This window comes from Nonomuraea jabiensis (genome assembly GCF_014204795.1).
Lineage (GTDB): Bacteria > Actinomycetota > Actinomycetes > Streptosporangiales > Streptosporangiaceae > Nonomuraea > Nonomuraea jabiensis.
In genome coordinates, this window is record NZ_JACHMB010000001.1 from 3,462,035 (window position 1) to 3,517,127 (window position 55,093).

Below are 55,093 nucleotides of genomic sequence, written 5' to 3' on the forward strand. Positions count from 1 at the left end.
GCGTCACCGGCTCGTCCGCCACGTTGGCCGACAGGTAGACCACGCGCCGCGCGTGCCCGGCGATGGCCGTGACCACCTCGGCGGCGCCGTCCGCCGTGAAATGGGGCCACAGCAGGAACACGCTCTCCACGCCTTTCAGCGCAGGTTCCAGCGTTTCAGGTGCGGACAGGTCGCCGCGCACCACCTCCACGTGCTCGGGCAGCCTCGCCCGCCCGGGGTCCCTGACGAGGGCCCGCACCTCCAGCCCCGCTCCCGCGAGCTGGGACACCACATGCCTGCCGACATTGCCGGTCGCGCCGGTCACCAGAATCGTGCTCATAGGACCGACGCTAAGACCTCAAGCGAACTTCAGGTCAACCCCGGCCGCACCTGGAGCGTGCCGTCACGCCGGATCCGCGTCTCGAACATGGGCGCGGGGGCGGTCGCCGGACCGTGCCGCACCGAGCCGTCGGCCAGCCTGAACGTGCTGCCGTGCCACGGGCAGACCACGCACGCCTCCCCGTTCTCCATGACCAGCCTGCCCTGGTGCAGCGGGCCGGCCAGGTGCGGGCAGCGGTCGGCGAGCACGGTGACGGCCTCGCCCTGGCGCAGCACGAAGAGCTGGATGTAGCCGAGCCGCCGCGCCACGGGCCGGCCCTCCGGCAGGTCCCTGAGCAGGCACAGGTCGTGCCAGCCCAGCGGCACCAGATGGGTGACCTGCGGAGCGTGGTTGGCCCCGGCCGCCTGGCGGTAGGCCATGTGGCCGCCGAGATAGCCGCCGAGCCCGGCCAGGCCCAGCCCGGCCAGGGTCAGGGTGCGGCCCATCTGCTCGCGCCCGCGTACCCGGGCCAGCAGGGAGCCGGAGAACAGGCCCAGCGCGGCCACGTTCGACAGCATGTGGACGAAGCCCACGCGCTGCTGCTCGCGGTGGAGAGAGGACCAGTCGGTCAGCCCGGCCGCCGCCGTGGGCAGCGCGTTGGCGATGCCCGTGGCCAGCAGCACGCGCGTGGCCCGTGGATCGCCGTCGGTCAGGTCCAGCAGCGCCGCGGACAGCCAGCAGCCCAGGCTGACCGTGGCCAGCGGCGGGTGCAGCGGTTTGCCCGTGGGCACGCCGTGCAGCAGGTCACGTAGCCGGCCAGGCCGGATGCGCTGGCGGACGGTCTTGGCCAGCACTCTGATCGGCGTGTCCAGGGCCTTGGACTTCTCAAGCCGGTCGGCGAGAGCAACCGGCCCGGCCAAACCCCGCAACGGCCGACGTTTCGCTCGCACTTCCTCTTTCACGACAAGTCCCCTACCCCACCCATGTGGGGATCACTCGGACAGGTGTCCCCTGGCCACGGAGAGTTCGACCAGCTCCAGCGCGTACGCGCCGAGAGACGGCGAACCTTCCTCGATGATCCGCACCTTCTCCCTGACCTGCGCGGCCTTGACCTTGAACAGCGGCCACGTGCCACCCTCGGTGAGGTGGTTGGCCAGGATCGGGGAGAACCGGTCGAGCGCCTTGGCGAACCTGGCCTCCGGCGTCTTCCGCTCCTCGAACTCGTCCCACAGCTCCCGCAGCCACTGCCCCTGGTCGGCGGGCAGCAGGCCGAAGATGCGGTCGGCGGCGGCGCGCTCGGCGCCGGCCTGCGCGGCCACCTCCACGAGGTCATAGATGAACGTGTCGCCGGCGTCGATCTCGACCAGGTCGTGCACGAGCAACATGGCCACCACCCGTTGGAGGTCCGTTCCAGGTGGGGCATGCTCGCCGAGGATCATCGCCAACGTGCCCACGTACCAGGAGTGCTCGGCGGTGTTCTCCCGCCGCGAGCCGTCCATCAAATGGTTGCGGCGGATGATCCGCTTCAACTTGTCGATCTCGACGGCGAAGGCGATCTGGGCGTTCAGGCGGTCCTCTTCTGGCGCGATAGTCACGCGCGACACCCTATTGTGCGATGATCACCCCGGTTGGTGAAATCGTGACCGGAACTCCGTTGAACACTGCGTTACCACTCGGTACGTCGATGGTGGATTCGTCCGTGAGCGTGTTGACGCTGACCCCCGCGTGCTCGGCCGCCACGCTCTGCGAGCTGCCCGCGTGGCCCCACCCGTGCGGCAGGCTGACCACGCCCGGCATGATCGTGTCGGTGGGTTCGAGCGGCACCGTGAGCTGGCCCTTCGCGGAGCGGACCACCGCCTCGCCGTCGAGCCCGAGCCTGGCCACGTCGGCCGGGTTGATCTGCAGCGTGCAGGTGTTGCTGCCGCCGACCAGCGGGCCCACGTTGTGCAGCCAGCTGTTGTTGGAGCGCAGGTGGCGCCGCCCGATCAGGACGATCTCCGGCGGGTCCTCCTCCAGCTTGCCGCGCAGCCGCTCCACGTCCTCGACGATCTGCGGCGGCGCCAGCTCGATCAGGCCCGAGGCGGTCTTCAGCACCTCGCCGAGCCGTGGCTCCAGCGGGCCGAGGTCCAGGCCGTGCGGGTTGTCCAGCAGCTTGCGCAGCGACAGGTCGCCCTTGCCGGCCCACTCGCCGTAGGGGCCGAGCTTGAGCATGAGGTCCAGCCGGCGCTCGCCGCCCGTCTCGCCCTCCAGCTCGGCGCGCAGCTCGGCCACGTCGCGCCCCTCGACCCCGGAGCCGGGGGTCTCGGTGGCCTTGCGCAGCATCTCGCCGATCACGAACTCGTCCAGGTCCCCCTCCAGGCCCGAGGCGATCACGGCGAGCCTGGCCAGGATCTGGGCCTCGGAGGGCTGCCCGTCCAGCGGCAGCAGCGGCGGCGAGTAGCGGGCGTAGTTGCGGACCGCGAACCCGAGCAGCGTGAAGTCGTAGTGGCCCGACTGCAGCATCCGCGGTGGCGGGAGGATGACGTTCGCGTGCTTGGTGGTCTCGTTGAGGTACAGGTCCACGCTCACCATGAAGTCGAGCCGCCCGAAGGCCGCGTCGAGCCTGGCCCCGTGGGGCGCCGACAGCACCGGGTTGCCCGCCACCGTGATCAGGAACGTGACCTGCCCCTCGCCGGGCGTCTCGATCTCGTCGGCGAGCGTGGCCACCGGCAGCTCGCCGTTGCTCTCCGGCAGCCCCCTGACCCGGCTCTTCCACCGCCCCACCGCGTAAGGCTTGCGCCGCGCGCCGAACTCCGTGGCGGGCTTGGGGAACATGGCGCCGCCCGGCCGGTCCAGGTTGCCGGTGAGCACGTTGAGCACGTCCACGAGCCACTGGGCCAGCGTGCCGAACTCGGCCGTGCAGGTGCCGATCCTGGCGTAGACGGCGGCCGTACGGGCTGCCGCCAGCTCCCTGGCCAGCCGCACGATCACTTCGGCGGGCACGCCGGTGCGCCTGGCGACCGCCTCCGGCGGGAAGTGCTTGGCCGCCTCCCGCACCTCGGCCAGCCCGTTGACCTGGTGCGCCAGCGTGACGAGATCCTCGGCGAACAGCGTGTGGACGATGCCGAACAGCAGGTAGGCGTCCGTCCCGGGGCGGACGAAGACGTGCTCGTCCGCCAGCGCGGCGGTGCGCGTACGGCGGGGGTCGACCACCACGAGCCGGCCGCCGCGGGCGCGCAGGGCCTTCAGCCGCCCGGGGAAGTCGGGCGCGGTGCACAGCGAGCCGTTGGACTCCAGCGGGTTGGCCCCCAGCATCAGCAGGTAGTCGGTCCTGTCGAGGTCGGGGACCGGGATGGCCAGCGGGTGCCCGAACATGAGCCCGCTCGCCACGTGCTTGGGCATCTGGTCGGCGGTGCTGGCGGAGTAGACGTTGCGGGTGCCGAGCGCCCTGATCAGGGGAGCGCCGTACAAGGCGCCCGCCATGCTGTGGGCGTTCGGGTTGCCGAGGTAGATCGCGGTGGAGCGGCGGTCGGCGACCCGGTCGAGGCCCGCCTTGACGGCGGCGAACGCCTCCTCCCAGCCGACCTCGCGCCACAGGTCGCCCTCCCTGATCAGCGGCCTGCGCAGCCGGTCGGGGTCCTCGTCGAGCTGGCCGAGGCTGGCCCCCTTCGGGCAGATGAACCCCTTGCTGAACGGATCGTCCTTGTCACCGCGGACGCTGGTCACGTGCCCGCCCTCGTCGAGGGTGAGCGTCAGGCCGCAGACGGCCTCGCAGAGGGGACAGGTCCGGTGGACGGTCGACGTCATCACGACTCCTGAGTTCGCCAGCTGAACTCATCTTGGCCCGTACCGCGCGCATGGGGAAGCCCCGGAGCCCCCGCGGTCTCCGGGGCTTCCCACCCGGGGAAATGTCCCGGATTCCCCCAGGTCCTCAGCCCGCCTTGGCCAGCGCGACCGGTGCGCGCAGATCAGGCGGCTCCTCGAGGTCGGGTCTGAGCGAGATCCAGGCCCGTCTGCCGTACAGCCGGTCGAGTCCGGGAGAGGTCGCTCCCGGGACCTCGTCGCGCCTGACGATCTCCACGATCACGAACTGGGCCCGGCGCCGGTGCCGGTAGACGTTCGCGCTCCTGGCCCAGCAGGCGGCCGCGATCTCCTCGCTGTACGCCTCGAACTCCTCGGCGGAGATGCCGGCCCTGGTCATGATCAGGGCCTTCTCGCCCGTGGTCGTCGGCGTGATCCAGAGCACGAGGGGGATCCGCCCGGCCCTGGTGTGCATCGTGGTCTCCAGGCAGACCCGGTGCAGGCGGTGCCTGGAGACCACGCACCAGAAGTGCGCGCTCACCCAGTTGCGCCCGGTCCTGGTGGCGGCCGGCACCGAGACGGCGCTCGTCAGCAGGACGAACGGCCACCACCGGCCCTCCTGGGTGGCCCCCAGCAGGGTGAGCGTGACCAGCGCCAGCGCGGCGAGCAGCATCAGCTCGGTACGGACCCGCCACAGCCTGACCAGCGGCCCGCCGCGCCCGGCGGCGGGAAGGTCCTCGTTGGCGGGGTAGATCTGGTTGCGCGGGTTCCTCGGCACGTCAGGACACCTCCTCCGTCACGCGCTGTGGCACGCTGAGCTGGTCGAACCGTGGGTCGCGGTAGCGACGGGAGCCGAACCCGGTCCTGCTCACGGTCCATCCGACGTGGTGGGCGAACTCGTCTGGCTCCATGCAGATCTCGCGATCGGCCCAAGCCATAAGCTCTCGGATCCGGCACTTGATTCGGGCGAGTCCCTTGGTACCTTGTGAGTACATGAGAAGACCCCTTTCGCGGCATTTTCAGAGGTGGCTTCTTCGCCGGACCGACGGCTGATGACCGGTCTCGCCGCAGGGTGGCAGCCCGAATGCGGCGCGCTGGTGATCAGCCGCGGCCCGGTTTTTTCCAGGCTCGAATGAGCGGACTCTCGCTGAGTTCTTCAGGCGATTCCGAAGTCCTTCCGGCAAGCGGCCTCCCTGGGGCGGAGTTTCGTATCCGGGGCGGCGACGTTGCCGGCGAGGCGGCCCGGGCGGGGCCGCGCGATCGAGAACGGAAGGCCCGGTGTGTACGGCCGTGTCGTCATGTCCGGCCTCCTCACCACTCGAGAACCCTCCTGGAACCGATCGTCCTCCGAGGTCCGCGATGCTGCAATACGTTCAGCAAGGGAAGATTTAATTTTCTTCACGATTGCCGTGCAACTTGCACTGGAACTGTCGCGCCGATCCCATGGCAGGAGAAGTTCCGCCCGTGCCCGCCCCCTACGTGGAGTTCGTCTTGCCCCTACGCTCTCCCCGTGAAAGCCTTCTGGCAAGGCTGCGTGACACGCCGCGTGCAACTTGCAGTGTAAGATTGGGCGCGAACGGCCCCACAAAGTCGGGCCCTAAACGCCCCTTCCCGCCACACCTTCATTCCCGACAAGGAGAGTGGACGGTGCCATCGCAGCAGGGCAGTCCGACAGTACGCAGGCTCCGGCTGGGCCAGGAGCTGCGCCTTCTCCGGGAGCGAAGAGCGCTTACCGGTGCCAGAGCGGCCAAGGAGCTCGGCTGGTCCGCGAGCAAGGTCAGCCGCATCGAGGCGGCCAAGACCATGCCGAGCGCCGGCGACATCAAGGCCATGGCGGAGCTCTACCATTGCGATGGGCCGAAACTTGACGAGCTCTTCGGCCTGTTGCGGGACACGGAACAGCGTGGGTGGTGGGAAGATTACGAAGACTCTCTGCCTGAGGAGTACACAAGATTCCTTGGGCTGGAGGCAGAGGCCACGCACCAGCGCAACTGGGAACCCCAGATCGTGCCCGGCCTGCTGCAGACCGAGGACTACGCCAGAGAAGTGATCCTGGCGACTCGTGGCATCGCGCGCATCACGCACAGCGGTGTCAGGAGCCGGGTCGAGGCCCGGCTGGACAGACAGCAGCGTGTGCTCCACAGGGCCGACGCGTGCGTTCTCAATGTGGTGCTCGACGAATCGGCGCTGACGCGCAGATTCGGCGAACCGGCGGTGATGCGTGAGCAGATGGAGCATCTCCTGGAGGTCTCACTTCTGCCGCACGTCAGCGTCCAGGTCCTCACCATGGACTCGCTTCATCCGGTGAACACCGGTGCTTTTATTCACCTGAAGTTTTCCGCCTTTGATGACGTTGTGTACCTGGAACAGTTGTATACTGCTCACTTCGTCGAAGACCTCGAACGAGTAGCTGGATACGAGACGGCTTTCGATCACATCCGCTCGGAAGCTCTGGATGAGGACGAATCACGAGTTCTTATACAGCGTAAAGCCATGCTTTGGCGACGTTAACGACGAACCTCAAAAGGGGGCAATGGGGCCCCTTTTGCGCATTTGGGGAGAAAATGTACATCCACACTACGACGCCGGCCTGGCGGAAGAGCACCTTCTGCAACGGCGCAGCGGCGTGCGTTGAGGTTGCCCCCCTGGCCGACGGCAACGTCGCGCTGAGGGACAGCAAGGTGCAGGACGGGCCCGTCCTGGTCTTCACCCCGTCCGAGTGGGCCGCCTTCATGGCCGGTGTCCGCGAGGGTGAGTTCGACCTGGCTGCCATGGCGGCCGGCGCATGACGAACGGCCCTGCGGGTTGGTAGCAGCAACACTCAGGGCCGTTCGGGCGGAGGCGCGACCTCCGGGGACTTTCCAGCTCTCCCTGCAGGATCGAGCACGGAAGACTCGCACATCATGGCACACTCCCCGCCATGTTGATCAACCGGTGTCGCGCCTCTTCTTCCCCCAGATGAGCCAGGCGACCGCAGCCCCGACGGCCGCCACGACGGCGGCTGCGCCCACCGCTGGCGGGCGGGGCGAGGAGCCTCGGACCGGAGTCTCTGCCGGGCGAGCCTCAAGGCTTTGCCGCCAGGCGAGGTCGATCGCCGCGACGAACCGCTGGCTTCGACGATTCCTCGCCACGAGGCGCCGGTACTCGCGGGTCCCCTTCCAAAAACGTGTCCCGGCCTCCGTGCCGAAAAAGTCCGTGCGCGCGTAATCCACCAGGATCGACTCCGGCAGCTCGCCCACAATAAAAAGCATCTCCCAATAGGACAGCAGCAGATTGAGGTAGAGGTGTACTCGGGGATCGAGTCCCGTGTGCGGCATGCCGAGCACCCTGTGCAGTGCAGGATTTTCTATCTGGAGCTGCATCAGCTGCAGATGATGAGTGCGCTGAGCCTCTTCACGTGAAATTCGCATTTCTCTGGCCTGGAGAAAGAGGGATACGCCGATGGCGACGAGCGCAAAGGCGGAGAGTACGGCGGAGGCCGCGCCGTAGGTCTGGCCGATGTCGCTCAGCTGCTGCCACCGAGAGCCGGCGGGCACGAGGAGGTCCAGCAGGAGCGGCGAGAGCAGCGTCGCGGTGGCGCAGAGCAGCGCGATCACCAGCAGCAGCAACACGAGTGAGCGCGACGTGGGCCGTTGGTCACGGGGGGCCATCCATACACGGTGACACGCGAACGGCCCGCGTCCCAGCAGGGACGAGGGCCGTCGGGGATCAGGCGCGGGCCGGTACGCGGCGCCGTACGAGGAAGAGCGAGCTCAGCCCCGCGACCACGGCCAGGCCCGCCATGGCGATGGAGGAGACCAGTGAGGCGGACACCGTGCCGTGGCCCTGGCTCAGCGTGATGAACAGCGTTCCGACCGTGGAGACGCCGATGACCTGGCCGAGCTGCATCACGGTGAGCAGCGCGCCGCTCGCGTCCGCCGCGTAGACGTCGTCGACCTGCTCGGTCGCCATGTTCGTCACCGCGACCTGCACGCCGAGCCCGGCGCCGACGAGGGCGCTCATGACCGCGTACGGGAGGCCGCCGCCGGCGGCGAGCCCCAGTCCGAGGTACGCGGGCGCGGCCACCACGTAGCCGACGGGCACCAGCGGGCGCTGCAGGCGGAGCGGCAGGCGCGGCCAGGCGAGTCCGACGAGGCCGAAGGCCAGCGCGCACGGCACCAGCATCATGCCGGAGGCCAGCGGCGTCAGGTGCAGCTCGCCCTGCAGGTGCAGGGCCGAGGTGAACAGGAACGCGCCCCAGGTCGCCGGGCCGAACAGCAGGATCGCCAGCCCCGGGCGCATGCCGGGCGCGCGCAGCACCCGCGCGTCCACCAGGGGACGCCCGCCGCGGGCCGTCACCCAGCGCTCGATGCGGACGAACGCGAAGAACGTCACCACGCTCAGCGCCATCGAGATCCAGCCCCACACCGGCCACCCGAGCTCGCGGCCCAGGACCAGCGGCACGACGAGCAGGAGCACAGCCGCGGACAGGGACACCAGGCCCCACGGGTCGAGACCGGTCCGGCCTCCGCCCTCGTCGGCGGGCAGCACCTTCATGCCGGCCGCCAGCAGCAGCGCGCCGATCGGCACCAGCACCAGGAACACCACTCGCCAGCCCGCGCCCAGGCCCAGCAGGATGCCGCCGAGAGCCTGGCCGATCACGATGCCACCGCTGATCACCAGCGACCACAGGCCCATCGCCCGGCCTCTGGCCGCGCCGTGGTAGTTGCGCTGGATCAACGTCAGGACCTGCGGCATCATCATCGCCGCCCCGGCGCCCTGCAGCAGCCGGGCGGCCACCAGCCAGCCCGTCGAGGGCGCCAGGCCCGCGCCGAGCGTGGTCACCGTGAACAGCGCCAGCCCGCCCAGGAAAGCGTTGCGGTAGCCGAACAGGTCGCCGACCCTGGCTCCGGTGATCAACAGGACGGCATAGACAATGGTGTATCCGGCGACGATCATCTGCAGCCCGGCACCTGAGGAGTGCAGGTCGGACTCGATGGTCGGGGTGGCCACGTTGACGATGTTGACGTTCAGGATGGCCAGGAACTGCCCCACGAGGATGATCGCAAGGAGCAGGCCGCTGGCCCGGGTCCCTTCCTGCGGTTTGGTATCCACAGAGGGGGAGATAGCGGCAGTTTGCGTCATGTTTACCAGTCTGCCGGGGATCCAGTACCAGTAACGAGAGCCCACTTATACTGGTATTGGCGGTAACTGGATAAGGTCTTGGGTTTCGTCCCATAGTGGGAGACATGAGCGTGGCAGAGGCAAAGCGCACCGACCTGTCGGCGTTCCTGCGTACGCGTCGCGAGCGGATCACCCCCGAGATGGTCGACCTCGCGCCGGGACCGCGCAGGCGGACGCCCGGCCTGCGGCGCGAGGAGGTCGCCCAGCTCGCGGGCGTCGGCGTGACCTGGTACACGTGGCTGGAGCAGGGCCGCCCGATCAACGCCAGCGCCCAGGTGCTGGACGCGATCGCCCGTACGCTCAGGCTCGACACCGCCGAGCGCCAGCACCTCTACCGGCTGGCGGGCCAGGCGCAGACCCCGGACGACACCGACTCGGGCCAGGTGACGCCCGAGATGCGGCAGATCCTCGACCGGCTCGGCGACATGCCCGCCGTCGTGGCCAACAGCCGGTGCGACGCCCTGGCCTGGAACGCCGCCTACGCCGCCCTGTTCCCCGAGATGGTCAGCGCGCCGGAGGGCGAGCGGAACTCGCTCTGGTACACCTGCCTCACCCCCGCCCCCATGACCATGCTGCTCAACCGCGACCAGGAGCTCGCGCGGGCGGTGGCGGTGTTCAGGGGCGCCTACAGCCGCCACGTGGACGACCCGTGCTGGCAGGACTTCGTACGCCGGCTCAGCTCGGAGAGCGCCGAGTTCGCGCGGTTGTGGGCCAGGCAGGACGTGGCCGAGCCGGGGCCGCGGGTGAAGCGGTTCAAGCACGTGGAGCTGGGGGAGCTGCGCTTCAGCACCACCAGTCTCACGGCCGTGGCCGAGATCCGGCTGATCGTGTACACGCCGATGGACGACGCGACCCGGGAGGCGATGCGCACGTTGCTGGAGAAGGGGGAGCCTGCGCGGTAATCCGCCCTGCATGGCATGCTCAATCCCTAAAAGACCGGATTCGAGCGGAAGTGGCGGCAGATGAGACTCCCCCGTGCCCTCCCGTTGTTCGCCGTCGCCGCGTCCTTGGTGGCCTGCTCATCGGCCCCCGAGATAGAGCCGCAGAGCAAGCAGGTGGACCAGCAGGTGGCCGAGTCGCCGACGGTGAAGCCCAAGCCGAAGCGGCGGCCGTACACGATCTCCTTCGGCGGGGACGTGCACTTCGAGGGGATGCTGCGGGGACGGCTGGCCAGCCCGGCCACGGCGCTCGGGCCGATCGCGAGCGTGCTGCGCAAGTCCGACTTATCCATGGTGAACCTGGAGACGGCGATCACCACGGGCGGGACGCCCGCGCCGGGGAAGCAGTTCACCTTCCGGGCGCCGCCGACCGCCTTCACCGCGTTGAAGGCCGCCGGGGTCGACGTCGTGTCCATGGCCAACAACCACGGCATGGACTACATGGAGACCGGCCTGGCGGACACGCTGGCGGCGATCAGGAGCAGCAAGTTCCCCGTGGTGGGGATCGGGAAGGACGCGGCGCAGGCGTACAAGCCGTTCCGCAGGACCGTGAACGGCAACCGGGTGGCCATCATCGGGGCCACGCAGGTGCTGGACGCGGAGTTCATCCAGTCGTGGACGGCCACCGCCGACAAGGGCGGGCTCGCCTCGGCCAAGGACGAGGTCAGCCTCCTGCGGGCGGTACGGCAGGCGCGGAAGAACTCCGACACCGTGATCGTCCATCTGCACTGGGGCACCGAGATGCAGAAGTGCCCGAACCCGGCGCAGCTCTCGCTGGCCCCCAAGCTGGTCAAGGCGGGCGCCGACGTGGTGGTCGGCGGGCACGCGCACATCCTGCTCGGATCCGGGTACCTGGACAACGCGTACGTCAACTACGGCATGGGCAACTTCGTCTTCTACAACTCCACTCCCGGCACCACGGGCCGGACCGGCGTCCTGACGCTGACCATCAACGGGCGGAAGGTGCTCAAGGACAGCTGGACCCCGGCCACCATCCAAGGGGGCGTGCCCGTGCCGATGACGGGGCCCGCGCGGACCCAGGCGGTCGCGGACTGGAAGGCGCTGCGCACCTGCGCCGGGCTGGCCGCGCGGCCCTGAGTGATCTATGCTACTGGACGATCTGTCCAATAGGAGGTCGCCATGCGATGGGTCGAGTCCGGTGACGTGCGGCTGGCGGTCTTCGAGGAGGGCGACCCGGCGAACCCGACGGTGCTGCTCCTCCACGGCTACCCCGACACGCACCGCGTCTGGGACGAGGTGGCCGCGCTCCTGCGCGACCGCTACCACGTCGTCCGGTACGACATGCGCGGGGCGGGGGAGTCCACGGCGCCCCGGGACCGCCGGGACTACGGCTTCGACCGCCTGGTCGCCGACCTCGGCGCGGTGATCGACGCCGTGATCGGCGCTGGAGGCGGGCCCCGGGTGCATCTCGTGGGGCACGACTGGGGGTCGCTCCAGGGCTGGGAGGCCCTGGGGCGGGCCGGGCTCCGGGACCGGATCGCGTCCTTCACCAGCCTGGGCGGGCCGGGGCTGCGGCAGACCGCTCATTTCCTGCGGCACGGGAAGCGGCGGGACGTCGCGGCGCAGCGCATCAAGTCCTGGTATATCGGGGCATTTCAGGTTCCGGTGCTGCCGGAGCTGGCGTGGGCCTCGGTCATGCCGGGGATCATCTCCCGTACGCTCCGGCGCGAGGGCATCTCGCCCCGGCCCGGGCATCCGGCGCCGACGCTGGCCGACGACGGGCGCAACGGCCTCTGGATGTACCGGCGGAACATGGGCGTGGCCGGCGATCGGGCGTCGGCGACGTGCCCGTGCAGATCATCGAGGCCACGCGGGACGCCTTCGTGACCCCGGCGCTGCTGGCCTCCATCGGGCAGTGGGTGCCCAGGCTCCGGCACCGGAAGGTGGCCGCCGGGCACTGGGCGCACCGGAGCCGTCCCGAGGCGGTGGCGCGGCTGATCGCCGAGTTCGCCGACGGAGCCCACGCTGTGCGGGGGCCGCGGCGGGCCTTCGACGGGCGGCTGGTGGTGGTCACCGGGGCGGGGTCCGGGATCGGGCTGGCGACGGCGCGGGCGTTCGCGGCCCACGGCGCCGAGGTGGTGTGCGCGGACATCGACGCCGGCGCGGCGGCGCGGGCCGCCGGCGCCATCGCCGAGGACCTCGGGGGTACGGGGCACGCCGCGCAGGTCGACGTATCGAATATCAACCAAATGGAAGATTTTTCGCGAAATATCATCGCTCAATATGGAGTGCCGGACATTGTGGTGAACAATGCCGGGATCGTCGTCGCCGGGGCCTTTTTTGATCATACGGTGGACGACTGGCGCAGGACCATCGACGTCAATCTGTGGGGCGTCATCCACGGATGCCGGCTCTTCGGCGCCGCCATGGTCGAACGCGGCGAAGGCGGACACATCGTCAACGTCGCCTCTCTGGCCGCGTTCGCGCCGTCCCGGCTGCTGCCCGCGTACTCGACCTCCAAGGCGGCCGTGAAGATGCTCAGCGACTGTCTCAGGGCCGAGCTGGCCGGGCACGGGATCGGGGTGAGCGTGGTCTGCCCGGGGTTCGTCTCGACGCCGATCGCGGGCAACGCCACGTACGTGGGCGCTGACCTGCGCGAGGAGGCCGTACGGGGCCTGGCGCGGCGGGGTTATCCCGCCGAGCGGGTGGCGGCGCACATTCTGCGGGCCGTACATCGGAATCAGGCTGTCGTACCGGTCAACCTGGAGGGGAAAATCGGGTATGCCCTTTCCAGGATTTCGCCTGGAACGATGCGCATGCTCGCGCGTTGGAGCGCAACCATAAGAAATCCAGGAATTGGCAGGTAACGATCGCCCATCCGGGAGAAGATGACTGCGTGTCCTCGCCGCAACTCGATGATGATTGTGCCCAGCCCAGAGCACTCAGGCGCCAGCCGGCGCAGCGCCGGAGCGCACGCCGCGTGGAGCGGATGCTCGACGCGTGCGCCGAGCTACTCGACGAGACCGGATACGAAGCCCTGTCCACCACTCGCATCGCCGAGCGGGCAGGCGTCGCGATCGGGTCGATCTACCAGTTCTTCCCCGACAAGCGGGCCGTCACGCAGGAGCTCACCCGGCGCAACGTCGAGGAGTTCGTGCGCAGGGTCGATCGCAGGTTCCTGACGGAGGAGTATCGCGGCTGGTGGGAGGCCATCGATGCGATCATCGACGAGTACGTCGACATGCACAGGACGGTCCCCGGCTTCAAGAGCCTCCACTTCGGCGACGTCGTCGACCTCAACCTGCTCGACTCCGACTCCGACAACAACACCGTGATCGCGGGGCGGTTGCGGGGGTTGCTGCTCAAGGAGTTCGGGCTGGCCGACAGCCCGGAGCTCGACCTGGCCGTGCTGGTGGCGGTCGAGGCCGGCGACGCCGTGCTCAAGCTGGCCTTCCGCCGCGACCCCAAGGGCTCCCCGGAGATCGTCGAGGCGGCCAAGCAGCTGATCCGCGGCTTCCTGCTGCGCCAGCTGCGGTCCTGGCAGATCCGTTAGTCCGGCCTGAAGTCCGCCACTTCCTCGATCAGGCCTGCCAGCCAGGCAGGCACCCGCTTCCCGCGCTCGCCGAGGGCGATCGCGGGAACCTGCTGGAACCGCGGGGTGGCCGGCGTCCGCAGGCACGGCGACGACATCGAGGCGGGGCGGGCTTCCCTTGCCTCGCGGATATGCAACCTTGCCTCCAGGGCATGCAAGTTGCGCTCCGCGGATTCGATGGCCTCCAATCGGGCCGACAAATAGCCCGCCACCCCGGGGACGAGGGCCGCCAGCACGACGACGCAGGCCAGCGTGAAGGTCATCTGCTTGGACATGCCCATCACAGCCCCCTTGCTCGCGTAGCAGCAAAGCGACCCGTATATGCCCCCTCACCTGGGTGGACACGCTCAGAGTCAGCACTGTTGGACGCGGCGTTACCGAATTTGTGACTGACCGGCGATGCGCATTGACCGGGCAAAGCGCCGAGCGGCTCGGTAGTCTCGCGGTGTGGCGCATGTGACCCGTGAGCACCTTGATCGTCTGCTTGAGCAGGCCCTACTGGCCGACGACCACAGTTCCCTGGCCAGTCGGCTATACGACGTCGCGCTCGGCTATTCGTCGGGCGACGTCTCCAGGGCGTCCATCCTGGTCCTCGCTGCCGAAGAATGGCGGGCGGCAGGCCAGCCGGCGCGCGCTATGGAGTGTTTCCAGCGCGCGGTCGAGGACGGCGGCGAGGCGGGCTTCGACCCCCGCGCCGGCATCGCCGACACGCTCTTCGAGCTCGACCGGCCCGATGAGGCCAGGGAGGTCATCGAGACGATACGCGCGGAGGGCGGCGTCTCCACGGCGACCGCTCACACGATCGCCGAGACGCTGGTCGCCTACGGGGACCTCCAGGGAGGGCTCGAATGGGCCACCCAGGCGGTCCTGGGATGCGACGAGAACGATCCGGAGCAGGGGGCGCTCCTGCGCACCCGCTACCGCATCCGGGTCGACCTCGGGCTCCCTGAGGACGAACTGGACGCCCTCGCCCGCTGACCACCCCCAGCTGTCCCACCCCGGGGCCGCCTCGTGCTCTCAGGACGTCTCAGGGCTCTCTTGAGACGCCTCGGCTCCGGGGTCGGCCCCCGTCTCGGGCCGCTACGACGCCGGGGCGGCTCGCGTACTTGGGGTGGCCATGGCGCGCATGGACGCGGGAGCCGGCCTGGACCTGCCGCGCGCAGCCTGGGCACGGTGGCGTGGCGCTTGGGGTGGCTGGGTGGGCGTGCCGCCCGGAGCCCAGTGGTGTGGCGCTTCGGGGGCTCGGCTGTGACACCGGCCCGGCGTGGTGACGGCTCCGTCCTGCGCGCGGGGGACGGCCGGGCGCGTCTCGGGGCGGGAGGGTGGAGAGGCCGCGGTGGGTACGATCCGCGGCCCCTCCGGTCAGGGGACCGGGTCGATCAGCGCAGCCCCAGCTCCCGCGCCAGCCCCGTGAACCCGTCCACCGCGGGCTGGCCGCCCGGCAGCATCGTGGTGTCCTCGACGCTCCGCACCGTCTTGGGCAGCAGGATGTCGACCACCTGGGACCCGACCTCCGCGACCGGCTCCTTCAGGTCCAGCGGCGACTCGACGGTGGAGCGCGCGATGCGGTTCTGGTACGGAGCGGCGTTCCCGAGCGACATCTCGGCGGGCAGCTTGGCCACCAGCGGCGTCTGCGGCAGCTCAGGGAGGGCCGGGAGCGCGGGCACCTCGGCCACGGTCGCCAGATCCTTCATCGAGGCCGGACCCGGCACCACGGGGAACGGCGCGGGCGAGGCCGAGAACAGCGCGGGCATGCCCCAGGTCGCCGCCATCCCGCCCAGGTCGGCGGTGCCGAGCACCTCGCGCCCGGTGGCCAGCCCCGTCAGGCCGAGCCGCCTGGCCATCTCCCCGGCCGCCATGGCGAGCCTGTTGCTCTCGGTGGTGACCAGCTTGCCGCCGCCGGCGCCGGCGCCGTCCAGGCGCAGCCTGGCGCGCTCCGCACAGTACGTGGCGACCGACTTGGGCGACAGCAGGGCGGGCTCCCCGCCCGCGCACGCGTCAGCCGTCGAAGGGGTCGCGGCCAGCCAGGTGATACCCGCGGTCAGAGTGGCCACCGCGATGATGCTCCGGATCTTCTGAGATGACACTTCACGTCCCTGATCGTTTTCGGTGATCCGACGAACGCTGAACGTAGTCACGCATCCGGCCGCGGGCGTGCGGCTTGTCCGAAGAGTGGACCGGACCTTACCAAAGACGTGGCCGGATGACCGGCACATGACACGCCGGAGCCCGGGGACCCCGCCGGGGTCCCCGGGCTCCGGGAGAACGCCGTCAGGCGCGCTGGATGAGGAGTTCGTCGTCCCCGAGGTCGACCTTGACCTTGTCGCCGTCCACGACCTCGCCCGACAGCACGGCCTTGGCCAGCTTGTCGCCGATGGCGGACTGGACCAGGCGGCGCAGCGGACGGGCGCCGTACAGCGGGTCGTAGCCCGTCAGCGCCAGCCACTCGCGGGCGGCGGGCGTGACCTCCAGCGCCAGCCGGCGGTCGGCCAGGCGCCGGGCCAGCCGATCGACCTGCAGATCGACGATCTGGGCCAGCTCCTCCGTGCCCAGCGCGTCGAAGAGGATCACGTCGTCGAGCCGGTTGAGGAACTCCGGCTTGAACGCGTTGCGCACCGCGCCCATGACGGCCTCGCGCTTGTCGCCGTTCTCCAGCTTGGGGTCGATGAGGAACTGCGACCCGATGTTGGAGGTGAGGATCAGGATCGTGTTGCGGAAGTCGACCGTGCGGCCCTGCCCGTCGGTCAGCCGCCCGTCGTCGAGCACCTGGAGGAGGATGTCGAAGACCTCGGGATGGGCCTTCTCGACCTCGTCCAGCAGCACGACCGTGTACGGGCGCCGCCGCACGGCCTCGGTGAGCTGGCCGCCCTCCTCGTAGCCGACGTAGCCGGGAGGCGCGCCGACCAGCCTGGCCACGCTGTGCTTCTCGGAGTATTCGCTCATGTCGATCCGGGTCATCGCCCGCTCGTCGTCGAACAGGAACTCCGCCAGCGCCTTGGCCAGCTCGGTCTTACCCACACCCGTGGGCCCGAGGAACAGGAACGAGCCCGTCGGCCGGTCGATGTCGGCGATGCCCGCCCGGCTGCGGCGTACGGCGTCGGAGACGGCCTGTACGGCCTTCTGCTGGCCGATCAGCCGCTTGCCCAGCTCGTCCTCCATGCGCAGCAGCTTGGCCGTCTCGGCCTCCAGGAGCCGCCCCGCGGGGATGCCGGTCCACGACGAGATCACCTCGGCGATGTCGTCGGCCCCGACCTCCTCCTTGACCATGGCGTTGTCCGGCGGCGCGGCCTCGGAGGCGGCCTTCAGCGCCTGCTCCAGGCGGGGCACCTCGGCGTACATGAGCCTGGAGGCGGCCTCGAAGTCGCCGTCGCGCTGCGCCCGCTCGGCGGCGCCGCGCGCCTCGTCGAGCTGCTTCTTCAGCTCGCCGACCTTGTTGAGCCCGGCCTTCTCGTGCTCCCAGCGGCCGACGAGGGCGTTGAGCTCCTCCTGGCGGTCGGCCAGCTCCTTGCGCAGGCGTTCGAGCCGCTGGACGGAGGCCTCGTCGGTCTCCTTGGACAGGGCCAGCTCCTCCATCTTCATCCGGTCGACGTTGCGCTGGAGCTGGTCGATCTCCACGGGACGGGAGTCGATCTCCATGCGCAGCCGCGAGGCGGCCTCGTCGACCAGGTCGATGGCCTTGTCGGGGAGGAAGCGGTTGGTGATGTAGCGGTCGGACAGCGCGGCGGCGGCCACCAGCGCGCTGTCGGCGATCTGCACCTGGTGATGGGCCTCGTAGCGGCTCTTGAGCCCGCGCAGGATCGCGATCGTGTCCTCGACCGAGGGCTCGCCCACGTAGACCTGCTGGAAGCGGCGCTCCAGCGCCGGGTCCTTCTCGATGCGCTCGCGGTATTCGTCGAGCGTGGTCGCGCCGATCATGCGCAGCTCGCCGCGGGCCAGCATCGGCTTGAGCATGTTGCCCGCGTCCATCGCGCCCTCGGCGGCCCCGGCGCCGACGACGGTGTGCAGCTCGTCGATGAACGTCACGATCTGCCCGTCGCTCTCCTTGATCTCGGAGAGCACGGCCTTGAGCCGCTCCTCGAACTCGCCGCGGTATTTCGCGCCGGCCACCATCGCGCCCAGGTCGAGCGAGATCAGCCGCTTGTTGCGCAGCGACTCGGGCACGTCGCCGGCCACGATGCGCTGGGCCAGGCCCTCGACGACCGCGGTCTTGCCGACGCCGGGCTCGCCGATGAGCACCGGGTTGTTCTTGGTGCGCCGGCTGAGCACCTGGACGACACGGCGGATCTCGGAGTCGCGGCCGATGACGGGGTCGAGCTTGCCGGCGCGGGCGCGCTCGGTCAGGTCGACGCCGTACTTCTCCAGCGCCTGGTAGGTGTCCTCAGGGGTCTCGCTGGTGACGCGGGCGTGGCCGCGTACCTTCTCGAACGCGTCGAGCAGCGCCTGCGGCGTCGCGCCCTGGGACTTGAGCAGCTCGGCCACCTGGCCGCCGTCGGCGGCCAGGCCGACCAGGAGGTGCTCGGTGGAGATGTAGAGGTCCTCGAGCCGGTTGGCGTGCTGGGCGGCGGTGTTGAGCACGGTGAGGAGCTGGCGGGAGCTCGACGGCGCCCCCACCGTCGCTCCCTGCGCCTTCGGCAGCGCCGCGAGCTGCTCCTCGGCCCGCGCCCGCAGCGTGCGCCAGTCGGCGCCGACGGCTTCGAGCAGCGGGGCGGCGGTGCCGCCCGTCTGGGTGAGCAGGGTGGTCAGCAGATGAGCAGGGGAGATCTCAGGGTTGCCCTCCGCGGCGGCACGCCGCATGGCACCCGAGAGCGCTTCCTGGCTCTTCTGGGTGAGCTTGTAGTCCATTCTTTCTATGCCCCCGGTGGCAGCTCATATCGGATCAACGCTCTGACCATGCGCATCTCGGCACGCAGGCGGTGAACCTCCTCCCGCAGCCGCAGAGCTTCGTTCTCGAGCTCGAGGATCCGCTTGATGCCCGCGAGGTTGATGCCCTCCTCCTGGGAGAGCCGCTGCACCTCGCGCAGCTGGATGATGTCGCGGGTCGAGTAGAGGCGGCCGCGCCCCGCCGTGCGGCCAGGACTGACCAGGCCCAGCCGGTCGTACTGGCGCAGCGTCTGCGGGTGGAGCCCCGACAGCTGCGCGGCCACCGAAATCACGTAAACAGGTGTGTCATCTGACAGGTCGAAATAGTTGGCGTCCATCGGCTACTCGCTTCTGGCTCGCTGAATCAGCTCAGCGCGCGGGTCTTCGCCCGCGGTCGCGGTGTTGAACTCGCTGAGGAGCTCACGTGACTTGTCGTCGAGCGTCTTCGGCACCACCACCTCGACCGTGGCCAGCAGGTCTCCCTTGGTGCCGTCTTTGCGGGTCACGCCCCTGCCGCGGACGCGGAACGTGCGCCCGTTGGGCGTGCCCGTGGGAATGCGCAGCGTGACCGGCATGCCCTTGAGGATCGGCACCTTGATCTCCGCGCCGAGCGCCGCCTCGGTGAACGTCACCGGCACCGTGATCGTCAGGTTGTCACCCGACCGGCCGAAGACGGCGTGCGGCTTGACATGCGTGAGGATGTAGAGGTCGCCGGCGGGGCCGCCGTTCTCGCCCGGCGCCCCCTTGGCCTTGAGCTTGACCCGCTGGCCGTCGGCGACGCCGGCGGGGATGCGGGCCTGGATGGTGCGGGTGCTCTTGGCCCGGCCGCTGCCCTCGCACACGGGGCAGGGGTCGTCCACGATCAGCCCGCGGCCCTTGCAGTCGCGGCAGGGCTCGGAGAAGGCGAAGTTGCCCAGGTTTCGACTGGCCGCGCCCGTGCCCTCGCAGGTCGGGCAGACCCTGGGGGTCGTGCCCGCCCTGGCGCCGGTGCCGGTGCACGCGGCGCAGGCGGCCGAGCTGGTCAGCCTGAGCGACACCGTGGTGCCCTCGACCGCCTCGGTGAAGGTCAGCGTGACCTCGGACTCGATGTCCTGGCCACGCCTCGGCCTGGACGTGGTGGTCGTGCGGGTGGTGCCGCCACCGCGGTTGAACAGCCCGCCGAACAGGTCGCCGAGCCGCTCGCCCGCACCGCCGCCGGTGCTCTGTCCAGTGCCCCCGAACAGGTCGCCGAAGTCGAACGGGAAACCGCCACCACCGGGCCGCTGGCCGCCCACCCCGGACCCGAACAGCGTGCGCGCCTCGTCGTACTCCTTGCGGCGCTTGGTGTCCGACAGGACGTCGTAAGCCTCGGAGACCTCCTTGAACTTGGTCTCCTTGGTCGCGTCGCCCTGGTTGGTGTCGGGGTGGTACTGCCTGGCCAGCTTCCGGTAAGCCTTCTTGATCTCTTCGGCGGTGGCGGTCTTGGGCACACCAAGGACGGCGTAGTAGTCCTTCTCCAGGTAGTCCTTGGTGCTCATCTATGGCCCTTCGTCCTCGTGTCAGTTTTCGTCGTCGTCATTGGACGCGGAGGTGGCGTCCCCGGGCTCCGCGACGGCCACCCGCGCCGGGCGCAGCACCCTGTCACCCATCCGGTATCCAGGCTGGAGCACCTCGATCGCGGTCGGCTCGGTGACGTCGGATGAGTAGCTGTGCATCAGCGCCTCGTGGACGGTCGGGTCGAACGGCTCGCCCTTCTGCCCGAAGGCGCTGAGGCCCAGCTTGGTGACGGCCGCCTCCAGGGACTCGGCCACCTTCGCGAAGCCCCCGGTGAGCTCACCGTGGTCGCGGGCGCGGCCGATGTCGTCGAGCACGGGCAGGAGCTCCACCAGCGCGCCCGCGACAGCCTGTTCCCTGACCGCGGCCCGGTCGCGCTCGACCCGCCTGCGGTAGTTCACGTATTCGGCCTGGAGGCGCTGCAGGTCCGCGGTCCGCTCGGCGAGCTGGGCCTCCAGCTCGCCGTTGGCGAGGGCCTCCGCCGCCGGCGGCTGGGCCGCCTCGTCGGCAACAGGGGTGTCCCTGACCTGCCCCGTCTCCGGGTCGATCTTGCGGTTGTCGCGGATCACCGGCTCGTCATGCCCGTTGTCACGCGGCGGCATCACTTGTCCTTCTTCGGCTCGTCGTCGACGATCTCGGCCTCGACCACGTCCTCGTCGGCCTTCTGGCCGTCACCGGCGGCGGCGTCCTGCGGGGCGCCCTCGCCACCGGCCTGCTGGCCCTGGCTCGCGGCGTAGATCGCCGAACCCATCTTCTGGCTGACGGTGGCGAGCTTCTCCGCGGAGGTGCGGATGACGTCGGTGTCGGTGCCCTCCAGAGCCTTCTTCAGCTCGGACAGGGCGTCGTTGACCTCGGTCTTGATCTCGCCGGGGACCTTGTCGTCGTTCTCGCGGAGGAACTTCTCCGTCTGGTAGGCGAGCCCGTCCGCGTTGTTGCGGACCTCGGCCTCCTCGCGGCGCTTCTTGTCCTCCTCGGCGTACGACTCGGCCTCGCGCATCATCCGCTCGATGTCGTCCTTCGGCAGCGCGGAGCCGCCGGTGATCGTCATCGACTGCTCCTTGCCCGTGCCCAGGTCCTTGGCGGAGACGTTGACGATGCCGTTGGCGTCGATGTCGAAGGTGACCTCGATCTGCGGGATGCCGCGCGGCGCCGGCGCGATGCCGGTCAGCTCGAAGGTCGCCAGCTTCTTGTTGTACGAGGCGATCTCGCGCTCACCCTGGAAGACCTGGATCTGCACCGACGGCTGGTTGTCCTCGGCCGTGGTGAAGACCTCGGAGCGCTTGGTCGGGATCGTCGTGTTGCGCTCGATGATCTTGGTGAAGATGCCGCCCTTGGTCTCGATGCCCAGCGACAGCGGGGTCACGTCGAGCAGCAGGACGTCCTTGACCTCACCCTTGAGCACGCCGGCCTGCAGGGCGGCGCCGATGGCGACGACCTCGTCCGGGTTGACGCCCTTGTTGGGCTCCTTGCCGCCGGTCAGCTCCCTGACCAGCTCGGTCACGGCGGGCATACGGGTCGAGCCGCCGACGAGAACCACGTGGGCGATGTCGGAGACCTTGATGCCGGCGTCCTTGATGACCTGGTGGAACGGGCCCTTGGTCCGCTCGAGCAGGTCGGCCGTCAGCCGCTGGAACTCCGAGCGCGTCAGCTTCTCGTCGAGGTGCAGCGGGCCCTCGGACGAGGCCGTGATGTACGGCAGGTTGATGTTGGTCTCGGACTGGCTGGACAGCTCGATCTTGGCCTTCTCGGCCGCCTCGCGCAGACGCTGGAGCGCCATCTTGTCCTTGGACAGGTCGACGCCGTGGGCGTTCTGGAAGCGCTTGACGAGCTCGTCGACGATGCGCTGGTCCCAGTCGTCACCACCGAGGTGGTTGTCGCCGGAGGTGGCCTTGACCTCGACGAAGCCGTGGCCGTCCTCCTGGCCGACGTCGAGCAGCGACACGTCGAAGGTGCCGCCACCGAGGTCGAAGACCAGGATGGTCTGGTCCTGCTCCTTGTCGAGCCCGTAGGCGAGGGCCGCCGCGGTCGGCTCGTTGATGATGCGGAGCACGTTGAGGCCCGCGATCGTGCCGGCCTCCTTGGTGGCCTGGCGCTGGGCGTCGTTGAAGTAGGCGGGAACGGTGATCACCGCGTCGGTGATCTTCTCGCCGAGGTAGGCCTCCGCGTCCTGCTTGAGCTTCTGCAGGACGAAGGCGCTGATCTGCTGGGGCGAGAACTTCTTGCCGTCGATCTCCTGGGACCAGTTGGTGCCCATCTCGCGCTTGACCGATCGGATGGTCCGGTCCACATTGGTGACGGCCTGCCGCTTGGCGACCTCACCGACGAGGACCTCGCCGTTCTTCGCGAAGGCGACCACGGACGGCGTGGTCCGCGAGCCCTGCGCGTTGGCGATGACGGTGGGCTCACCGCCCTCGAGGATCGAGACGACGGAGTTGGTCGTCCCAAGGTCGATACCTACCGCACGTGCCATGAGTACGTCCTTGTAGTCAAAGTTGAGTCTTGTGGACTCAAGTTACGAATGCCGGTCGTCTTTGTCAAACGACTTGAGCCTACTCGACTCAACCCTCGTGAGCGCATCGGCATTCCCTCCAACGGGGACGAATTCGCGGAAGGTTCCTGGACGCGAAGACGCCCCGGCGCGGGACCGGGGCGTCGGGCTACTCGGGCCCTGCTCGGCGCCCTACCTGGCGCCGTCGACGACCTTGCGCTTGCCGAGCGGCTTCTTGAGCGTGATCGTCGTGGTCTTCTCGATCGCGATCATGATGCAGGACACGTTCCTGGCCTTGGGCGCGGTGCCCTCGTACAGGGTGACCGTGACGAGCTTGGCGGTCTCCTTGACCTTGACGCGGTCCAGCACCGTGCACGGGGCGACGCCCGACCACCAGGTGAGCTGGACCTTCCTCTTGGACACCGCCTTGGCCTTGGTCCAGCGGACCTTGTGGACGTTGATGGCGTTGCCGGTCGGCTTGACCGGCTCGGGGCCCTTCTTGGGGCTCGTCGTCGGGGTGGTGGTGACCGGCTCGGCCACGGCGGGCGGTTTGGCCGGGACCGTGGAGGCCCGCTCGGCGGGCGCCGCCCCGCCGCAACTCGTCGCGAGCACCAGACAACCGGCCAGGAGAGTCGCAGTCATTGCACGCATACCTCTTCGACGGACAAGAGTGTTCCGCGGTTCATCATGCCCCGGTTTAGTGTGGTTCACGTGCTCCGTCATGTGCTGTTGGCCATCTCCAAGAGCGAACGCGCCGAGCGCCTGATCTCGACGTCGCCGCTGACCGCGGGCGTGGTCGGGCGCTATGTCGCCGGCGACGTGGGCGAGGTGATCGGCGAGCTGACCCGCAAGGGGCTGCTCGTCACCGTCGACCACCTCGGCGAGGAGGTGACCGACCAGGCGCAGGCCGAGGAGGCGGTCGCCGAATACCTGCGGCTGCCGGCCCTGCTGCCCGCCGGCGCCGACGTGTCGGTCAAGCTGACGGCGCTCGGGCTGCGGCTGTCGGAGCGGCTGGCGCTCGACCACGCCGCCGCGATCTGCCGGGCCGCCGCGGTCGCGAACGTCACGGTGACGCTCGACGCCGAGGAGCACGACACGATCCCGGGCCTGCACTCCGTGCACGCCGCGCTGCGCAAGGACCATCCCGACGTGGGCGTGGTGGTGCAGGCGTACCTGCCGGACTCGCTGGACCGCTGCGAGAAGCTCGGCGGGGCCCGGGTGCGCCTGTGCAAGGGCGCGTACACCGCCCCCGGGGCCTACACCAGGCCCGCCGACATCGACCGCTCCTTCGTACGGTGCCTGCGGATCCTGATGGCCGGCACCGGCTACCCCATGGTCGCCACCCACGACCCCAGGCTCGTGCGGATCGCCTCCACGCTCGCCGTCCTGGAGGGCCGCGACGCGACCGGCTACGAGCACCAGATGCTCTACGGCGTGCGCCCCGACGAGCAGCTCCGCCTGTCCGGGCAGGGCGCCCGGGTGCGCGTCTACGTCCCCTACGGCTCCGACTGGTACGCCTACCTCATGCGCCGCCTGGCCGAACGCCCCGGCAACCTGGCCTTCTTCCTCAGGTCGCTGCTCTCGCGCCGCTGACCTGCCACCGGCCCGGGGCCCGGCACCTGCCCGCAGTGAGTAGGCTGCCAGCGTGATTGCGATTCTGGGCACGGGCAAGATGGGCGAGGCTCTGCTGTCCGGCCTGCTGCGCGCCGGGTTCAAGCCCGGCGACATCATGGCGACCAGCCGCCGGGCCGAGCGGGCGCAGGCGCTGCGCGAGACGTACGGCGTGCGCACCGTCTCCAACTCCGAGGCCGCCAAGGTCGCCGACACCCTCATCCTGGCCGTCAAGCCGCAGGACATGGCCACGCTGCTGGCCGAGATCGCCCCGTACGTGCCCGCCGACCGGCTCGTGATCACCGCCGCGGCGGGCATCACGACGGCGTTCGTGGAGCAGCGGCTCGGGGTGGAGGTGCCCGTGGTCCGGGTGATGTCCAACACGCCGATCAGGTTCGACGAGGCGATGAGCGTGATCTCGGCGGGCGCCCACGCGGGCGAGGAGCACCTCAAGCGCACCGAGGGCCTGCTCAGCCCGGTCGGCAAGGTGCTGCGCATCCCCGAGTCCCAGCAGGACGCCGCCACGGCCCTGTCCGGCAGCGGCCCGGCCTACTTCTTCTACCTGGTCGAGGCCATGGTCGACGCGGGCATCCTGCTCGGCATGCCGCGGGCCGCCGCGCTCGACATGGTCACCCAGTCGATCGTCGGGGCCGCCGTGATGCTGCGCGACTCGGGCGAGCACCCGGTGATCCTGCGCGAGGCCGTCACCTCGCCGGGCGGCACGACCATCGCCGCCATCGCGGAGCTGGAGCGGCACAGCGTGCGGGCCGCGTTCCTGGCCGCGATCGAGGCCGCCCGCGACCGGGGGCGCCAGCTCGCCTCCGGCTGATGGACCGGCCGTCCCGCTCCTACGATGGGTCGGGTGACGTTACGTCGCGGCATCGCGCCGCTGCTCGTCCTTTTCGCACTGACCGGCTGCACCTCCGAGGAGCCGCCCGCGGTCCAGGTCGGCCAGGTCGGCCGGGGCCCGGTCACGGAGGTCGTGGAGGCTCCCGCCACGATCGGCGCGCGTGCCTCCGCGACCCTGCGCTCACCCGCCCAGGGCACGATCGCCAAGCTGTACGTCCGCGAGGGCGATCGCGTGCGCAAGGGCCAGATCCTGCTCAGGATCAGCTCACCCCAGGCCCAGAGCCAGCTGCGGCAGGCCCGCCAGGCCTCCAAGGCGGCCACCCCGGCGAGCTTCGGCACGCCGGAGGTCCGGCTGCCGTCGTTCGACACCCGGGCGTTCGACCGCAAGGTGGCCGCCCACTTCGCCAGGGCGCACAAGGAGGCGAAGAAGGTCGAGGACGCGAGGACGCGCAGGCAGCTCCTGAGCGCCATCGACCTCGCCCGGGCCCAGCACAAGGCGCAGACCAGGGCCCTGGCCTCGATCACCGCGCAGCTCAACCGCTCGATCAGCGGCCTGCTGTCCGGCGTGACCGGCGGGCTGTCCCGCTCCATGGCCTCGCTGCAGGCGGCCTCGAAGTCCCAGGCCAAGGCGGCGGTCAAGGCGGCGGAGAGCACGGTCAGGTCGCTCACGATCAAGGCGCCGTTCGGCGGCGTCGTCACGCTCGGCCGCGCCTCGGGCGGCGGCGGGGCCGGGGGCGGCGTCGAAGGGCTGCTCAGCCAGTTGCCCGGCGGCGGGCAGCAGCTCCCGTCCCTGCCGTCCACGGGCGGCTCGACGTCCGGCAGCCCGGTCGCGGTGGGCGTTCCCGTCTCGGCGGGCGACTCCGTCGTCACCGTCACCGACGTCTCCGAGCTCACCCTGGACGCCGACGTCGACGAGACCGACGTGCTGCTGGTCAAGAAGGGCGTGCGGGCCGGCGTCGAGCTGGACGCGGTGCCGGGCGCCACGTACACGGCCGTGGTGACCGGCATCGGCGTCACCCCCATGGAGGGCACCACGGGCGGCGTCAGCTACCCGGTGCGGCTCAAGCTCGGGCCCGGCGCCTTCGACGACGGCTCCAAGGCGCCCACGCCCAAGCCGGGCATGAGCGCCGTCACGCGGCTGACCGTGCGCGAGTCGCCCTCCGCCGTCTCCGCCCCGGCCTCGGCCATCGTCTCCAGCGGGCGCGAGAGCGTGGTCTGGGCGATCAGGAACGGCGCGGCGGAGCGCCGCGTGGTCAAGCTGGGGGCCCAGGGAGACGCGGTGGTCGAGGTGCTGAGCGGGCTGTCCGTGGGCGACCGGATCGTGGTCAAGGGCGCGGACTCCGTACGGCAAGGGCAGCCGATCCCATGACGGTCGCCATCGAGGCGGTGGACCTCACCCGGCGCTACCAGCTCGACGGCGTGGCCGTGGAGGCGCTGCGCGGCGTGTCGCTCCGGATCGACCAGGGCGAGTTCGCGGCCATCGTCGGGCCGTCCGGGTCCGGCAAGTCCACGCTCATGCACCTGCTCGGCTGCCTCGACCGCCCGAGCTCGGGCGTGCTCAAGGTCAACGGGGTGGAGATCTCCGGATTGTCCGACACCGAGCTGGCCGAGCTGCGGAACAGGACCATCGGCTTCGTCTTCCAGTCCTTCCACCTGCTGGCCCGGACGTCGGCGCTGGACAACGTGGCGCTGCCGCTGGTCTACCGGGGGGTCGGCCGGGCCGAGCGGCGCGTGCGGGCCCGTACGGCGCTGGAGGCGGTCGGGCTCGGGCACCGGCTGGAGCACCGGCCGTCCCAGATGTCCGGCGGCGAGCAGCAGCGCGTGGCCATCGCCAGGGCGCTGGTGGGGGAGCCCAAGGTGCTGCTGGCCGACGAGCCCACGGGCAACCTCGACACCGCCAACGGGGCCGAGGTCATGGCCATTCTCGACCGCCTCAACGGCGAGGGCGGGGTGGCGGTGGTGCTCGTCACGCACGAGCCGGAGGTCGCCGCCCACGCCCGGCGCCAGATCCACGTACGGGACGGGCTGATCGAAAGGGACACAGCGTGAGGCCGCGAGGGAGCGCCGCCGCCTGGACTGAGGAGCGCAGGGAGCGAAGCGACCGGAGCGACGAGGGAAGGCGGCGGCACGAAGGCGACCGAGCGCGCCGAACGGAGTGAGGCCATGAACACGGGTGAAGCGCTGGCGATGGCGCTCGAAGCCCTGCGGGTGAACCGGCTGCGTAGCGCGCTGACCATGCTGGGCGTGATCATCGGCGTGCTGGCCGTGGTGGTCCTGGTGGCCATCGGCACCGGCGCGAAGGACGAGATCGAGAAGCAGATCTCGGGTCTCGGCACGAACATCATCCTCGTCGTCCCCGGCCGCATCAGCCTCGGCGCCGCCCCGACGCAGAGCAAGCTGGGCCTGGCCGACGTCGCCTACCTGCGGCGGGTGGTGGGCGACCCGTCGAAGGTGACGGTCTCGCTGCAGTCGGGCGAGACCGTACGCGTCGGCAGGGCCGAGGCGTTCGTCACGGTGATCGGCACCGACCAGAACCTCGTCAACATCTTCGAGCGCCCCCTGGACAAGGGTCGCCCGCTGAGCGAGACCGACGTGGACACCCGGCGCAGGGTGGCGGTGCTCGGCTCGGAGGTGGCCGACCGGCTGTTCGGCGACCTGGACCCGATCGGGCGGCAGGTGACGGTGGCCGGGGCCAGGTTCCGCGTGGTGGGCGTGTACGCCGAGATCGGGCAGACGTTCGGGCTCTCCCGCGACCAGGAGATCCACATCCCGGTGACGACGGCGCAGCGGCTGCTCGGGATCGAGCGGATCAACGGGCTGGCGGTCGGCGCGTCCGGGCCGGACGAGATCGATCCGCTGTCGGAGAAGGTGACCGCGGCGCTGCGGGCGCGGTATCCGGGCGAGCAGTTCTCGGCGGTCACGCAGACCGCGCTGCTCGGCACGATCGGCAGCGTGCTCGGCATGCTCACCGGCGTGCTGGCCGCCATCGCGGGCATCTCGCTGCTGGTCGGCGGCGTCGGCGTGTCGAACATCATGCTGGTCAGCGTCCGCGAGCGCACCCGGGAGATCGGGCTGCGCAAGGCTCTGGGGGCCAGGCAGCGCGACATCCTCGCCCAGTTCCTCATCGAGGCGGTGCTGCTGACCACGATCGGCGGGCTCGCCGGGATCGTGCTCGGCGTGGGCGGCGCGCTGGCCATCGCGGCGTTCACCGAGGTGCCGGCATCGATCACGTGGTGGTCGATCGCGTTGGCGTTCGGGGTGTCGGCGGCGGTCGGGGTGTTCTTCGGCGTGGCGCCGGCGCGGAGGGCGGGCCGGCTGGATCCCGTCGTCGCCCTCCGCGCCGAGTGATCTCAGGCGTCCCGCTTCCGCATCAGGACGGCCCCCGCGACCATCGCGATCACGACCCAGACGAGGTAGACGCCGAACCCGTTCCACGGGCCGAGCGAGCTGCCGCCCCGGGGCATCACGATCTGGGAGCCGGCGTTGGTGGTGAAGTAGTCGGACACGGTCTTGCCCCACTGCCCGGGCAGCATGGTCGTCACCTGCGGCAGGACCAGCATCAGCGCGATGGCCGAGACGATCGCGCCCGGCGTGTGCCGGACGAGCGTGCCCAGCCCCAGCCCGAACAGCCCGCAGGCGGTCAGGTAGAGGCCGCCCCCGAGCACGGCCTGGACCACGTCACCCGTCTCCAGCGCCGGCGGCTGTATGACGGTCAGGCTGACGAGGACCGAGGCCCCGGACGCGACCGTGGAGACGACCAGGGACACCAGCGTGAACACCACGATCTTGCCGGCCAGCAGGCTCATACGCTTGGGCACGGCCATCAGCGACGTGCGGATGCCGCCCGTGCGGTACTCGCTGGAGATGACCAGCACGCCCAGCGTGGCCATGGACACCGAGGCGAACATGGTGCCGACCAGCCCCATCATGAGCGCCTGCGATGCGTCGATCGGCCCGTCGGCCGAGTTCTTCGCGGCGACGCTGATGAGCGTGCCCATGCCCAGCATCAGCAGCGCGGTGACGGCCAGCGTCCACACCGTCGAGCGGACCGAGCGGATCTTGGTCCATTCGGACCTGAGGATGTCGATCATGACGAGAACTCCAGGCTGTCCTTGGTGAGCTCCATGTAGGCCGCTTCGAGCGAGGGCTGCACGAACGTCAGCTCCTCCAGGGGGATCCCGGCCCGCGCGGTGAGGGTGCCGATCTCGAGCGTGCTCATCGCGGTCACGCGCAGGTGGTCGGGGTGCAGCTCGCCGACCTTGACCAGGTCGGCCACCTCGGCCAGGCGGGGTGAGCGGACCCGTACGTACCCCTGCGAGCTGCGCCCGATGAACTCCCGCACGCTCGTGTCGGCGATGAGCCGCCCCTTGCCGATCACGATCAGGTGGTCGGCCGTCTGCGCCATCTCGCTCATCAGGTGGCTGGAGACGAACACGGTCCTGCCCTCGGCGGCCAGCTTGCGCATGAACGTGCGGATCCACAGGATGCCGTCGGGGTCGAGCCCGTTGACGGGCTCGTCGAAGATCAGGATCTCCGGGTCGCCGAGCAGCGCCGCGGCGATGCCCAGCCGCTGCGACATGCCCAGCGAGAAGCCGCCGACCCGCCGCCTGGCCACCTCGCGCAGGCCCACCGCGTCCAGCACCTCGCTGACGCGGCCGGCGGGGATGCCGTTGCTCTGGGCGATGGCCAGCAGGTGGTTGTACGCGCTCCGCCCGCCGTGCACGGCCTTGGCGTCCAGCAGCGCGCCCACCTTGCGCAGCGGATGCCTCAGCTCCCCGTACGGCCGGCCGTCCACGAGCACCGAACCGCCGGACGGCCGGTCGAGCCCGAGGATCATGCGCATGGTCGTCGATTTGCCGGCCCCGTTCGGACCCAGGAATCCGGTCACCTGGCCCGGCTCGACGTCGAAGGAGAGGTCTGAGACGGCCGCGGTGCCGCCGTAGCGCTTGCTCAGGTTCGTGGCTCGTATCGCGCTCATGATCCCAGCGTGCCGTCGCCCGCGCCCGGTTTCCTCCTGCCCGGGAACCGTCTCCGGAGAGGGGGTCTGGGAGCGTGGTCCTACTCTCCTGGGCGGATCAGCGCCGCCTCGTAGGCCACGATCACGGCCTGCGCCCGGTCCCTGACGCCGATCTTGGCGAACAGGCTCGTCACGTGGTTCTTGACGGTCGAGGGGGAGACGGACAGGTCCTGGGCGATCTCGGTGTTGGACCGGCCGCGGGCGATCAGCACGAGGATCTCCCGCTCGCGGTCGGTCAGCCCGTCCAGCTCGGCGGGCACCGGCCGCGGCCGGGAGGCGTGGACGAACGTGCCGATCAAACGGGTCAGCAGGCGCGGCGCGACGGCCGACTCGCCCCGGTGCACCACGCGTACGCCCTCGATGAGCTCCTCGGGGGAGACGTCCTTGGGCAGGAACCCGCCGGCGCCCGCCCTGAGCGCCGCGACCACGTTCTCGTCCAGGTCGAACGTGCTCAGCGCGAGCACCCGCACCTCCGGCAGCTCCGCGGTGATCAGCTCGGTCGCGCGCACCCCGTCGAGGCCCGGCATGTGCAGGTCCATCAGCACCACGTCGGGCCGCAGCCGCCGGCACAGCTCCACCGCCTCGGCCCCGTCCGCGGCCTCGCCGACCACGCCGAGGTCGGGCTGCGCGTCGAGCATCAGCCGGAAGCCCTTGCGGACCAGCTCGTGGTCGTCGGCCAGCAGTACCTTGATGATCTTCACGGTGTCTCCAGGGGGATGCGGGCGTGCACGCGGAAGCCTCCTTCTGGGCGGGGCCCGGTCGACAGCTGGCCGCCGCATAACGCCACCCGCTCGGCCATGCCGCCGAGCCCGAACCCCGGCGCGCCGCCGCTCGCCGCCAGCCCGTCGTCCACCACCTCGACCTCCACGGCCTGGGGCTCGTACGCCAGCCGCACGCTCGCCCTGGCGCTGGTCGCGTGCTTGCGGGTGTTGGTCAGCGCCTCCTGCACGATCCGGTAGACGGCGTGGTCGACGGTCGCGGGCAGGGCGACGGGCTCGCCCGTCACGATCAGGCTGGCGGGCAGCCCCGCCGACTTCGCCTCCTTGATCAACGAGGGTAGCCGGTCCGCCCCCACCCCCGTCGCGGCGTCCGGGCCCTCGCTGCCGTCGGCCCTGAGCACGTCCAGCAGCCGGCGCATCTCCGACATCGCCTGCCGGGCGGTCTGCTCGGCGCTCTCCAGGGCGTTCCTGGTGACCTCCTGCTCGGGCGGGAGCGTCGCCCGCGCGCCGCCGACCAGGGCGTTGATGACGGTGATGTGGTGGGCGACCACGTCGTGCAGCTCCCTGGCGATGCGCCGCCGCTCGGCGCGCACGGCCGCGTCGGCGGCCTCCCGGCGGCCGCGCTCGGCGAGCTCGGTCCTGAGCCGGACGATCAGCCCGATCCCCACGGGCACGCCGACGGAGAACAGGGAGACCACCCAGCCGCCGGTGAACTGCCTGAGCACTTCCGCCGCCGCCGAGTACCCGGCGAACACCGCCACCGTCGTGATCGCGGTGGTGCGGCCCGCGGTGTAGCGGCCCACGCTGTAGAGCGCGACGGACGCGGCCACGCCGGTGTTCACCGCCGTCGCGGAGGCGATGCTCGCGACGTCCACCACGGTCACCAGCGCGACGGTGACGAGCGGCCTGCGGCGGCGCATGAGCAGGAACGGCATGCCCGCCAGGTAGAACACCGCGCCACGGACGGATTCCAGGTCGCCCCGGGGAAGCATGAAGAGCAGCGCGATCAGGCCGGGAAGCGAGAGCACGGCCACCAGAGCCGTGTCGAAGACCCTGGGACGTCTGAAGTAGCGCACGATCTTGAGGAAGGTTCGCCGCACGCTACGACCCTAATCACGAAATTTCTAGATCGGCCGGTTGGCCCTGGACTACAACGTCGCGTCTGCCCTGGGGTAACGTCGGCCCCAAGCGCGCGAGGGAGCGCCGTCGCCTGGACTGAGGAGTGGCGGGAGCGCAGCGACCAGAGCGACGAGGGAAGGCGACGGCTCCCCGGCGACCGAGCCCGCCTCCACGCAGTGGAGGCCATGAACGCGAAGAGGATACGGATGAGCCGGTCGGCGCGGGTGATCTGGGACGACGCTCTCACCTCCTACAACTTCGGCCCGAGCCATCCGCTCGCCCCCGTGCGCGTGGAGCTGACCATGGCGCTCGCCCGCGCGCTCGGCGTGCTCGACAAGGTGGAGGTCGCCGGCTGCGCGCCCGCGACGGACGCCGAGCTGGCCATGGTCCACGACCCCGGCTACGTGGAGGCCGTCAAGCGCGTGTCGGCCTCGGGGCATCCCGACCTCGGCGCCGGGCTCGGCACGTCGGACAACCCCGCATTCCAGGGCGTGCACGAGGCCTCCGCGCTGATCGCCGGCGCGTCGCTGGCCGCCGCCCGCTCGGTCTGGGAGGGGACGGCCGAGCACGCGGTCAACGTCGCGGGCGGCCTGCACCACGCGATGGCGGCCACGGCCAGCGGCTTCTGCGTCTACAACGATCCCGCGCTGGCCATCGCCTGGCTGCTCAGGCAGGGGGCCGGCCGCATCGCGTACGTGGACGTGGACGTCCACCACGGCGACGGTGTCCAGGCGGCCTTCTTCGACGACCCCAGGGTCCTGACGATCAGCCTGCACGAGAGCCCGCGCACGCTGTTCCCGGGCACCGGCTTCCCGGAGGAGACCGGGGCGGAGGGCACGGCCGTCAACGTCGCGCTCCCGGCGGGGACCGGCGACTCGGGGTGGCTGCGGGCCTTCCACGCGGTCGTGCCGCCGCTGCTGCACGAGTTCAGGCCGGAGATCCTGGTCACCCAGCACGGCTGCGACAGCCACGCGCTCGACCCCCTGGCCAACCTGATGCTCAGCGTCGACGGCCAGCGGGCCGCGTACGCCGCCCTGCACCGCCTGGCCCACGAGACCGCCGGCGGCCGGTGGATCGCCACCGGCGGCGGCGGTTACGAGCTGGTGCAGGTGGTGCCGCGGGCGTGGACCCATCTCATCGCCGAGCTGGCGGGTCACCCGATCGATCCGGCCACGCCGACGAGCCAGAGCTGGCGCCAGTTCGTCAGGGAACGGACGGGCGAGACGCCGCCGCTCACGATGACGGACGGTCGCAATCCGGAATTTTGTGACATCTCTGGTGGTTATGACCCAGCGGACCCCATTGACCGTGCTGTCATGGCGACCCGCCATGCGGTGTTCCCCCTGCACGGCCTCGATCCAATGCCCTAACGAGGAAAGTGCTGTGCTTAGCCGCGACCAACTACGAGAGCACCTTGTCCGGACTCGAATAGCCGGCGACGTCGCGACCCCCCGAGAGAACAACCTCGACCACTACAGTTCGCTCGCCAACGGCGATCCGCACTACAAGCTGGGCCTGACCTTCGACCAGCCGTGGTCGTACCGCGACATCCTGGCGCTGATGGCCAAGTCGGCCGGCGTGGTCCCCGACCCCGACCACCGCTGGGGCCAGGACACCATCGACCCCGACCTGACGATCGACGCGCTCGACGACATGGCCGAGTCCATCGCCGCCGTGCTGTCGCGCGAGAACCCGCGCGTCCTGCTCGCCACCGGGCACCCCACCGGGCTGCTCGCCGTGCACCTGCCGCTGGCGCGGCTCTGCGCCGAGCGCGGGGCCGAGCTGCTCGCGCCGGGCGAGGGATGGTCGTACTCCGGGGCCAATTTCGGGCGTCGGCGGAAGATCCGTTACTTGCAGGACGTCGCCATGCTCGACGACCGGGGCGCGTTCGTGCACACCCACGACGCCACGCCCATGTGCCACATGATCGACGAGCTCGGCGGGGAGCTTCCGGACCTCGTGATCGCCGACCACGGCTGGGCGGGAGCGGCGGGAGAGGCCGGTGCGCACACAGTGGCGTTCGCCGACAGCAACGACCCCGGGCTCTTCCTCGGCGAGGCCGAAGGGAAGATTGACGTGGTCGTGCCGCTCGATGACAATGTGCTACCGCGCTTTTACGCTCCGCTGACGGAGCGGATCGTCACTCAGGTCTCACGAGCCCTTTGAGTCGAATTCGGTCCTCCCGATACCGTCTTTTCGCGCCTGCATTCCAAGAGGCTCGCTGTCCCTTTGCCAACTTTTGATGGGGCTCCGGCGACTCTTATGTGTGGCAACTTGGACAGTTCCAACGTCCAGGTGAGGTGCTCTGCCCGGCTGCTCACCAGCGATTTCGCTGGTTCGGCTGACAGGCGGCTCCGGCGACTGAGAAACTAGGGGGTTTGCGCACCCGGAGTCCCGACTTACGCTGACGGCAGTACACGTGCGTGAGCAATGGCACCAGTGGGGATAACCCGGAAACACGTGCGGAAGAGGCGTCCGATGGGTGCAGGCGAAAGACCTCTCAGCGAGGTGAAGTTCCTGACCGTCGCGGAAGTGGCGACGGTCATGAGGGTGTCCAAGATGACGGTGTACCGGCTCGTCCACTCTGGCGAGTTGCCGGCCATCCGTGTCGGCCGCTCGTTCAGGGTGCCTGAGCAGGCGGTACACGACTATCTGCGGGAGGCCTACATCGAGGCAGGCTGAAGTAGCGATGTGACCCGTCATGTCGTGAATGTCGTGAAAGCTGTCCCGGGCGGGGCCCGGCCGCCGGAAGGCGCGACCGGGCTCTCACCCCCCGGTGGGGCGATCCACCGTCGATCGCCGGTAGTCTGTGAGCCGGTGTGCGCTCGCACTCCGGTCAGACTTGCTATCAGTACCTGGGGGTCCCGTGGGCTCTGTGATCAAGAAGCGCCGCAAGCGGATGGCTAAGAAGAAGCACCGCAAGCTGCTCAAGAAGACGCGCATCCAGCGGCGTAACAAGAAGTAACTTACGCAGCTGCGAGGCGCTGATGACCCACACCGTGCTGGTCACCGGGGTCTCGCGCCACATCGGCGCCCGGGTGGCGAGCGTTCTCTCGTCCGACCCGGACATCAGCCGCGTCATTGGAGTTGACACCGTGCCGCCCCCCTGGCTTACGCGGGACGGCGGCATCTCTCTCGGCCGGACTGAGTTCGTCCGGGTGGATTTGCGCAGCCCTGACATCGCTCAGGTGATCGCGGCTGCCGACATCGACACCGTTGTGCACATGAGCCTGGTCAGCGCTCCGTCAAGGAGCGGTGGCAGGGTCGCCATGAAAGAGCACAACGTGATCGGCACCATGCAACTGCTCGGTGCCTGCCAGCGGTCGGCGACCGTGCGGCGCGTGGTGGTCCGCTCCACCACCGCCGTCTACGGCTCGTCACCGCGGGATCCCGCGGTGTTCACCGAGGACCTGGAGCCCCACGACGGCCCCACCCACGGCTACGCCAAGGACGCGGTCGAGGTCGAGGGCTACGTCCGGGGCTTCGCCCGGCGCCGTCCCGACGTGACGGTGTCGATGCTGCGCTTCGCCAACTTCATGGGTCCCGGCGTCGACTCGCCGCTGACTCGTTACTTCACCCAGCCGGTGCTGCCGACCGTGTTCGGCTTCGACCCGCGACTGCAGTTCATCCACGAGGACGACGCGGTCGAGGTGTTGCGCCGGATGGCGACCGAAGACCACCCCGGCACGTTCAACGTGGCCGGGGCGGGCGTGCTGCTGCTGTCGCAGTGCGCCAGGCGGGCGGGCCGGCCTTCGATGCCGCTGCCCTCGCCCGCGTTCAAGGTGCTGGGCAACGCCGTACGCAGGATCGGGCTGGTCGAATACTCGCCCGAGCAGGTCAGGCTGATGTGCCATGGCCGCGCGGTCGACACCTCCGCGCTGGAGGCGGCGCTCGGCTGGAAGCCCAAGTTCACGACCGGGGCGGCGTTCGACGACTTCCTGCGCTCGCACGGCCTGCACTCGCTCGGAGGTGTGCGGAGTTGAGCGTTCCCCAGGAGCATGAGGACGCCGTGGTGATCCCGATCAGCGCGGCGCCGTCGTTCGCGGAGCCCGATCGGGTGGCCAGGCTGCTGGCCTTCCTGCGCAGGCGCGTCGAAGGCGACTACGAGGTCGACGAGTTCGGCTACGACGCCGAGCTGACCGACAAGGTGGTCCTGGAGCTGATCAGGCCGCTCTACACCGACTGGTTCAGGGTGGAGACGGTCCAGCTGAAGAACATCCCCGACGAGGGCGGGGCGCTGGTCGTCGCCAACCACTCGGGCACGCTGCCGGTCGACGCGCTGATGCTGCAGGTGGCCCTGCACGACGAGGCCGGCCGGCCGCTGCGGCTGCTCGGCGCCGACCTGGTCTACCAGCTCCCGGTGCTCAGCCACCTGGCCCGCAAGACCGGCCACACGCTGGCCTGCCCCGAGGACGCCGACCGGCTGCTGCGCAAGGGCGAGCTGGTCGGGGTGTTTCCCGAGGGCTTCAAGGGCGTCGGCAAGTCGTTCGGCGACCGCTACAGGCTGCAGCGGTTCGGCCGCGGCGGCTTCGTGGCCTCGGCCATCCGCGCGGGGGTGCCGATCGTGCCCACCGCGATCGTCGGGGCCGAGGAGATCTATCCCAAGATCGGCGATCTGAAGTTCCTGGCCAGGATGCTCGGGCTGCCCTATCTGCCGATCACGCCGTTCTTCCCGCTGCTCGGGCCGCTCGGGCTGGTGCCGCTGCCGTCCAAGTGGATGATCGAGTTCGGCGAGCCGATCCGCACCGACGAGTACGAGCCGTCCGCGGCCGACGACCCGATGCTGGTCTTCAACCTCACCGACCACGTACGCGAGGTCATCCAGCAGATGCTCCACGAGCTGCGGCTGCGCCGAGGGCACGCCTTCCCGCCCTTCGTGTGAAACCTGCGGGGCGCCTCCGGTGTTCAACGGGCGACAAGTTCGCCGAACATCGTGAGGAATCCCATGGATCTTCAGCTTTCCGGCCGCGTCGCCGTCGTCACCGGCGCGTCCAAGGGCATCGGACTGGCCGTGGCCACCACCCTGGCCGAGGAGGGCGCCCACGTCGTGGCGGCCTCGCGGACCCGTACCGACGCGCTGCCCGACAAGGTCGTGCACGTGGCCGCCGACCTGATGGACCCCGAGGCGCCCGCGCGGGTCGTGGCGCGGGCCGTGGAGGAGTTCGGCGGGGTGGACATCCTGGTCAACAACGCGGGCGGCCCGCCGCCCGGGGTGACGCTGCCGCGTGCCGGGTTCCTGACGCCCTCCGACGAGGACTGGGCGGCCATGTTCGAGTTCAACCTGTTCTCGGTCGTCCGCATGATCCGGTCGGTCCTGCCCGTCATGCTGGAGCGGGGCGGCGGCTCGATCGTCAACGTCTCCTCCACCATGAGCAGGCAGGCCGGCCCCGTCAACGTCGACTACGGCGCCGCCAAGGCGGCCGTCAACCAGCTCACCAAGGCCCTCTCGGAGGAGTACGGGCCCCAGGGCGTCAGGGTCAACACGGTGATGCCCGGCGCGGTGCTGACGGACTGGTGGACCAAGGAGGGCGGCGCGGCCGAGGTCTTCGCGGGCATGGCGGGCTCCGACAAGGAGAGCGTGATCGCCGAGGTCGCGCCTGCCATGATGAAGCTGGTCACGGGGCGGCTCATCCACCCGCAGGAGATCGCCGACGCGGTCGCCCTGCTCGCGTCCCCGCGGTCCGGCAGCACCACCGGCGCCGAGTTCGTGATCGACGGCGGTCAGCTCAAAGAAATATGAACCCTTTGAGTGGGTTGTGGCGAGACATCCGTGACCGATCCCCCACCGAAGGGCGGAGATGATCACGCAACCCGCCACCAGGGGTGCGGATGCGGAGCTGGTGAGCGCCTCGTGGACCGAACCCGAGGCGTTCGCCGAGCTCTTCGACCGCTACTCCGCGATGCTCTACCGGTACGTCTCCAAACGCCTCGGCCCCGAGCCGGCCGAGGACCTCGTCGGCGAGACGTTCCTGGTCGCCTTCTCGCGCAGGAAGAGCTACGACCTGGCCTACCCGGACGCCCGGCCGTGGCTCTTCGGCATCCTCACCAAGCTCATCTCCCGGCACCACCGCAAGGAGGCGGCCCGCTACCGGGCCCTCCTGCGCGCCCCTGTCGATTCCGACGTGGAGTCGCCCGCGGACCGGGTGGCCGCCGGGGTCACCGCCCAGGCCGTCCGTGCCGAGCTGGCCGGGGCCCTCGCGGCGCTGCCCGCCAAGGACCGGGACGTGCTGCTGCTCATCGCCTGGGGCGATCTCACGTACGAGGAGGTCGGGCGGGCGCTCGGCATCCCCATCGGGACCGTGCGCTCCCGCCTCAACAGGGGCAGGCGGAAGGTGCGGGCCGCACTCGGCGACACCAACCCCATGGAGGAGGAGTGACGATGGACGACCTGAAGCTGCTCCGGGACCTCGGGGAGGAGATCGGGCACGAGCCGCCCGCGACGCTCGCCCGCCAGCGCGAACGCCTGCTGCGCGCCCGTCCCCGCCGCCGGTGGGCCGGCTGGTGGACGGCGGGGCTGGTCGCGGTGGCCACGGCCGGCGCCGTCGCCGTGCCCGCGGTGCTCGTCAGCGGCCGCCCCACGGCCGCGCCGCCCGCCGGCTCGCAGGCCGTGGACATGAGCGGCACGCGGAACGTGCTGGTGATCGGCTCCGACACGCGCGAGGGCGACGGCAACGCCACGTACGGCCCCGCGCTGGCCAGGCAGAACGCCGGCAAGCGGTCCGACACCATCATGATCGTCAACATCCCGGCCGACCGCGGCCGCGCCACCGTCGTCAGCGTGCCGCGCGACTCGATGGTCCAGATCTCCCGCTGCGGCTCGTCGCCCGCGCGGTTCGACATGATCAACTCCGCGTACAACACCGGCGGGGTGGGCTGTCTCAAGCGCACCCTGGAGTCCCTGACCGGGCTGCGGATCCAGCACTCGGTGGAGGTGGACTTCACGGGCTTCAAGGGCATGGTGGACGCGCTGGGGGGCGTCGAGGTCACGCTGCCCAAGGCCGTGGACGACAAGGCGGCCAAGCTCAAGCTGCCGGCCGGCAAGCAGCTGCTGAACGGGGAGGCCGCGCTGGGCTACGTGCGGCTGCGGCACTACGGCGACGGGTCGGACGTCCAGCGGATGAAGCGGCAGCAGACCCTCGTGCTGGCGATGCTGAAGAAGGCCCGGTCGGGGCTGTCCTCGCCCGAGCGGCTCAAGCCGTTCCTGGAGGAGGTGCGCAAGTCGGTCAAGACCGACCTGAACCTGGACTCGATGTACGAGCTGGCCACCGAGCTGTCCGGCACCAAGCTGCACTTCACGACGGTCCCGTGGATGCCGTACCCGGAGGACAGGAACCGCCTGCAGTGGAGACAACCGGACGCGGCCCAGCTCTTCAAGCGCCTCGGAGGGTGAGGACTCGCCGTAACGGCTAGATCGAGTTGCGATAGTGGCGGCGCAGCGCGATGCCGGCGGCGATGCCGCCGGCTATGGCGCCCACGCCGGCCGCGATGGGCAGGGCCGTCAGGGTGGCCTTGCGGCCGGTGCGGAAGTCCTTGATGGGCCAGTCGTGCTTCCTGGCGTGCTCCCGCAGCTCGCTGTCCGGGTTGATGGCCACCGCCGAGCCCACCAGCGACAGCATGGGCAGGTCGTTGGCCGAGTCGCTGTAGGCCGTGCAGCGGGTCAGGTCGAGCCCCTCGCGGCGGGCCAGGGCCCGCACCGCCTCCGCCTTGGCGGGGCCGTGCAGGAGGTCGCCCACCAGGCGTCCGGTGTAGATCCCGTCGCGGGTCTCCGCGACCGTGCCGAGGGCGCCGGTCAGGCCGAGCCGCTGCGCGATCACGCGGGCCAGCTCCACGGGGGTGGCGGTGACGAGCCAGACGCGCTGGCCGGCGTCCAGGTGGCTCTGGGCGAGGGAACGGGTGCCGCCCCAGATGCGGTCGGCCATGACCTCGTCGTAGATGTCCTCGCCGAGGCGTACGACGTCGTCGACCTTGGCCCCCGCCACGAACGCCAGCGCCGTCTCCCTGGCGACCGCGATGTGCTCGGGGTTCTCGTTGCCGCGCAGCCTGAACACGGCCTGCCCGATCGCGAACTTCATCAGGTCGGACGTCGTGAACATGCCCCGCGTCGCCAGCCCCCTGGCGAAGTGGTAGATCGAGGCCCCGCGCATCATCGTGTTGTCCACGTCGAAGAACGCCGCCGCCTGCAGGTCCGGCTCGACCGGGGCGACGGTGGCCGCCGCCTGCGCCGCGGCCTCGCCGGCGGCCTCGGGCGCCACCTCGTGTCGTCGTCGAATTAGCCGCCACATGGCGCTCAGCTTACTTTCCTAGTCAGGCGCGACCAGACCCTCGATGTAGTCAAGGTATCCCTCCGCCTGGGCAAGTTGTGGGTCGTCGAGCTGGGTGAGTATCGGCCCGACCACCTTCTTCTGGTCGCGGGCGAAGGTCTTGATCTTAGGGGAGCGCGGCTCGGCCCGCTCCAGCCTGCTGATGCCCGAGCGCGTCGACTCCTCCATGTCCTTCAGCGTCTTGCCGACCAGCGTGCCGCCCTCGGCCGAGCCGAGCAGGGTGGCGACCTCCTTGGCCCGGGTCTTGGCCGAGTCGAGCTCGCGTTCGCCGCGTTCGGCGTCGTCGGTGCTGAGACGGACGAGCGTGCTCTCCGCGGCGCGCTTGAGCGGGTACAGGGAGTCCCCCGGCACCGACTGGTACGTGGCGAAGGAGGAGATCATCATGGCCGCCGCCAGCCCCAGCGTGGCCAGCTGCGACAGCAGCGGCCGCCGGCGCGCCGGACGGCGGCGGGCGGGCGTGTCCGGCTGGGACGCGTCCATGAGCGCGCCGGACAGGAGCTCCGCGCGCAGGCGCTCGCGGAAGGCGGGCTCGGGCATGCCCCCCAGCGGCAGGCTGCGCAGCTCCGCGAGGTGCTCGAGCACGAGCTCCCGCTCCCTGCGCGCCCTACCCATGACAGCTCCCTGACTGATCCGGCAGTGACATCTGAACAACGAGGTGCGGATGGGGGAAGTTACGCCAGATCGTGCTTAAGTGCCCTGGCCAGCGCCCGGACGGCGCGGAACTGCAGCGCTTTGATCGCTCCACTCTTCTTCCCCATGATCAGCGCGGTTTCCGCGAGCGAGAGGCCGTGCAGGAAGCGCAGGACCACACACTCCTGCTGCTCGGGATTGAGATCTCGGACGGCACGCAGCACCCTGTCGTTGATGATGGCGTTGACCACGGCGTTCTCAGGGATGTGCGAGCCGTCGAGGGGTACGTCGATGATCTCGCCCGTCGGGATCTCCAGCCGGTAGCGACCGGACTTGAAGTGGTCGGTGACCAGGTTCCTGGCGATGGTCACGAGCCAGGCGCCGAAGTCGCGCCCCTGCCACGTGAAGTCGCCGATCCTGCGCAGCGCGCGCAGGAAGGTCTCGCTGGTGAGGTCCTCGGCTAATTGGTGTGACCCCACGCGGAAGTAGATGTAGCGGTAGACGAGGTCCACATACCGGTCGTAGAGCGTGCCAAAGGAATCGGTGCAGCCACTTTTGGCATGCAGCACCAGCGTGCGGATGTCGTCGGGCACTTCTTCGCGCACGGCGGGCTCGCCCGTCCGGGCAGGCACAGCGACCGCTGGTGCAAGCAGCCCGGCGAACGGTGACGAGTCAGGCATCCGGTATCCCTAGGGGTAAGGGGTGCGGCGTGCTCGAACACTCTAGAAATCAACCGGAAATTCCACAATCCACAGCTTGCTGGCATGACTAGGCGTAATCGGCAGATACCGTGTCTCCCGACCCCGTTCCCTCTTCGGCTACCGGCTTGGAGGCATTGTCCGGCAGCATTGGAGTCACCATGGAGATCCTCGTTGCTGTCATAGCTTTCGCCGGTGCGCTCCTGGCCGCGATCGCGGTGGGCGCCCTGATTCAACGACTTCGCGACGAGCCTGAGGGGTGGTTGATCGCCTGGACCGTTGCAGTCGTGTCTCTTTGCCTGTCACTGGCCGTGATCGGCATCGGATACGTCTTCGGGTTCGGCTCGGTCACGTTCCGGATCTACCAGATCACCGGATCGCTGCTGGCGCCGCTCTGGCTGGCCGTCGGCATGGTCCAGCTGCTGGCGGAGAAGGTGCCGCCGAGGTTCCTCGCCTGGCTGGGCGGCATCGCCCTGACGATCGTGTCGGTGGCCATCCTCGTCTTCGACCCGCTCAAGAGCGAGGAGCTGGGCAAGTCGCTGCCGGTCGCCGCCAACTTCTGGGCGATCATCCCCGACAAGCTGCTGCTCGGCGTGCACGTCGTCGACGTCCTGATCATGCTCGGCATGCTCGTCGTGGCGGGGGTCAAGTGGCGCCAGGGCGACGAGTACGACACCGACAACCTGCACGCGTCGGCGGTCATCGTCCCCTCGGGGATGGCGCTGGTGGGCGCGATGAGGTTCACGGTGCCGGCGCTGTTCACCACGGCGCTGCTCGCCGTGGCCGCCGCGGCCGTCTGGTACACCGTGCTGCGGCCCCTGGCGCCGTACGAGGACGACGACGAGGACGACTTCGACTCCGACCGCGACGAGCGCCCTTCGCGCCGCGACGATCGCTCTCAGCGCCGCGAGGAGCGCGCGCGGCACCACGACGAGCGCCCCATGTTCCCCGAAGAGGCGCCCGTGCAGCCCCCGCACGGCCCCAGGGGCATGCCTGAGCCCGTTCCCGGCGGTCCCGGGCTCCCGCCCTCCCCGGCGCGCAGGTCGTCGGGCCTGGGCGATCTGGTGGCCGAATACCGCGCGGGCGACCAGGGGGTCGACTACGCCGCGCGCATGGCGCCGCCGCCCGACTCGGGGCCCTCGACCGGCTACATCATGAACGGCGCGCCGCCCGCCCCGCAGGCGCCGCCCCAGCGCCCCGACTTCGCGATGCCGGGGACCGGCGCGGTCTACCCGGGCGCCGAGCTGTTCTCACCCGCCCCGCAACAGCAACCCGGTTCCGGCAAGCTCTCACCGACGATCTACGGCCTGCTCACCGTCTTCACGATCATGGACGGGGCCGGGGAGGCGTTCGACCGGCTGGCCGAGGCGACCGTCGAGGCCGTGCGCCGCGGCGAGCCCGACACGCTCGTGTACGCCTGCCACGCGGTCAAGTCGGCCCCCCTGCAGCGCATCGTCTACGAGCTCTACCGCGACGAGGTCGCCTACCGCGACCACCAGCGCCAGCCCCATGTCGAGAGGTTCCTCAACGAGCGGCAGGCGATGGTGCTGGCCACCAACGTCATCGAGCTCAACGTCAACGCCGCGAAGGTGGTGCCGCTCCCGACGGCTATGTTCTGAGGGCCGCCCGCAGCCGGGTCTCGTCGACCCGCCAGAAGTCGTGCTGCACACCGTCGATCAGCGTGACCGGGATCATCTCCCAGTACTTCTCCTGAAGCTCCTCGGAGGACTCGATACTGATCTCCTCCCACGGCACCCCCAGCTCGCCCGCCACCTTGGCGATGATCTCTCGCGCGTCCTCACAAAGGTGACAGCCGGGCTTCCCGAGCAACGTGATGCGATGCATAGGCACACGCTACCGCCGCGACTTTGTGCATCGGTTCACAAAGGGATTAACCTGAAAGACGGTTCGATTCCGTTCACGCGGTCCCCACACCGCCCGTCCCCTGGAGCTCCGGCACGTGAAGAGCCCGTCCCAGCCCCGTGACCGCGGCATACCCGAGGCGACGGTCGCCAGGCTTCCGTTGTACCTCCGGGCGCTGCACGGGATGGCCGAGCGGGGCATCGCGACCGTCAGCTCAGAGGACCTGGCCGTCGCCGCCGGCGTCAACTCGGCCAAGCTCCGCAAGGATCTGTCACACCTCGGCTCGTACGGCACGCGCGGCGTAGGCTATGACGTCGAGTACCTCGTCTACCAGATCTCCCGCGAGCTCGGCCTGACGCAGGACTGGGCGGTCGCGATCGTCGGAGTCGGTAACCTCGGCCGCGCGCTGGCCAACTACGGCGGCTTCGTCTCCAGGGGCTTCCGGGTCGCGGCACTCGTGGACGCCGACCCCGAAGTCGTGGGCGACACCATCGCGGGGTTGAATGTTGAGCACATCGACGAACTGGAAGCCGTCATCAAGCGGCGTGGAGTCTCGATCGTGGTACTGGCGACACCGGCGGCAGCGGCGCAGGAAGTGTGCGATCGTGTGATTTCCGTGGGCGTGACCAGCATCCTGAACTTCGCCCCAGTTGTGCTTTCCGTCCCGGACGGCGTCGATGTCCGTAAAGTCGACCTATCTATCGAACTGCAGATTCTCGCGTTCCACGAGCAACGCAAGGCTGGGGGGCCACTCATGGCGGTGGACAGTCAATGAGTGTTCTGGCTATCGGACTCAGCCACCGGACCGCTCCGGTGGCGCTTTTGGAGCGCGTCTCGGTCACGGGTGACGCGCTCGCCAAACTCCTCTACGACGTGCAGCAGGATCCCTGCGTCGCGGAGGCCATGGTGGTCTCGACCTGCAACAGGGTCGAGGTCTACGTCACGGTCGACCGCTTCCACGCCGCCGTCACCGCCGTCACCGGCCTGCTCGGCGTCCACTCGGGCGTCCCGGTCGAGGAGCTGACGCCGCACCTGTACGTGCACTACGAGGAGCGGGCCGTCGAGCACCTGTTCTCCATGGTGTGCGGGCTCGACTCCATGGTCGTGGGCGAGGGCCAGATCCTCGGCCAGGTCCGCCAGGCGCTCAAGCTGGCGCAGCGCCACGGCACCGTCGGCGCCACCCTCAACGAGCTGGTCCAGCAGGCGCTGCGGGTCGGCAAGCGGGCGCACCACGAGACCGGCATCGACAAGGCGGGCGCCTCCCTCGTCTCCGCCGGCCTGGCCCTGGCGGGCGACCTGGCCGGGCGGCGGGCGCTGGTGGTCGGGGCGGGCTCCATGAGCTCGCTGGCCGCCGTCACGCTGGCGCGCGCCGGGGTCACCGACATCGTGGTGGCCAACCGTACGTACGAGCGCGGCGCGCGGCTGGCCGAGTCCGTCGGCGGCCGGGCGGTGGGCTTCGCCGCCGTGGCCGACGAGCTGGCCGGGGCCGACATCGTCATCACCTGCACGGGCGCCGGGCGGCACGTCATCACGCCCGGCATGCTGAGCCGGCCCGCGTTCCTGCTGGACCTGGCGCTGCCGCACGACATCGACCCGGGCGTCCGGGCCGTGCCCGGCATTACGCTGGTGGATCTGGAGACCATCCAGGAGTCCGGGATCGGCTCCCGCGGCGGCGACGCCGTCGAGTCCGTCCGCGCGCTCGTGGCCGAGGAGCTGCGCGCCTACCTCGACGCGGAGCGGGCCGCCAGGGTCACCCCGACCGTGGTGGCGCTGCGCAGCAAGGCGGCGAGCGTGGTCGAGTCGGAGCTCGGCCGCCTGCTCATGCGGGTGCCCGACCTCGACGAGAAGGCGCGCGACGAGGTCGCCATGACCGTGCAGCGGGTCGTCGACAAGCTGCTCCACGAGCCCACCGTGCGTGTCAAGCAACTCGCCACCTGCCCAGGCGGCGATCATTATGCGGAAGCGCTGCGTGAGCTGTTCAATCTCGATCCGAAGATGCCCGAGGCCGTGAGGGAGGTGGAGCTGTGATGTGGGCGGCTCTGCGGCTGGGGACGCGCCGGAGCCTGATGGCCACCACGCAGTCCCAGATGGTGGCCGACGACTACACGCGGCTCACGGGGCGCGCGGTCGAACTGGTGGGCGTCACGACGTTCGGCGACGTGACCAAGGCCCACCTCGCGCAGCTCGGCGGCACGGGCGTGTTCGTCAGCGCGCTGCGCGACAAGCTCATGGAGGACGAGGTCGACTTCGCCGTCCATTCGCTGAAGGACCTGCCGACCAAGCAGGACCCGCGCTTCACGCTGGCGGCGATCCCGGCCCGGCACGACCACCGCGACGCGCTGGTCGGCCCGCACAAGTTCGCCGACCTGCCGCCCGGCGCCCGGGTCGGCACCGGATCGCCGCGCCGGATCGCCATGCTGAGCGCGCTGCGGCCCGACCTGGAGTACGTCCCGATCCGCGGCAACGCCGACACGCGTATCGGCAAGGTAACCTCAGGTGAGCTCGACGCGGTCGTGCTGGCCTCGGCCGGCCTGACCAGGATCGGCCGTGACGCCGAAATCGCACAGATCTTCGAGGTGGAGGAGTTGCTGCCGGCTCCCGGTCAGGGTGCGCTGGCCGTGGAGTGCAGGTCCGACAGGGCCGACCTCATCGAGTTCCTGAGCGTTCTCGACGACCCGCGCACGCGCTCCGCGGTGGCCGCCGAGCGAGCCGTACTGGCGGCTCTCGAGGCTGGTTGCGCCGCTCCGGTGGGTGCTTTCGCGGTCGATGACGGGCACACTCTGAACCTGACCGCCGTGGTCGTCGCCATCGACGGCCGCGAGGCGGTCCGCAAGTCCACCGCCGGATCTCCTTCGGAGGCCGCGAACCTGGGCCGCCGCCTGGCGACCGAGATGATCGCCGAAGGAGCCGACAGATTGATGGGGGAGCATTCCCATTGAGCTCCGATAGTCCAACCTCCGGATTCGTCGCGTTCGTGGGCGCGGGACCCGGCGATCCCAACCTGCTCACGCTCCGAGCCGCCGAGCTGCTCGGCAAGGCCGACGCCGTGGTGCTCGGCGACGAATCACACCGCCCGCTGCTGCGCCACTGCCGCGAAGGCGTCGAGGTCGTCGAGGACGACCTGATCAAGCGGGCCAAGCACGGGCAGCTCGTCGTGCGCCTGTGCGAGGGCGACCCGATGCTGTTCTCCTCGATCACCGAGGAGGTCGCGGCCTGCGCCGCGGCGGAGGTGGACTTCGAGATCGTTCCCGGCGTGCCGCCCGCGACCGCCGTGCTCACCTATGCGGGCATCCCGGCCGCGAGCGGCGTCCCCGAGTTCCGCGTCGTGGACGCCGCGCAGGAGCAGGACTGGGCCGTGCACGCCGCCTGCCGCGGCACCCTGGTGATCTACAACGGCATCGGCGACGCCGTGGCCATCGGCAAGGCGCTCATCGCGGGCGGCAAGCCCGACACCACGCCCGTCGCGGTCAGCAGCGGCGGCACCACCACCGAGCAGTACACCGTCGTGTCCTCGCTCGGCCGGCTCCAGCCCGACCTCAAGCACGCCGGGTTCACCGAGCCGGCGCTCATGGTGGTCGGCGAGGCCGTGGGTCTGCGTGACAAGCTGTCGTGGTTCGAGACCAAGCCGCTGTTCGGCTGGCGGGTGCTGGTGCCCCGCACCAAGGAGCAGTCGCGCAGCCTGTCCGAGCAGCTCGTCGCGTACGGCGCGGTGCCCGAGGAGGTGCCGACCATCTCGGTCGAGCCGCCCCGGACGCCGCAGCAGATGGATCGCGCGATCAAGGGGCTCGTCACGGGCCGCTACGAGTGGGTGGCCTTCACCAGCGCCAACGCGGTCAAGGCGGTGCGCGAGAAGTTCGAGGAGTACGGCCTCGACGCGCGGGCCTTCGCCGGGCTGAAGGTGGCGGCCGTGGGCGACGCGACCGCGCGGGCCCTGGTCGAGTTCGGGGTCAAACCCGACCTGCTGCCGTCGGGGGAGCAGTCCTCCGAGGGGCTGGTGGCCGAGTGGCCGCCCTACGACTCGATGCTCGACCCGATCAACCGGGTGCTGCTGCCGCGGGCCGACATCTCCACCGACACGCTGGTGGCCGGGCTCACCGAGCTGGGCTGGGAGTGCGACGACGTCACCGCGTACCGCACCGTGCGGGCCGCGCCGCCGCCCGCGCCCATCCGCGAGGCGATCAAGGGCGGCGGCTTCGACGCCGTGCTCTTCACGTCCTCGTCCACCGTGCGCAACCTGGTGGGCATCGCGGGCAAGCCGCACAACGTCACGGTGATCGCGGTCATCGGGCCGCAGACGGCCAAGACGGCCGAGGAGTTCGGGCTCCGGGTGGACGTGATGGCCGACAAGCCGTCGGCCTCCGCCCTGGCCGCCGCGGTGGCCGAGTACGGGGCCAAGCAGCGCCAGGCGGCGCTGGCGGCGGGCGACACCCCGCGCCGGCCGTCGCAGAACCGCCGGGGCGCCAGGAGAAGAGCCAGGTGAAGTCTTAGTCTTCGCGATCTCGCGATTGAGGAGTGGCGTATGTCCGCGCAGTATCCTGTGGCCCGGCCGCGGCGGCTGCGTCGCAGCCCCGCCCTGCGCCGGATGGTGGCGGGCACCAGGTTGCACGCCGCCGACCTGATCCTGCCCGCGTTCGTCAAGGAGGGCATCACCGAGCCGCACCCCGTGGCCTCCATGCCGGGTGTCTTCCAGCACACCCGCGACTCGCTGCGCAAGGCCGCGCACGAGGCGGCGGAGGCGGGCGTCGGCGGGATCATCCTGTTCGGGATCCCCGCGGTGAAGGACGCGCGGGGCTCGGCCGCCGACGATCCCGACGGGATCCTGCAGGTGGCGCTGCGTGAGGTGAACGCCGAGGTCGGCGACGCGGTCGTGGTCATGGCCGACACCTGCCTCGACGAGTTCACCGACCACGGGCACTGCGGGATCCTCACCCCGTCCGGCGACGTGGACAACGACGCCACGCTGGAGCGCTACGCCTCGATCGCGGTGGCCCAGGCCGCCGCGGGGGCGCAGGTGGTGGCGCCGAGCGGGATGATGGACGGCCAGGTGGGGGCGATCCGCTCGGCCCTGGACGGGGCCGGCTATGGAAACATCCCGATCTTGGCTTATTCGGTGAAGTACGCCTCCGCCTTCTTCGGGCCGTTCCGCGAGGCCGCCGAGTGCGCCCCGCAGTTCGGCGACCGCAGCACCCACCAGCAGGACCCCGCCGGGTTGGTGGAGGAGGCGCTGCGCGAGGTCCGGCTCGACCTCGCCGAGGGCGCCGACGCCGTCATGGTCAAGCCGGCGCTGGCCTATCTCGACGTCATCACCCGCGTGCGTGACGAGGTGGACGTCCCGGTGGCGGCGTACCAGGTGAGCGGCGAGTACGCCATGATCGAGGCGGCCGCGGCCAACGGCTGGGTGGACCGGGACCGCATGATCAACGAATCGCTGGTCGCGATCAAGCGTGCCGGGGCCGACCTGATCCTCACGTACTGGGCGACGGAAGTGGCGCGGCGCATCTGATCGGTGAGCTTCCGCTCGCGTGCCGCGATGGATGTCCTCGCTTCGTTTACGGATCCATCGCGGCTAACCAAGGGGTTTCCCGTCAACTGCTGTGACGTGTGCGTTAGAGTGCGATAACAAGTGCTGGTGTGTCCCGCGTGGCGCGTATGGCTGCCCGGAGCCGGGACCTCTTCGGGCACTGGGGACTCGACGGGAGACACCAATGGTGGGGGTACCACTGGCTCGGCGTACCAGAAAACGGTCACGGCCGACACGCATCGGCACCGTGCTCGAATACGCCGCCATGGGGTGGCCCGTCGTGCCGGGCGCCTATCCGCTGCGTCACGGGCCGCGCGCCTGCTCCTGTGACCGCGTCGGCTGTCCCGACCCGGGTGCCCATCCGCTCTCGCCCGCCTGGCACCTGCAGGCCACGACGGACACGGCGCTGCTGACGCGCTGGTGGCAGGCCGAGCCCGAGGCCAACGTGATCCTGCCCACCGGACGCGTGTTCGACGTCTTCGACGTACCGCTCGCCCTCGGCCTGTCGGCCCTCACCCGGATCGACAACGCCGGAGCACACCCAGGCCCGGTCGCCGCCAACGGCGACCGGGTCTTGTTCTACGTGGCCACGCGGGGCAATCCGGAGGACGAGGACGAGTGGTGGTCGTGCCAGCTCGACTGCGACCCCGCCACGATCGACGACACGCCGGGGCTGCGGTGGCACTGCCGCGACAGCTACGTCCTCGCGCCCCCTTCGGCCCTGCCCACGGGGCAGCCCGTCTCCTGGCTCCGGCCGCCGAACGGCCAGCCGCTGCCCGACCCGCTGCGCATCCTGGAGTGGCTGGCCGACTGAGGTCAGAACCGGCGGATGTCGCGCTGGTCCACTTCTGTCATGATCTTCGCTACCGTGGCGAAGTCATCGTCGACGTGCAGCACCGTGAGCCCGTGGTGCACGGCGGTGGCGCACACAAGCAGATCGACTGCTCCCGCCGAGCGGTGTTGGCCGTGCTGTGTCAGCTTGTACTGCGCGTTCTCCACCCACCGCCAGGCGGATTTCGGGACGGGCGCGAGCTCGCAGAGGGAGTTGAGGTCCTCCGCCAGTTCGTCCCTGTGGGCAGGGCCGGTGGCCGAGTAGAGGAACTCCGTTCTGGTCGGCTCGCAGATCCGCAGCGGCTGCGTGGTGATGCGGTCACCCCACTTCTCGAGCACATCTGCGTTTCGCAGGATGTACCACAGCGCCGAGGTGTCGATGAGATAGGACATCAGGTGATGGCCTGTTTCCAGGCCGCCTTCGCCGCCTGGTGAGCGGCCGCGGCCTCGTCGAACTCGCCACGCTGGGCGCGGGCGGCGAGCCTCTCCAGCGCCTCGATCCGCTTGACCCGTGCGACATACTCCCGGAGGGCGAGGTTGACGGTGTCCTTCTTCGTCGTCGTCCCCATCATGCGCATGGCCTCTTTGAGGGCGTTGTCATCAATGTCGATCTGGGTGACTGACACGCTTCCTCCTGATGTTGGTAACCCTTAAAGGTTACATACATGACCACTATAAGTCCCGGCCGGGGAGCCGGGGGCTGTCCCGGCTAACCTGGGTCGGGTGAGCCGTACACAGAACTCCGAGGACCTGTTCGCCCGCGCCCGCCAGATCGTGCCCGGGGGTGTCAACTCGCCGGTGCGCGCGTTCGGCGCCGTCGGCGGGACACCGCGCTTCATGGTCTCCGGCCAGGGCCCCTACATCACCGACGTCGACGGCAACCGGTACGTCGACCTCGTGTGCTCCTGGGGCCCCATGATCCTCGGGCACCGGCACCCCGCAGTCGTCGAGGCCGTGTCCGGGGCGGTGGCTCACGGGTTCTCCTACGGCACCGCCACCCCCGGTGAGGTGGAGCTGGCCGAGGAGATCGTGGCCAGGGTGGCGCCGGTCGAGAAGGTGCGGCTGGTCAGCTCGGGCACCGAGGCGACGATGAGCGCGGTGCGGCTGGCCAGGGGGTTCACCGGGCGGTCGAAGGTGATCAAGTTCGCCGGGTGCTACCACGGGCACGTCGACGCGCTGCTGGCCGCGGCCGGGTCCGGGGTGGCGACGTTCGGGCTCCCCGACACGCCGGGCGTGACGGGGGCGTCGGCGGCGGACACGATCGTGCTGCCGTACAACTCCATCGAGGCCGTCGAGGCGGCCTTCGCGGAGGCCGAGATCGCGTGCGTGATCACCGAGGCGTGCCCGGCGAACATGGGGATCGTCCCGCCCAAGGACGGGTTCAACGCGCGCCTGCGCGAGCTGTGCACGGCCCACGGCGCGCTGCTCATCGTCGACGAGGTGCTGACCGGGTTCCGCGTCTCGCCCGCGGGCTGGTACGGCCTGCAGCCGGTGGAGGCCGACCTGATGACGTTCGGGAAGGTCATGGGCGGCGGCCTGCCCGCCGCGGCCTTCGGGGGACGGGCCGAGGTGATGGCCCTGCTCGCGCCCGAGGGGCCCGTCTATCAGGCGGGGACGCTGTCCGGCAACCCGCTGGCCTGCGCGGCCGGCCTGGCCACGCTGCGGGCCCTGGACGCCGGGGCCTACGAGCGGGTGGACGCCGCCGCCCTCGCCGTCGGCGACGCGGCCTCCGAGGCGCTGTCGGCCGCCGGGGTGCCGCACCGGCTGCAGCGGGCGGGCAACCTGTTCTCGATCTTCTTCACGGACGCCGAGGTGACGAACTTCGCCGAGGCCAAGACGCAGGACACCGCCGCGTTCACCGCGTTCTTCCACGCGATGCTCGACCAGGGCGTCTATCTGCCGCCGTCGGCGTACGAGGCCTGGTTCCTGTCGGCCTCCCACGACGAGGAGGCGCTGGGCCGCGTGGCCGAGGCGCTGCCGGCGGCGGCGAAGGCGGCTGCCGCCGTCCTCTAGGGGGTGGTGGGAGCGAGGGGGCCCGGCACTTCGAAGTCGAGCGCGATCAGGGCCAGGCCGCCGAAGGCGACGCCCGGCCCGAGCACGCGACGGGCGGTGAGCCGCTCCGCCACCTCTGCGACCCAGCGCCACGGGACTTCCCGGCGGCCGGCGGACAGCGGGGCGGGGGACGCCGCGACCATGACCGCGGCTGCGGTGGCGAGGGTGAGGTGGCGGGGCCTCAGTCAGCGAGCGGGCTTCTGGTAGCGGATGCGCTGCTCGCGGGCCTGCTCGGCGAGGACCTTGAGGTAGGAAACGGAGCTGGGCTGCTGCTTCTTCGTCTTAAGGATTCTCATGCATCTATTTTCATCCGCTACACATTCAACGACAAGCGAGACTTTCTACGCTAAACCATTTAGGATGACTTACATGTTGGACTTGAACCGGCTCAAGGCCCTTCACGCAGTCCATGTGTACGGGTCGGTCGGCGCGGCGGCCGACGCCCTCATGGTCACGCCCTCCGCGGTCTCCCAGCAGATCGCCAAGCTGGAGCGCGAGACCGGCGCCAGGCTCATGGAGCGCAACGGGCGCGGCGTGCGACTCACGGACGCGGCCGGCCTCCTGGCCGAGCACGCCGAGCGCATCCTCGCCCTGGTCGAGACCGCCGAGGCGGACTTCGAGGCGCTGCGCGGCGAGGTCGTCGGCCGGCTCAACATCGCGGCCTTCCCCACCGCCGTGCGCGGCCTCATGCCCGGTGCGCTCGTCTCGCTCCGGGAGCGCCACCCCGACCTGTGGGTCCAGCTCAGCGAGCGCGAGCCGGAGCGGGTGGTGCGCGAGGTGTCCAGGGGCGAGCTCGACCTGGGCGTCATCCAGGACTGGCTCAACCGGCCCATGGCCCTGCCCGAGGGCCTGTCCAGGGCCACGCTGCTCGACGACGTGGCCGACATCGCGGTGCCCGCCGACCACCCGCTGGCCCACAACAGGGAGCTGGAGCTCGCCCAGCTGCGCGACGACCACTGGATCAGCGGGTCCCCCGGCACCGTCTGCCACGACTGGCTCGTCTTCACGCTGCGCAACGCCTCGGTGGAGCCCGTGATCGCGTGCATGGCCGACGAGTACCCGACCCAGCTCGCGCTGGTGGCGGGCGGGCTGGGGTGCGCGATCGTGCCGCGGCTCGGCCGCGACTGCGTGCCGGACGGCGTGCGGCTCGTGCCGATCATGCCGCGCCAGACGCGGCGCATCTACGCCGTGTGGCGCACGGACGCGGCCCGCCGTCCCGCGATCAGGGCCATGGTGGAGGCGCTGGCCGAGGCGAGCAGGAAGCAGGAGAACGCCTGGGCCGTAAACTGATCCGCCGGGGCTCACGCTGCTCATGGAGGGGGAGCGGATAGGCTGTGGCACACCATGGCTGAAACCACCGTCGTCCACCTGCTGCGCCACGGCGAGGTGCACAATCCCGCCGGCGTCCTGTACGGCAGGCTCCCGGGCTACCACCTGTCCGAGACGGGAAAGCTCATGGCCGAGACGGTCGCCAAGGCCGTGGGCGGCCGCGACATCGTCGCCATCTACAGCTCCCCGCTCGAGCGCGCCCTGGAGACCGCGGCGCCCCTCGCCGACAAGCTCGGCCTCGACATCGTCCAGGACGAGCGCCTGATCGAGGCGGGCAACCTGCTCCAAGGCCGCCCGGTCGGCCAGGGCCTGGCGATCCTGCGAAACCCGCGCAACTACCGCTATTTCTACAATCCGCTGCGCCCGTCCTGGGGCGAGCCGTACCCGGTGATCGTCAGGCGCATGAAGTCGGTGATCGACGACGCCAGGGCGGCGGCACGCGGGCACGAGGTGGTGCTCGTCAGCCACCAGCTCCCCATCTGGACGATCAGGTCGGCCGCCGAGGGCCGCCGGCTCTGGCACGACCCGCGGCGCAGGCAGTGCGCGCTGGCCAGCCTCACCACCCTCACCTTCGACGGCGACCGCCTCGTCAGCATCGGCTACAGCGAGCCCGCGGGGTCACTTCAGACCGGTCCGTCCGTTCCCGGGGCCTGATGTCCGGAGCGAGGGGGCTCGCCGGTAGAGTTGCAAGCTCTACCGGTTGTAGTACAAGGAGATCTTCCTCCGTGCGCGCCAAGTCCATCTCTCTCGTCCTCCTGGGTCTGCTGGTCGCGGGCTGCGCGGGCAACCAGGGCGGCCAGCCGCAGGCCGGCGACACCCGTTTCGTCGCCGGCGACGGGAAGATGCAGGTGTTCGACGCGGGCGAGCGCAAGGCCGCGCCCGCGATCGAGGGGCCGACCCTCGACGGGGCCACCGCCTCGCTGGCCGCGCACAAGGGCAAGGTCGTGGTGATCAACTTCTGGGCGTCGTGGTGCGGGCCGTGCCGGGCGGAGGCGCCGGTGCTCAAGGAGGTCGCGGCCAAGACCAAGGCCGGCGGCGTGGAGTTCATCGGCGTCGACTTCAAGGACCGCCAGGCCGACGCGCTGGCGTTCGAACGCACCGAGAAGACCGGCTACCCGCACATCTTCGACCAGCCGGGCAAGGTCGCGCTGGCCTTCCAGGGCACGGTGCCGCCGGCGGCCATCCCGTCCACCCTGATCATCGACAAGCAGGGCAGGATCGCCGCCAGGGCGCTCGGCGCGGTCAAGTACACCGACCTGCTCAACACCGTGACCAAGGTGCGCGATGAGTGACGTCGTGGCCTCGGGCTCGCTGCTGCTCGCGGTGCCGATCGCGGTGCTGGCCGGGGTCGTGTCGTTCCTGTCGCCGTGCGTGCTGCCGCTGGTGCCCGGCTACCTGTCGTACGTGACCGGCATGAGCGCCGACCCCAAGCGGGGGCGGCTCGTGCTGGGGACGGTGCTGTTCGTGGCCGGGTTCGGGCTGGTGTTCGTGCTCAGCGGGGCGCTGTTCGGCGGGCTCGGCGCGGTCGTGCTGGGCCACATCGAGATCATCACGCGCGTGCTCGGGGTGCTGACCATCCTGCTCGGGCTCGCGTTCCTGGGGCTCGTCCCCGGGCTGATGCGCGACGTGCGCATCCACAAGGTGCCCGCCGCCGGGCTGGCCGGGGCGCCGCTGCTCGGCGTGGTGTTCGGGCTGGGGTGGACGCCGTGCATCGGGCCCACGCTGGCCGTCGTGCTGGCGCTCGGGCTCAACGAGGGCAGCGCCGCGCGTGGCGCCCTCCTGGCCGTCGCGTACGCGCTGGGCCTCGGGCTGCCGTTCGTGGGCGCGGCGCTCGCGTACAGCAGGGCCCTGCGCACGTTCCGGGCCATCCGCAAGCACTCGCGCCTGATCACCAGGATCGGCGGCGGCATGATGGTGGCC

The 55,093-nt window shown here is 70.3% G+C and carries 60 protein-coding genes and 1 pseudogene (2 of these 61 cut by a window edge); 34 read left to right on the top strand and 27 right to left on the bottom strand.

Going from position 1 to position 55,093, the window contains the following annotated elements; genetic code table 11:
- The 6 genes from HD596_RS15555 to HD596_RS63760 form a co-directional block, all read right to left on the bottom strand.
- A protein-coding gene (locus tag HD596_RS15555) for an NAD(P)H-binding protein (RefSeq protein WP_185069928.1) crosses the window boundary here: on the bottom strand, positions 1–319 show its start. It extends 506 nt beyond the left edge of the window; only the first 319 of its 825 coding nucleotides appear in the window; it begins with the start codon at positions 317–319; the stop codon falls past the left edge of the window.
- Positions 320–348: 29 nt separating this feature from the next.
- Positions 349–1,227 (bottom strand): Rieske (2Fe-2S) protein, encoded by an 879-nt coding sequence (locus HD596_RS15560; protein WP_185069929.1) that lies wholly within the window; start codon positions 1,225–1,227, stop codon positions 349–351.
- Between the two features lie 63 nt (positions 1,228–1,290).
- A complete protein-coding gene (locus HD596_RS15565) occupies positions 1,291–1,902 on the bottom strand; it encodes an HD domain-containing protein (protein WP_185069930.1) in 612 nt (203 codons plus the stop codon).
- 1 nt (position 1,903) lies between these two features.
- Positions 1,904–4,084 carry a molybdopterin-dependent oxidoreductase gene (locus HD596_RS15570; RefSeq protein ID WP_185069931.1) on the bottom strand — a complete coding sequence of 727 codons (2,181 nt, stop codon included), beginning with the start codon at positions 4,082–4,084 and terminating at the stop codon, positions 1,904–1,906.
- A 124-nt stretch (positions 4,085–4,208) separates the two neighbouring features.
- Positions 4,209–4,856: a hypothetical protein gene (locus HD596_RS15575; RefSeq protein ID WP_185069932.1), complete on the bottom strand. Its 648-nt coding sequence runs from the start codon at positions 4,854–4,856 to the stop codon at positions 4,209–4,211.
- Between the two features lies 1 nt (position 4,857).
- Entirely contained in the window at positions 4,858–4,989 is a 132-nt protein-coding gene (locus HD596_RS63760; protein ID WP_281398245.1) for a hypothetical protein, read from the bottom strand.
- 736 nt (positions 4,990–5,725) lie between these two features.
- Between HD596_RS63760 and HD596_RS15580 the strand changes: the two genes are divergently transcribed.
- Positions 5,726–6,589 carry a helix-turn-helix domain-containing protein gene (locus tag HD596_RS15580; protein ID WP_185069933.1) on the top strand — a complete coding sequence of 288 codons (864 nt, stop codon included), beginning with the start codon at positions 5,726–5,728 and terminating at the stop codon, positions 6,587–6,589.
- A 53-nt stretch (positions 6,590–6,642) separates the two neighbouring features.
- Positions 6,643–6,867 carry a DUF397 domain-containing protein gene (locus tag HD596_RS15585; protein ID WP_185069934.1) on the top strand — a complete coding sequence of 75 codons (225 nt, stop codon included), beginning with the start codon at positions 6,643–6,645 and terminating at the stop codon, positions 6,865–6,867.
- A gap of 138 nt (positions 6,868–7,005) precedes the next feature.
- Here HD596_RS15585 and HD596_RS15590 read toward each other — a convergent pair whose 3' ends face one another.
- Together HD596_RS15590 and HD596_RS15595 are read right to left on the bottom strand one after the other, a co-directional pair.
- The gene (locus HD596_RS15590; protein ID WP_185069935.1) at positions 7,006–7,689 is read right to left on the bottom strand and encodes a DUF6082 family protein; all 684 of its coding nucleotides are present in this window, start codon (positions 7,687–7,689) and stop codon (positions 7,006–7,008) included.
- A gap of 97 nt (positions 7,690–7,786) precedes the next feature.
- Positions 7,787–9,172, bottom strand: coding sequence for an MFS transporter (locus HD596_RS15595; RefSeq protein WP_313044173.1), 1,386 nt, complete (start codon positions 9,170–9,172; stop codon positions 7,787–7,789).
- A 134-nt stretch (positions 9,173–9,306) separates the two neighbouring features.
- Between HD596_RS15595 and HD596_RS15600 the strand changes: the two genes are divergently transcribed.
- From HD596_RS15600 to HD596_RS15615, 5 genes are all read left to right on the top strand, one after another.
- Positions 9,307–10,143, top strand: a complete 837-nt coding sequence (locus HD596_RS15600; RefSeq protein ID WP_185069937.1) for a helix-turn-helix transcriptional regulator — start codon at positions 9,307–9,309, stop codon at positions 10,141–10,143.
- 60 nt (positions 10,144–10,203) lie between these two features.
- A complete protein-coding gene (locus tag HD596_RS15605; protein ID WP_185069938.1) occupies positions 10,204–11,277 on the top strand; it encodes a CapA family protein in 1,074 nt (357 codons plus the stop codon).
- A 42-nt stretch (positions 11,278–11,319) separates the two neighbouring features.
- Positions 11,320–12,027, top strand: a complete 708-nt coding sequence (locus HD596_RS61740) for an alpha/beta fold hydrolase (protein WP_246554471.1) — start codon at positions 11,320–11,322, stop codon at positions 12,025–12,027.
- Complete coding sequence (locus HD596_RS61745; protein ID WP_313044178.1) at positions 11,985–13,007, top strand: SDR family NAD(P)-dependent oxidoreductase; 1,023 nt, start codon at positions 11,985–11,987, stop codon at positions 13,005–13,007. Before HD596_RS61740 ends, HD596_RS61745 begins: the two co-directional genes overlap by 43 nt.
- A 122-nt stretch (positions 13,008–13,129) precedes the next feature.
- Positions 13,130–13,693: a TetR/AcrR family transcriptional regulator gene (locus HD596_RS15615; RefSeq protein ID WP_185078500.1), complete on the top strand. Its 564-nt coding sequence runs from the start codon at positions 13,130–13,132 to the stop codon at positions 13,691–13,693.
- Here HD596_RS15615 and HD596_RS15620 read toward each other — a convergent pair.
- The gene (locus HD596_RS15620) at positions 13,690–14,013 is read right to left on the bottom strand and encodes a hypothetical protein (RefSeq protein WP_185069939.1); all 324 of its coding nucleotides are present in this window, start codon (positions 14,011–14,013) and stop codon (positions 13,690–13,692) included. The genes HD596_RS15615 and HD596_RS15620 overlap by 4 nt on opposite strands.
- 166 nt (positions 14,014–14,179) lie before the next feature.
- On the opposite strand from HD596_RS15620, the gene HD596_RS15625 reads away from it, so the two are divergent.
- Positions 14,180–14,710 carry a tetratricopeptide repeat protein gene (locus tag HD596_RS15625; RefSeq protein WP_313044179.1) on the top strand — a complete coding sequence of 177 codons (531 nt, stop codon included), beginning with the start codon at positions 14,180–14,182 and terminating at the stop codon, positions 14,708–14,710.
- A 401-nt stretch (positions 14,711–15,111) separates the two neighbouring features.
- Here HD596_RS15625 and HD596_RS15630 read toward each other — a convergent pair whose 3' ends face one another.
- The 7 genes and pseudogenes from HD596_RS15630 to HD596_RS15660 all read right to left on the bottom strand — a co-directional run bounded on the left by HD596_RS15630 (position 15,112) and on the right by HD596_RS15660 (position 23,255).
- Entirely contained in the window at positions 15,112–15,786 is a 675-nt protein-coding gene (locus HD596_RS15630) for a hypothetical protein (protein WP_185069940.1), read from the bottom strand.
- A gap of 217 nt (positions 15,787–16,003) precedes the next feature.
- Positions 16,004–18,574, bottom strand: a complete 2,571-nt coding sequence (gene clpB / locus HD596_RS15635; protein ID WP_185069941.1) for an ATP-dependent chaperone ClpB — start codon at positions 18,572–18,574, stop codon at positions 16,004–16,006.
- A gap of 32 nt (positions 18,575–18,606) precedes the next feature.
- Positions 18,607–18,930 (bottom strand): annotated as a pseudogene (locus HD596_RS15640) (heat shock protein transcriptional repressor HspR); the annotation flags it as partial.
- 3 nt (positions 18,931–18,933) lie between these two features.
- Positions 18,934–20,109 carry a molecular chaperone DnaJ gene (dnaJ, locus tag HD596_RS15645; protein WP_185069942.1) on the bottom strand — a complete coding sequence of 392 codons (1,176 nt, stop codon included), beginning with the start codon at positions 20,107–20,109 and terminating at the stop codon, positions 18,934–18,936.
- 21 nt (positions 20,110–20,130) lie between these two features.
- The gene (gene grpE, locus HD596_RS15650) at positions 20,131–20,727 is read right to left on the bottom strand and encodes a nucleotide exchange factor GrpE (RefSeq protein WP_185069943.1); all 597 of its coding nucleotides are present in this window, start codon (positions 20,725–20,727) and stop codon (positions 20,131–20,133) included.
- Positions 20,727–22,595 carry a molecular chaperone DnaK gene (gene dnaK, locus HD596_RS15655; RefSeq protein WP_185069944.1) on the bottom strand — a complete coding sequence of 623 codons (1,869 nt, stop codon included), beginning with the start codon at positions 22,593–22,595 and terminating at the stop codon, positions 20,727–20,729. Before dnaK ends, grpE begins: the two co-directional genes overlap by 1 nt.
- A 210-nt stretch (positions 22,596–22,805) precedes the next feature.
- Complete coding sequence (locus tag HD596_RS15660; protein ID WP_221519341.1) at positions 22,806–23,255, bottom strand: hypothetical protein; 450 nt, start codon at positions 23,253–23,255, stop codon at positions 22,806–22,808.
- Positions 23,256–23,324: 69 nt separating this feature from the next.
- Between HD596_RS15660 and HD596_RS15665 the strand changes: the two genes are divergently transcribed.
- The 5 genes from HD596_RS15665 to HD596_RS15685 all read left to right on the top strand — a co-directional run bounded on the left by HD596_RS15665 (position 23,325) and on the right by HD596_RS15685 (position 28,421).
- Positions 23,325–24,206, top strand: a complete 882-nt coding sequence (locus tag HD596_RS15665) for a proline dehydrogenase family protein (RefSeq protein ID WP_185069945.1) — start codon at positions 23,325–23,327, stop codon at positions 24,204–24,206.
- Positions 24,207–24,258: 52 nt separating this feature from the next.
- The gene (gene proC / locus HD596_RS15670) at positions 24,259–25,053 is read left to right on the top strand and encodes a pyrroline-5-carboxylate reductase (protein ID WP_185069946.1); all 795 of its coding nucleotides are present in this window, start codon (positions 24,259–24,261) and stop codon (positions 25,051–25,053) included.
- Positions 25,054–25,086: 33 nt separating this feature from the next.
- Positions 25,087–26,442, top strand: a complete 1,356-nt coding sequence (locus HD596_RS15675) for an efflux RND transporter periplasmic adaptor subunit (RefSeq protein ID WP_185069947.1) — start codon at positions 25,087–25,089, stop codon at positions 26,440–26,442.
- Positions 26,439–27,122 carry an ABC transporter ATP-binding protein gene (locus HD596_RS15680; RefSeq protein WP_185069948.1) on the top strand — a complete coding sequence of 228 codons (684 nt, stop codon included), beginning with the start codon at positions 26,439–26,441 and terminating at the stop codon, positions 27,120–27,122. Before HD596_RS15675 ends, HD596_RS15680 begins: the two co-directional genes overlap by 4 nt.
- 114 nt (positions 27,123–27,236) lie before the next feature.
- Positions 27,237–28,421, top strand: a complete 1,185-nt coding sequence (locus HD596_RS15685; protein ID WP_185069949.1) for an ABC transporter permease — start codon at positions 27,237–27,239, stop codon at positions 28,419–28,421.
- Between the two features lie 2 nt (positions 28,422–28,423).
- Here the strand turns inward: HD596_RS15685 and HD596_RS15690 are convergent, their stop codons facing one another.
- The 4 genes from HD596_RS15690 to HD596_RS15705 all read right to left on the bottom strand — a co-directional run bounded on the left by HD596_RS15690 (position 28,424) and on the right by HD596_RS15705 (position 31,909).
- The gene (locus tag HD596_RS15690) at positions 28,424–29,164 is read right to left on the bottom strand and encodes an ABC transporter permease (protein ID WP_185069950.1); all 741 of its coding nucleotides are present in this window, start codon (positions 29,162–29,164) and stop codon (positions 28,424–28,426) included.
- On the bottom strand, positions 29,161–30,051 hold the full coding sequence (locus HD596_RS15695) for an ABC transporter ATP-binding protein (RefSeq protein WP_185069951.1): 891 nt from the start codon (positions 30,049–30,051) through the stop codon (positions 29,161–29,163). Before HD596_RS15695 ends, HD596_RS15690 begins: the two co-directional genes overlap by 4 nt.
- A gap of 80 nt (positions 30,052–30,131) precedes the next feature.
- The gene (locus tag HD596_RS15700) at positions 30,132–30,785 is read right to left on the bottom strand and encodes a response regulator (RefSeq protein WP_313047542.1); all 654 of its coding nucleotides are present in this window, start codon (positions 30,783–30,785) and stop codon (positions 30,132–30,134) included.
- Positions 30,786–30,787: 2 nt separating this feature from the next.
- The gene (locus HD596_RS15705) at positions 30,788–31,909 is read right to left on the bottom strand and encodes a sensor histidine kinase (protein WP_185069953.1); all 1,122 of its coding nucleotides are present in this window, start codon (positions 31,907–31,909) and stop codon (positions 30,788–30,790) included.
- Between the two features lie 225 nt (positions 31,910–32,134).
- Here HD596_RS15705 and HD596_RS15710 point away from each other — a divergent pair, with 225 nt between their 5' ends.
- The 9 genes from HD596_RS15710 (at position 32,135) to HD596_RS15750 (ending at position 39,318) form a co-directional block, all read left to right on the top strand.
- The gene (locus tag HD596_RS15710; protein WP_185069954.1) at positions 32,135–33,298 is read left to right on the top strand and encodes an acetoin utilization protein AcuC; all 1,164 of its coding nucleotides are present in this window, start codon (positions 32,135–32,137) and stop codon (positions 33,296–33,298) included.
- 13 nt (positions 33,299–33,311) lie between these two features.
- Positions 33,312–34,094: a phosphatase gene (locus tag HD596_RS15715; RefSeq protein WP_313044190.1), complete on the top strand. Its 783-nt coding sequence runs from the start codon at positions 33,312–33,314 to the stop codon at positions 34,092–34,094.
- Positions 34,095–34,406: 312 nt separating this feature from the next.
- On the top strand, positions 34,407–34,610 hold the full coding sequence (locus HD596_RS15720; protein ID WP_026214222.1) for a helix-turn-helix domain-containing protein: 204 nt from the start codon (positions 34,407–34,409) through the stop codon (positions 34,608–34,610).
- Between the two features lie 184 nt (positions 34,611–34,794).
- Complete coding sequence (locus tag HD596_RS15725) at positions 34,795–34,893, top strand: 30S ribosomal protein bS22 (protein WP_018654693.1); 99 nt, start codon at positions 34,795–34,797, stop codon at positions 34,891–34,893.
- A 22-nt stretch (positions 34,894–34,915) separates the two neighbouring features.
- Positions 34,916–35,911: an NAD-dependent epimerase/dehydratase family protein gene (locus tag HD596_RS15730; RefSeq protein WP_185069956.1), complete on the top strand. Its 996-nt coding sequence runs from the start codon at positions 34,916–34,918 to the stop codon at positions 35,909–35,911.
- Entirely contained in the window at positions 35,908–36,810 is a 903-nt protein-coding gene (locus HD596_RS15735; protein WP_221519344.1) for a lysophospholipid acyltransferase family protein, read from the top strand. Before HD596_RS15730 ends, HD596_RS15735 begins: the two co-directional genes overlap by 4 nt.
- A gap of 63 nt (positions 36,811–36,873) precedes the next feature.
- A complete protein-coding gene (locus HD596_RS15740) occupies positions 36,874–37,668 on the top strand; it encodes an SDR family NAD(P)-dependent oxidoreductase (protein ID WP_185069957.1) in 795 nt (264 codons plus the stop codon).
- A 58-nt stretch (positions 37,669–37,726) separates the two neighbouring features.
- A complete protein-coding gene (locus HD596_RS15745) occupies positions 37,727–38,305 on the top strand; it encodes an RNA polymerase sigma factor (protein WP_185069958.1) in 579 nt (192 codons plus the stop codon).
- Between the two features lie 2 nt (positions 38,306–38,307).
- Positions 38,308–39,318 carry an LCP family protein gene (locus HD596_RS15750; protein WP_185069959.1) on the top strand — a complete coding sequence of 337 codons (1,011 nt, stop codon included), beginning with the start codon at positions 38,308–38,310 and terminating at the stop codon, positions 39,316–39,318.
- 16 nt (positions 39,319–39,334) lie between these two features.
- Here HD596_RS15750 and HD596_RS15755 read toward each other — a convergent pair whose 3' ends face one another.
- The 3 genes from HD596_RS15755 to HD596_RS15765 are packed head-to-tail and all read right to left on the bottom strand — an operon-like array spanning position 39,335 to position 41,559.
- A complete protein-coding gene (locus HD596_RS15755; protein WP_185069960.1) occupies positions 39,335–40,210 on the bottom strand; it encodes an HAD family hydrolase in 876 nt (291 codons plus the stop codon).
- A gap of 18 nt (positions 40,211–40,228) precedes the next feature.
- Positions 40,229–40,861, bottom strand: a complete 633-nt coding sequence (locus tag HD596_RS15760; RefSeq protein WP_185069961.1) for a DUF5667 domain-containing protein — start codon at positions 40,859–40,861, stop codon at positions 40,229–40,231.
- Between the two features lie 59 nt (positions 40,862–40,920).
- Positions 40,921–41,559, bottom strand: a complete 639-nt coding sequence (locus HD596_RS15765; protein WP_185069962.1) for a sigma-70 family RNA polymerase sigma factor — start codon at positions 41,557–41,559, stop codon at positions 40,921–40,923.
- A gap of 305 nt (positions 41,560–41,864) precedes the next feature.
- Here HD596_RS15765 and HD596_RS64775 point away from each other — a divergent pair, with 305 nt between their 5' ends.
- Positions 41,865–43,196, top strand: a complete 1,332-nt coding sequence (locus tag HD596_RS64775; RefSeq protein WP_185069963.1) for a putative quinol monooxygenase — start codon at positions 41,865–41,867, stop codon at positions 43,194–43,196.
- Here the strand turns inward: HD596_RS64775 and HD596_RS15775 are convergent.
- Positions 43,186–43,422, bottom strand: coding sequence for a glutaredoxin family protein (locus HD596_RS15775; RefSeq protein WP_185069964.1), 237 nt, complete (start codon positions 43,420–43,422; stop codon positions 43,186–43,188). The genes HD596_RS64775 and HD596_RS15775 overlap by 11 nt on opposite strands.
- 115 nt (positions 43,423–43,537) lie before the next feature.
- Here HD596_RS15775 and HD596_RS15780 point away from each other — a divergent pair, with 115 nt between their 5' ends.
- The 6 genes from HD596_RS15780 to HD596_RS15805 all read left to right on the top strand — a co-directional run bounded on the left by HD596_RS15780 (position 43,538) and on the right by HD596_RS15805 (position 49,775).
- Positions 43,538–44,215, top strand: a complete 678-nt coding sequence (locus tag HD596_RS15780; protein ID WP_185069965.1) for a redox-sensing transcriptional repressor Rex — start codon at positions 43,538–43,540, stop codon at positions 44,213–44,215.
- Entirely contained in the window at positions 44,212–45,468 is a 1,257-nt protein-coding gene (locus HD596_RS15785) for a glutamyl-tRNA reductase (protein WP_185069966.1), read from the top strand. Before HD596_RS15780 ends, HD596_RS15785 begins: the two co-directional genes overlap by 4 nt.
- A complete protein-coding gene (gene hemC, locus HD596_RS15790) occupies positions 45,468–46,379 on the top strand; it encodes a hydroxymethylbilane synthase (RefSeq protein WP_185069967.1) in 912 nt (303 codons plus the stop codon). Before HD596_RS15785 ends, hemC begins: the two co-directional genes overlap by 1 nt.
- The gene (locus tag HD596_RS15795) at positions 46,376–47,920 is read left to right on the top strand and encodes a bifunctional uroporphyrinogen-III C-methyltransferase/uroporphyrinogen-III synthase (RefSeq protein WP_221519345.1); all 1,545 of its coding nucleotides are present in this window, start codon (positions 46,376–46,378) and stop codon (positions 47,918–47,920) included. The genes hemC and HD596_RS15795 overlap by 4 nt, the downstream gene beginning before the upstream one ends.
- A 39-nt stretch (positions 47,921–47,959) precedes the next feature.
- Positions 47,960–48,943: a porphobilinogen synthase gene (hemB, locus tag HD596_RS15800; RefSeq protein WP_185069968.1), complete on the top strand. Its 984-nt coding sequence runs from the start codon at positions 47,960–47,962 to the stop codon at positions 48,941–48,943.
- A 202-nt stretch (positions 48,944–49,145) separates the two neighbouring features.
- Complete coding sequence (locus HD596_RS15805; protein ID WP_185069969.1) at positions 49,146–49,775, top strand: bifunctional DNA primase/polymerase; 630 nt, start codon at positions 49,146–49,148, stop codon at positions 49,773–49,775.
- Between the two features lie 2 nt (positions 49,776–49,777).
- Here HD596_RS15805 and HD596_RS15810 read toward each other — a convergent pair whose 3' ends face one another.
- Together HD596_RS15810 and HD596_RS15815 are read right to left on the bottom strand one after the other, a co-directional pair.
- Entirely contained in the window at positions 49,778–50,185 is a 408-nt protein-coding gene (locus tag HD596_RS15810) for a PIN domain nuclease (protein ID WP_221519346.1), read from the bottom strand.
- Positions 50,185–50,418, bottom strand: a complete 234-nt coding sequence (locus tag HD596_RS15815) for a type II toxin-antitoxin system VapB family antitoxin (protein WP_185069970.1) — start codon at positions 50,416–50,418, stop codon at positions 50,185–50,187. Before HD596_RS15815 ends, HD596_RS15810 begins: the two co-directional genes overlap by 1 nt.
- 97 nt (positions 50,419–50,515) lie before the next feature.
- Between HD596_RS15815 and hemL the strand changes: the two genes are divergently transcribed.
- Positions 50,516–51,805, top strand: coding sequence for a glutamate-1-semialdehyde 2,1-aminomutase (hemL, locus tag HD596_RS15820; RefSeq protein WP_185069971.1), 1,290 nt, complete (start codon positions 50,516–50,518; stop codon positions 51,803–51,805).
- Here the strand turns inward: hemL and HD596_RS15825 are convergent.
- Positions 51,802–51,987 (bottom strand): hypothetical protein, encoded by a 186-nt coding sequence (locus HD596_RS15825; protein ID WP_185069972.1) that lies wholly within the window; start codon positions 51,985–51,987, stop codon positions 51,802–51,804. The two genes, hemL and HD596_RS15825, sit on opposite strands and share 4 nt — an antisense overlap.
- 226 nt (positions 51,988–52,213) lie before the next feature.
- Between HD596_RS15825 and HD596_RS15830 the strand changes: the two genes are divergently transcribed.
- The 4 genes from HD596_RS15830 to HD596_RS15845 all read left to right on the top strand — a co-directional run.
- The gene (locus HD596_RS15830; RefSeq protein ID WP_185069973.1) at positions 52,214–53,134 is read left to right on the top strand and encodes a LysR family transcriptional regulator; all 921 of its coding nucleotides are present in this window, start codon (positions 52,214–52,216) and stop codon (positions 53,132–53,134) included.
- Positions 53,135–53,188: 54 nt separating this feature from the next.
- The gene (locus tag HD596_RS15835) at positions 53,189–53,827 is read left to right on the top strand and encodes a histidine phosphatase family protein (protein WP_185069974.1); all 639 of its coding nucleotides are present in this window, start codon (positions 53,189–53,191) and stop codon (positions 53,825–53,827) included.
- A gap of 71 nt (positions 53,828–53,898) precedes the next feature.
- Complete coding sequence (locus HD596_RS15840) at positions 53,899–54,465, top strand: TlpA family protein disulfide reductase (RefSeq protein ID WP_313044198.1); 567 nt, start codon at positions 53,899–53,901, stop codon at positions 54,463–54,465.
- Positions 54,458–55,093 carry the 5' portion of a cytochrome c biogenesis CcdA family protein gene (locus tag HD596_RS15845; protein ID WP_185069976.1) on the top strand. 87 nt of this gene lie beyond the right edge of the window, so 636 of the gene's 723 nt are visible here — the first part of the coding sequence; it begins with the start codon at positions 54,458–54,460; the stop codon falls past the right edge of the window. Before HD596_RS15840 ends, HD596_RS15845 begins: the two co-directional genes overlap by 8 nt.

Excerpts from the sequence above, each read along its gene's own strand:
- HD596_RS15570 (WP_185069931.1), bottom strand. The coding sequence starts at position 4,084 with ATGACGTCGACCGTCCACCGGACCTGTCCCCTCTGCGAGGCCGTCTGC.
- dnaJ (WP_185069942.1), bottom strand. The coding sequence starts at position 20,109 with ATGAGCACCAAGGACTACCTGGAGAAGGACTACTACGCCGTCCTTGGT.
- HD596_RS61740 (WP_246554471.1), top strand. The coding sequence starts at position 11,320 with ATGCGATGGGTCGAGTCCGGTGACGTGCGGCTGGCGGTCTTCGAGGAG.
- HD596_RS63760 (WP_281398245.1), bottom strand. The coding sequence starts at position 4,989 with ATGGAGCCAGACGAGTTCGCCCACCACGTCGGATGGACCGTGAGCAGG.
- HD596_RS15660 (WP_221519341.1), bottom strand. The coding sequence starts at position 23,255 with ATGACTGCGACTCTCCTGGCCGGTTGTCTGGTGCTCGCGACGAGTTGC.
- HD596_RS15775 (WP_185069964.1), bottom strand. The coding sequence starts at position 43,422 with ATGCATCGCATCACGTTGCTCGGGAAGCCCGGCTGTCACCTTTGTGAG.
- HD596_RS15755 (WP_185069960.1), bottom strand. The coding sequence starts at position 40,210 with ATGTGGCGGCTAATTCGACGACGACACGAGGTGGCGCCCGAGGCCGCC.
- hemC (WP_185069967.1), top strand. The coding sequence starts at position 45,468 with ATGTGGGCGGCTCTGCGGCTGGGGACGCGCCGGAGCCTGATGGCCACC.
- HD596_RS15685 (WP_185069949.1), top strand. The coding sequence starts at position 27,237 with ATGAACACGGGTGAAGCGCTGGCGATGGCGCTCGAAGCCCTGCGGGTG.
- HD596_RS15740 (WP_185069957.1), top strand. The coding sequence starts at position 36,874 with ATGGATCTTCAGCTTTCCGGCCGCGTCGCCGTCGTCACCGGCGCGTCC.
- HD596_RS15765 (WP_185069962.1), bottom strand. The coding sequence starts at position 41,559 with ATGCCTGACTCGTCACCGTTCGCCGGGCTGCTTGCACCAGCGGTCGCT.
- HD596_RS15720 (WP_026214222.1), top strand. The coding sequence starts at position 34,407 with ATGGGTGCAGGCGAAAGACCTCTCAGCGAGGTGAAGTTCCTGACCGTC.
- HD596_RS15695 (WP_185069951.1), bottom strand. The coding sequence starts at position 30,051 with ATGAGCGCGATACGAGCCACGAACCTGAGCAAGCGCTACGGCGGCACC.
- HD596_RS15825 (WP_185069972.1), bottom strand. The coding sequence starts at position 51,987 with ATGGTCGCGGCGTCCCCCGCCCCGCTGTCCGCCGGCCGCCGGGAAGTC.
- HD596_RS15680 (WP_185069948.1), top strand. The coding sequence starts at position 26,439 with ATGACGGTCGCCATCGAGGCGGTGGACCTCACCCGGCGCTACCAGCTC.
- HD596_RS15810 (WP_221519346.1), bottom strand. The coding sequence starts at position 50,185 with ATGTCCTATCTCATCGACACCTCGGCGCTGTGGTACATCCTGCGAAAC.
- HD596_RS15710 (WP_185069954.1), top strand. The coding sequence starts at position 32,135 with ATGAGCCGGTCGGCGCGGGTGATCTGGGACGACGCTCTCACCTCCTAC.
- HD596_RS15620 (WP_185069939.1), bottom strand. The coding sequence starts at position 14,013 with ATGGGCATGTCCAAGCAGATGACCTTCACGCTGGCCTGCGTCGTCGTG.
- HD596_RS15830 (WP_185069973.1), top strand. The coding sequence starts at position 52,214 with ATGTTGGACTTGAACCGGCTCAAGGCCCTTCACGCAGTCCATGTGTAC.
- HD596_RS15585 (WP_185069934.1), top strand. The coding sequence starts at position 6,643 with ATGTACATCCACACTACGACGCCGGCCTGGCGGAAGAGCACCTTCTGC.
- HD596_RS15690 (WP_185069950.1), bottom strand. The coding sequence starts at position 29,164 with ATGATCGACATCCTCAGGTCCGAATGGACCAAGATCCGCTCGGTCCGC.
- HD596_RS15605 (WP_185069938.1), top strand. The coding sequence starts at position 10,204 with ATGAGACTCCCCCGTGCCCTCCCGTTGTTCGCCGTCGCCGCGTCCTTG.
- HD596_RS15615 (WP_185078500.1), top strand. The coding sequence starts at position 13,130 with ATGCTCGACGCGTGCGCCGAGCTACTCGACGAGACCGGATACGAAGCC.
- grpE (WP_185069943.1), bottom strand. The coding sequence starts at position 20,727 with ATGCCGCCGCGTGACAACGGGCATGACGAGCCGGTGATCCGCGACAAC.
- HD596_RS15835 (WP_185069974.1), top strand. The coding sequence starts at position 53,189 with ATGGCTGAAACCACCGTCGTCCACCTGCTGCGCCACGGCGAGGTGCAC.
- HD596_RS15805 (WP_185069969.1), top strand. The coding sequence starts at position 49,146 with ATGGTGGGGGTACCACTGGCTCGGCGTACCAGAAAACGGTCACGGCCG.
- HD596_RS15760 (WP_185069961.1), bottom strand. The coding sequence starts at position 40,861 with ATGGGTAGGGCGCGCAGGGAGCGGGAGCTCGTGCTCGAGCACCTCGCG.
- dnaK (WP_185069944.1), bottom strand. The coding sequence starts at position 22,595 with ATGGCACGTGCGGTAGGTATCGACCTTGGGACGACCAACTCCGTCGTC.
- HD596_RS15745 (WP_185069958.1), top strand. The coding sequence starts at position 37,727 with ATGATCACGCAACCCGCCACCAGGGGTGCGGATGCGGAGCTGGTGAGC.
- HD596_RS15750 (WP_185069959.1), top strand. The coding sequence starts at position 38,308 with ATGGACGACCTGAAGCTGCTCCGGGACCTCGGGGAGGAGATCGGGCAC.
- hemB (WP_185069968.1), top strand. The coding sequence starts at position 47,960 with ATGTCCGCGCAGTATCCTGTGGCCCGGCCGCGGCGGCTGCGTCGCAGC.
- HD596_RS15785 (WP_185069966.1), top strand. The coding sequence starts at position 44,212 with ATGAGTGTTCTGGCTATCGGACTCAGCCACCGGACCGCTCCGGTGGCG.
- HD596_RS15730 (WP_185069956.1), top strand. The coding sequence starts at position 34,916 with ATGACCCACACCGTGCTGGTCACCGGGGTCTCGCGCCACATCGGCGCC.
- HD596_RS15600 (WP_185069937.1), top strand. The coding sequence starts at position 9,307 with ATGAGCGTGGCAGAGGCAAAGCGCACCGACCTGTCGGCGTTCCTGCGT.
- clpB (WP_185069941.1), bottom strand. The coding sequence starts at position 18,574 with ATGGACTACAAGCTCACCCAGAAGAGCCAGGAAGCGCTCTCGGGTGCC.